The following is a 57,671-nucleotide window of genomic DNA, read 5'->3' on the forward strand; positions in this document are numbered from 1 at the left end:
AGGTTTGAAAACGCAAGACCCTAAATTTGTGTGATTTGAGAACATATTTTTGATTAGTAGTAATTGAATGTAAAAAAATCTAAAAAAACGCGACTTTACTATTCTGGGAAAGCCAACTATCTTCTATAAGTAAAGGAGCCGATCACATGCGCATAGAAAAAGAAAAGAAGGATGTGTCAACGTCTAGCGGGTTGATTGTGAGCGATTGGCGGTCAAATGCTAGGTACGTCACATAGTAATCAATGAATGTATCAAAATCAGCTTGGGATATGAATGCCCGAACCTTCCCGTTCGGGGAACCTGTCGTTGCAATAGTCCATTTTTGCAAATCCGGACTGTTCCCCTTGTAAATCTCAATTAATTTTTCTGCTCTATTTTTAAAATTACTACCGGATCTTGTTAAATCATTGATTCCATAAGCGCCATTACTTAATACCGGTGTCACTTTCTCCCTTACAATCGCCCCGGCTGTCACTTCAATTTGAGTTGGTCCGTTTGCTACAATGTCACCTTCAACATTGACGGTTTCGACAACAGGCGTTGCTAAAACATACGAAAGTTTATACGGCGTATAGTTCGGGGCCAAATTCGCTGATACAAATGCAATCGTGTTTGTTGTCGGAACTGTCGTGCCATCCACAACGCTTTTCCATTGATCCGCTGTTGTGTTAGCTGCCGGCAATGCTGTTCCTGCTGCCAATGCGTTTGACTTCGTGAATGAGCCTGTTGTGGTATTCCCCTGCTTTGTTTCTGATCCGCTTGTTGCGCTGATATAAACATTAGCGCTGGTAACACCCGACGGAAACGCCGGCAATGTGACGTCAAGTTGCTGGCCGGCCGCCACCGCAATGCTTGTCGCTGCCGATGCCATTGTTTCTCCCGCTGGTGTCACCATGTGTATTTCACGTAATACGTTCCGGCCGGCAATGTTCCACCTGTTCCACTGACTGCTAAGCCCGGATCCGCAGAGGGATTCGTTGCGGCATAAGCTGTCTTTCTCCAACCGTTGAAAAAGGCTTTTATTTCAGCGGATGACGGCACGTAATTTTCGCCAAATCCTGTGTCAACATCGAGGATGGTCATGTTGATAAATCCCCCATCATTGAAACATTGATCTCCTTGCGTATTCGCGCCAACTCCAACATTTTTCAATATTTTTCCGTCATGTTTACTCATTGTTACATAAACATACGGTTTGGCATCTGCCCATTGGCGAGTAATTCTCTTATAACCTTCAAAATCCGCGCTCCAATTCCATGCCAAACTACCATCCAATACAATATCCTTTTCAACCGCTTTGCGCCGCTTCCACACGCCATCCTGCTTAAACAGCAAATCTTTCGCCGTTCCGATTGCACCTAATTTTGTTGGTGCAAGCAACATCGATGGATTGCGCGGGACGAATGGTTTTGCTGTAGATCCTAGTGTGAGCATCGGATTCGAGAAAGTCGCTTTTTGTGCCACTCCTGCCGAAATACACAAAATTACATATACGACAGTTGCGGTCGGATCTGCTGTGAAACTAACTTTTAATTCTCCTTCTCCTGCCGCGTGTCCGTATCTACTGGCGTCAACTACGTTAGTATTCGGATTACGCCAAACCACTAAAGCCACGGAAACCCCTGTTGTTTTGATTGTGATGGTGTATGATTGGCCACCCTTCAGCTGGATAGGTATTTGAGTAAATTGATTATTAGCTGTATTGTTAATTTCTAATTCATAAGGAACGTTAACCTTATCGTCTGGCAATTTCGCTTCATATTGGATGGTTCCATCTTGCCTTTGGTAAGGGAAAACCCCTGGCCGTGTGATAGGTGCTGTCACGGTTAAAAAGCCATATGAATCCTTTTTCAGCATGGAGTCCGTAATCAGCATTTTGTCATATCGCTGTACCTTCACAATGTTCTCACCCCCTTTCAGGCAATAAAAAAAGACCGATTCTCGGTCTTGTGACATTTTTCAATACAAAATATAGTCATATAAAGGAAACATAGCGAAATGTATTGTATAATCTAAAGATATTTTATCGATTATGATGAATTGAATTTATTAACCATTAATATAAATAGAGGATGTTATGCATGGATCATTACAACAATGAAAGTAATCAGAATATTAATAACAATCAAGTTGATTACAAGCATTTTATCCCAAGACAAAATGGGTTTGTGTTTAAATTTATAAAGAAAGATAACGATTTTATCCATACGTTCGCTGAAGGTGATTTTCTAGAAAAAATAGGGCTTTCTCCTGCATATATTATTGGTAAAACTTTGCACGACTTTTCACCTAAAGATCAGGCAAATCAGAAACATTGTTTTTATGAAACAGCCTGGAACGGTAATTTGGTTAACTATGAAGGAGGCGCGAACGGATACCATTACCTTGCTTCGTTAACTCCGTTAATTATCGATTCGCAAATTGTTGAAGTGGTTGGTACGGCTATCGATATTACAGATTACTGGAAAGATGTCACTAAAATTCAAGAATTAGAAAAACTTTCACTAATTGGTGAATTAGCAGCTGGAATTGCCCATGAAATTCGAAATCCGTTAACGTCTGTAACAGGTTTTATCAAGATGATTCAGGAACGTTCAAATGACGAAACAACAAACGAATATCTTAAGATAGTGCTTCATGAATTAAGTCAAATTAATACCATCGTTAATCAATTTATGTTTATAGCTAAACCTAAAGAAACCATGGAAATTATAAATACAGACATGAAGGCTTTGGTCTCCCGAGTTATAGAATTTATGAAACCCCAAGCAAACCTAAAAGGTCTAAACTTTATCGAATTTATTAGTTCTGATTCTATATTTACTGCTCAGTGTGACCCTAATCAGTTAACACAAGTTCTAATGAACCTAATACAAAACTCAATTGAAGCAACTACTGATCCTACCCAAAAAATAGTCATTTCGCTTAAAAATGTAAATGACAATAGCTTCTTAATAGAACTTACCGATAAAGGGAGCGGGATTTTACCAGAGAGACAAAAAAGACTATTTGAACCTTTTTACACAACAAAAGAAAAAGGGACAGGATTAGGGCTTATGATGTGTAAACGAATTATAGAAAACCATGACGGCACGATAGAAGTTAACAGTCAACTTGGTGAAGGCACGACTGTCAGAATCATTTTACCTAAGGCCTTTAATCATCATCAAAAACGGGATTAGCAGTACAGCGGCAATTGTAATCAGTACCCGGCAACCCAACAGCCGGTGGATTGGCATATTCAAATACCTGTCCTTCCAGCTTGTCGTGCGAATCACGTACCTTTTCATCGTTTGATGTGCTCCACTTGAATTTGCTGACGCCCATTGCCTTATGCCGCTTGGCAGTCATTTGGCCAAGAATGGAGCCTGTCTGATCCCGGGCAATAAACTTCGCCCGCTTCTCCGACATACCAGTGCGCTGTACCAGCTGATCCCGAATCTCTTTTTCACTGGTACCATTCTTTACGCCTTGATAGATGATGGATTCGATTTTCGGAAAGTATTCATCCCGAATTGTGCTGATATAGCTGACATTCTCCGCTATGGACGTTCACATAAACTCATCAAGCCACGGTTCAAACTGTGTAGGATCAATGCCTTTTACTCGCCCTTGATCCTGCCTGTTCTTTTTATTGAAATTGTTTACGCCATTTACAAAGTTAGAAGCAGTGTTCAGGATATTATCAGCAGTAAAAATACCAAGTGATAAGCCTTTTATGACCTCAATAGCCTGCCGGATCACATCAAGCGGGCCATCAATTGAATAGATTTGACCATCTGCCCGATTGCGGTACTCTTTGATCTGCGGACGGATGCTTTCATCAAACACCCTCAGCGTAACCTTTCCCAGTTCGTCTATCAGCCTTTTAACATTCCGATAATATGAAACTGCTACCGCATCAGGAAAACGTGTAGGCGGTACTTTCCTATATAAGTACAACTTAATCTTTCAACATAGCTAACGAACCAATTCGCTGGAGGACGTTCTCCGGGCAAGTGTCCAACTATTCCATGAACGAACGGACGGATGCACGGATATCTTTCTGGGTGGCATGGAACCGGTTGATGATGACGCTTCCTTTCAGCCAGCCCCACATACGCTCAACGGCGTTAAGCTGCGGAGAATATGGAGGCAGAAAAAGCAGCGCGAGGCAGTGTTTGTTCTCCTCTAAAAAGGGTTTTAAGAGCCTGGCATGATGAATCCGGGCATTGCCTGGGATCATGACGATATGCCGGTCTTTATGCATCCCTGGAATATAACGGAGAAACGCCAGAAACGTCTGCGCACTGCACGGCTCTTTCTCCATGCAGAAGAACTCGCCATTTTGGACGTTCACACAGCCAAACAAGCTGACAGACGCGTGGTGGCCGTAAGTGGGGATCTGTTTTTGTCTGCCTTTAAGACTCCATGTGGAGCGCAAAGCCTGGTCATCCCGGATATGACTTTCGTCTTCATAGAGAAAGACTAACTCGTCTGTCGCGTTTTTTTTATCATGTTGAGCTCTTTTTGAAAGGCTTCCTGTTTCCTGGGGTCTATTAGTGGAATCGGAAGCCGACAAGCATCATGTGTATTTACATATCACAGATAACGGGTCTGGGATATCCCCAGACCAAATAGACGATACTTTCCATCCGTTTTTCACTACCAAATCAGCACACAATGGCACCGGTCTTGGTTTGTCGGTAAGCTTGGGCATCGCCGAATCACATGGCGGCACATTAACTGTAACGAGTGATATCGGAAAAGAAAGCACATTTACGCTGGCCCTTCCTATATGGAAAAGGATGTGAATACATGGCACATATATTAATTGTGGATGACGAACAGGAAATCAGCCGTTTTTTAACCCGGCTTTTTCAACTTAAAAAAATGAATGTAGCCTATATTGATAGTGGCCGCGCATTTGATGATCTTGATCGCATCGATCAATTCGATGCCGCTTTTTTAGACGTACGGCTGCCAGACCGGAATGGCCTTAATCTTTTAAAGGAATTGAAAAAAAGAGCACCGTCCTGTAAAGCCGTCGTGATGACCGGCTACAGTACAGTAAAAACGGCCGTGGAAGCGTTTATCAAAAAAACATTGAAAGAAACGGCCGGCAGCCGCGAACAGGCAGCTGAAAAGCTCGGTATTTCCAAGCGGAAAATCCGCTATTATTTAAATGAAACATAAAAGTCTTCCATTCATTTGGAAGAATTTTCGTTTATTGATTCAGTTCCTGCCGCTCTTCGTCCGTAAAAACACGGGACCTTGTTAAAAAGCGTTTTCCTTCGGGTCCTTCGAGTGAAAACATGCCGCCGCGTCCGTCAACGACATCAATAATGAGCTGTGTATGCTTCCAGTATTCGTACTGGGCATCGCTAATGTAAAACTTGACGCCTCCGATTTCACCGAGCAGCTTGTCTGAATCACCAGTCATAAATTCGCCGTCCGGGTAGCACATCGGCGCACTGCCGTCACAGCAGCCGCCTGATTGGTGAAACATGAGCGGTCCATGTTTTTCTTTCAGCTTTCCGATTAAATCTAAGGCAACTTGAGTAGCCGTCACCCGCTCTGTCATATTTTCCACCTCCCTATGAAAATAGCGCCGCCGCATAACGCGGCAGCGCAATCATTGATCAAAAGAATCCAAGAGCATCTTCTGAATAGCTGACAAGCAGGTTTTTCGTCTGCTGGTAATGATTCAGCATCATGAGATGATTTTCGCGTCCGATCCCGGACATTTTGTAGCCGCCGAACGCTGCGTGTGCCGGATACTGGTGGTAGCAGTTTGTCCAAACACGGCCCGCTTTAATGTTGCGGCCGAACCGGTATGCTCTGTTTTGATGGCGCGACCAGACACCGGATCCGAGACCGTAAAGTGTATCGTTTGCAATTTCAAGCGCTTCCGCTTCATCTTTAAAAGTTGTAACAGAAACAACCGGTCCAAAAATTTCTTCCTGGAAAATACGCATTTTATTATGACCTTTAAAAATAGTTGGCTTAATGTAATAACCGTTTTCAAACCCTTCGACCGTATTTTTCTCACCACCGGCCAGGCATTCGGCGCCTTCTTGTTTACCAATATCCAGGTAGGACAAGATTTTTTCCATTTGTTCATTCGACGCCTGCGCGCCCATCATTGTGTCTGTATCAAGCGGATTGCCTGTTTTGATTGCATTGACACGCTCAATGACACGCTCCATAAATTTGTCGTAAATGTTTTCATGAACGAGCGCGCGAGATGGGCATGTACACACTTCACCCTGGTTAAGCGCGAACATGACAAATCCTTCCACCGCTTTGTTTAAAAATGCATCGTCTTCTTCCATAATATCGTCGAAGAAAATATTCGGTGATTTTCCTCCGAGTTCAAGCGTGACCGGAATTAAGTTTTGCGACGCGTACTGCATGATCAGTCGACCCGTTGTTGTTTCACCCGTGAAAGCGATTTTCGCAATGCGTTTGTTTGATGCAAGCGGCTTTCCTGCTTCAAGACCGAATCCGTTGACGATGTTAACAACACCCGGCGGCAGCAGGTCTTCAATGAGTTCCATTAAGACCAAAATCGACGCTGGAGTCTGTTCAGCTGGTTTTAATACAACGCAGTTTCCTGCCGCAAGCGCCGGCGCAAGCTTCCATACGCCCATTAAAATCGGGAAGTTCCACGGAATAATTTGCCCGACTACGCCAAGCGGTTCGTGGAAATGATAAGCAACTGTGTCATCATCAATCTGTGACAGCGAGCCTTCCTGCGCCCGAATCGCCCCGGCAAAATAACGGAAGTGGTCGATTGCAAGAGGTAAATCGGCATTGAGTGTTTCACGAACTGCTTTCCCGTTGTCCCACGTTTCTGCTACCGCGAGCAGTTCTAAATTTTCTTCAATTCGATCGGCAATTTTATTTAAAATGTTGGCACGCTGGGCGACCGACGTTTTGCCCCATTCGTCTTTTGCCGCATGTGCCGCGTCAAGTGCGAGTTCAATATCTTCCGCCTGTGATCGGGCCACTTCACAAAACACTTCGCCCGTCACCGGTGTGACGTTTTCAAAATATTGGCCGCCGACTGGTGCGGTCCATTTTCCATTAATAAAATTATCATATTTTTTCTTAAACGTAACTTTTGATTCTTCTTGCCCTGGATTTGCGTAAATCATATACCCTTTCCCCCTTTGAATGTTGGAAATCCGTTATATAAAACGCTTACATTTCCAAAATAACGTCTTCTGAACTGAATGTCAACTCATTTGTCTTACATGGTGAGCACAATTCGACCATTAATTTTTCCTTTTTCCATTTTGTCGAATATATTGTTAATGTCGTCAAGCGGAGCGGTTTCGACTTGCGCTTTTACTTTACCGCGTGCCGCAAAATCGAGTGCTTCTTTCATATCCAGACGTGTCCCGACAATTGAGCCTTTAACAGATACGCCGTTTAAAACCGTATTGAAAATCGGGATTGGCAGTTCAGCGTTTGGAAGACCAACCACGACCAGTGTTCCGCCGCGTTTCACGGAACGATACGCCTGTTCAAACGCTTTTTTGGTGACTGCCACACTGATTGCCGCCTGAACGCCACCTAATTTTCCCTGAATTGCATCTGCCGGATCTTCATTCATCCCATTCACTGCTTCATCTGCGCCCAAGCTTTTCGCAAGCTCCAGCTTTTCATCCGCAATATCAACCGCCACAACATTAAAACCCATTGCTTTGGCATATTGAAGCGCGATATGGCCAAGTCCGCCAATGCCGTAGATCGCGACCCAATCACCTGGTTTGGCACCTGAAACTTTCAGTGCTTTATACGTCGTCACGCCTGCGCATAAAATCGGTGCGACTTCAACCGGATCAAGGCCGTCTGGAATTCTCGCCACATAATCAGCCGGTGCCACCCAATATTCCGCATAACCTCCGTCTACCGAGTAGCCGCCATTTTCCTGGTTCGGGCAAAGTGTTTCCTGTCCCTGCAGGCAATATTCACACTCGCCGCAGGCGGAAAATAACCACTGCACCCCAACACGGTCACCTACTTTTAAGGACGAGACCCCTTCTCCAATCTCTTCAATGATTCCGACACCTTCATGACCCGGAATAAGCGGCAGCTTTGGCTTTACCGGCCAGTCGCCGTGTGCTGCATGCAAATCAGTATGACAGACACCGCATGCTTCGATTTTCACTAAAATTTCGCCGCGTCCCGCTGTCGGTTTTGGTACATCCTTCACTTCTAACTGCTGATTAAATTCGTTTATGACTGCTGCTTTCATTATTTTTTTCCTCCTTTAAATGTGGTTGTTCACTTATTATATTGCAAGGACTGTGCCAACTTTGAAAACGCTATTAATTAGTTGTTTTTCTTTCATTAAGCCGAAAAATCGGCCCAATCTGCCGGGAAATCGGCTTAAACAGACAAAAAAACGGCTTTCTCATTATCGAGAAAGCCGCCGATTGATCCGGTATTCACTGAAATGAAACAACATAATCCAAAAAAACAGCCAGGCAGCGCCAATGGAAAACCCGGCGATCACATCACTGGGGTAATGAACACCAAGATAAATCCGGGTCAGTCCGACAAGGAGGATCATGCAGCCGGCAAGCACCGCAGCGATCATTTTTTTCCATTTTTCTTTTAATAAACGAAAAAGCATAAAGGACAGGGCGCCATAAAAAATAAACGAGCCCATTGAATGCCCGCTTGGAAAACTATAACCGCCTTGCTCAATTAATGGCAAAATGTCCGGACGCTGGCGTTTAAACAGCTCTTTTAAAAAGCCGTTAAACACTCCGCCAAGCCCATTGACAAGGACAAAAAACAACGCCCATCCGTACCGTCTGCGGATAACAAGAAACAGCGCAATCAACCCAGTCGCAATCGTTAAAAATATCACCGAAGCAAGCTCAGTCATAAAGACCATCCGAGCGGTGCGGCCTTCATTCACCCACGATTGCACTTCTTTAATTATTGTGGCGTCGAAAGCCGCTACTTCATTTTCCTGAAGTGCATCGACGACTTCAAAAAACCCCCATGTAAAGAGAATAAGAAATACGGCGAGAGAGCCATAATAAACGTATGGGCGCCACTTCTTTATATTCAATCGTAATCTTCCTTTCTTTTTATCATCCTTCTTTATACCCTTCATCATTAAAAAAAATCCAGGAGTCACTCCTGGATTAAAAAACATGCGCAGCCAAATATGATTCCGCTTCTTCGAGCAGCCGCTCATACGCGTTCTGTTCCGCAAACGCCTGTTGGTTGTGGACAGTAAAACGATGCGGTGTACCAAGCTCTACGCTAATTGTGCCTTCAAACATATATGTGCCGTTCCCGATCAAATCAATCGAGTAGCGGCCCGCTGCATGCTGATGCACTTCACAGCGGACTTTTCCGCCGTTATTGTATACGTCAATTGGTGTTTCATAGTCGTTTAAGCCGAGTTGGCAGGTCGTCAATGTCGAAGCGGACATCGCTGTACCGCACGCATTTGTAAAGCCGACGCCGCGTTCAAACGTCCGGACATACAGCGTGCCTTTTTCGATTGGATGAACGAAGCTGACATTGACTCCATCCGGCGTAATGTCATTTTTTTCGTTCAGCATTGCCGCAATCTGTTTTTGCTCATTTGAGGCAATTAGTTCCCGGCTGCCGACTGCAATTAAGTGTGGATTCGGTACGGCGACTGCTGAAAATGGGATTGAATCAGATAATGCCGGAACGATTTCATTAAACAAGCGTTCTTTTCCAATCGTCATCGGCAAGTCGGCAAGATCGAACAAAACGGGTGAAATTTCCACGCGATACGCCGGTACACCGTCATAAATATCGCCGTCCCGTTTCACATAAAGGTCTGCTTTATTTGTCTCAACAACAATCTCATTTCTTCCGAGTTTGTCCAGTACATACCGGCCGTGCAGACGAAGGCCGTTGCCGCACATCGATGCTTCTGAGCCATCACTGTTAAAAATGCGCATTTTTGCGTCCGAATGACTGCTTTCCATGACAAACACAATGCCATCCGCACCGATGCCTGTTTCACGGTCACAAAGCGCCAATGACAAATCACGGCGGTTTTCTTCGGTGAATGTGTACCTGTTCGTCCACTCATCAATTAAAATAAAATCATTTCCTGACCCGTGGCCCTTAATAAACTGAATCTCCAACCTGAATCCCTCTTTCACAGCAAGTTTATTTTTTTCAGTATAGCAGATTTATATGGGGTGGTGCGACTTCTTGGAAGGGTCGTGCGATTTTATGAATTCTTGGTGTGAAATTTAATCCGGGTCCTGCGAAAATAAAAAAACCGCCCCAAGAGGCGGATTTTTAGTGAATCATTGTATTCATCAGGAACAGCACCGCGATGATGTACATCGGAACGGGTACTTCGCGAAATCGCCCGCGGGTCATTTTTAAGATCGGGTATAAAATGAAACCGGCCGCAATGCCGTCTGCGATGCTCGATGTAAGCGGAATGATCGCGATAATGGCAAGTGCTGGAATCGATTCGGTCCAGTCAGAAAAAGACAGCCGGCGGATGTTCATTGTCATCAGCACGCCGATAATAATTAAGATCGGCGCAACAGCAGAGCCTGGCACCATATTTAAATACGGCGCCGCGACAAACGCAAGCGGAAATAAAAGTCCGGCAACAAGCGGTACAAGACCGGTCCGTCCGCCAGAAGCGATTGGCGCCGCGCTTTCAACGGCCGACACATTAGCACTTGATCCGGCCATGCCGGATGCGATGACCGCAAATGCATTAGACTGAATGGCCCGCTTGAATTTCTGCGGCTGCTCAGCCAAATTCAAGTGGCCGTGCACGAGGCCGATGTTTTCAAACAGCAGCACCATCGTTAACGAAAATACCGCCGAAATGAACACGACTGGCGAAACCCCTTTAACGGTCCAGGCGCCAAATACCGATGCATAGCTGCTCATGCCAACATGACGTGAGATCTCCGGTAATGTGCCAAACAGCCAGGCGATGCCGGTACCGGCTAAAATGATCCAGATAAAGGTGCCCGGCACTTTTCGCCAAAATAATACGATTGCAAGCACGAACGTGATAAGCGCAGCCCACGAAAGCCCGGATTTTTCCAAACCGATCACGATAAGAAATAGCCCGAGGCCAATTGTGATCGCTTCTTTAAGCGACGCGGGCACAATGTCATTTAGTTTTCCGGCGATTGGTGTCAGTGTGACCACCGCAAACAATAGACCGGAAACGACAGTGACACCAAGCGCCTGCTGCCACGTCATGCCCATTTCGTTCACAAATGTATAAGTGAACATCACATTGATGCCCATGCCTGGTACAATTATGATCGGTGCATTCGCCCACAGCGCCATAATCAAACACCCGGTCGCGGCCGATACAATGGTTGCCGCTGCGGCTGCTTCAAATGGCATGCCCGCTTCTGACAAAATGAGCCCGTTTACGGCAATAATGTAGATGACTGTTAAAAAGCCGGCCACACCCGCAGACAATTCCTTCGCGAAAGTCGTTCCGTGTTCGCGAAGCTTAAAAATTCCTCCATTCATTAATAAAACCTGCTTACTGTAAAGCGCCCTCTCCCTACCCGCTGTATTGTCAGACAGAGGTCTGACAACCAGCCACGTTAGCGATTATATCACGCGTCAAATGAGCGGAGCAAGTTCGCCATTTCGATAGCAGACATCGCTGAATCCCAGCCTTTGTTGCCTGCTTTTGTGCCTGCACGTTCGATGGCTTGTTCAATCGTATCCGTTGTCAGAAGACCGAAGATTACTGGTACTCCTGTTTGCATGCCGGCTTGCGCGGTGCCTTTTGCCGCTTCGCTGCAGACATAGTCAAAGTGGGCTGTTGCACCGCGAATAACGGCGCCCAACGTAATAACCGCGTCATATTTTCCACTTTCTGCCATTTTTTTAGCGACAAGCGGCAATTCAAACGCACCCGGCACCCAGGCGATATCGATATTTTCTTCCTCAACGCCATGACGGATAAATCCGTCTTGTGCGCCCCCAATCAGCTTGCTTGTAATAAATTCATTGAAACGGCCGGCAACGATGCCTACTTTTAGTCCTGTTCCAATTAAATGTCCTTCAAATGTTTTTCCCATTATTCATTCTCCTCTTTTACATGTAATAAGTGGCCGAGCTTTGAAATTTTTGTTTTTAAATAATTACGGTTGTCGTCATTGGCCGGCATTTCAATCGGCATACGTTCAACGATATCGAGCCCGTATCCATTTAAGCCGGTAATTTTGCGCGGGTTGTTTGTTAAGAGCCGCATTTTTGAAATGCCGAGATCGCGCAAAATTTGGGCGCCGATGCCGTAATCACGCAAGTCGTCTTTAAACCCAAGCTTGACGTTTGCTTCGACGGTATCATAGCCCTGCTCCTGTAATTCGTATGCCTTCAGCTTATTGATCAGCCCGATGCCGCGGCCTTCCTGGCGCATGTACAACAGCACACCGCGCCCTTCTTCTTCAATCTGCTGAAGCGCCGCATGAAGCTGCGGACCGCAGTCGCAGCGATGTGAGCCAAAAATGTCCCCGGTTAAACATTCAGAATGAACGCGGACAAGCACCGGCTCGTCGCCGGAAATGTCGCCTTTCACAAGTGCAACATGGTCTTTGCCGGTTAAGTCTTCCTCATAGCCAACCGCACGGAAATAACCGAAATCGGTCGGCAGCTGGATGTCCGCTTCCCGGCGGATCAGTGTTTCACGTCCACGGCGATAGGACACAAGCTGTTCAATCGTAATGATTTTCAAATCGAATTTTTTCGCCATCACTTCAAGCGCCGGCAGTCGGGCCATGGTCCCATCATCATTCATCACTTCGCAGATGACACCGGCTGGTTTATGACCGGCAAGCTTTGCAAGGTCAACCGCTGCTTCGGTATGGCCGGTTCTGCGCAGCACGCCGCCGTCTTTTGCAATCAGCGGAAAAATATGACCCGGCCGTTTAAAATCAGCTGGTGCGGACGCATCATCCACCATTGCTTTCACCGTATCAGCCCGATCAAATGCGCTTATGCCGGTCGTCGTTGAAATGTGATCAACGCTGACCGTAAACGCTGTTCCGTGGCTGTCCGTGTTATGTTCCACCATCGAATGGAATTGAAGCCGGTTTGCAATCTGCTCCTCAACCGGCACACAAATGAGGCCGCGGCCTTCTTTCGCCATAAAATTAATCATGGCACCATCTGCGAGTTCCGCAATGCCGACAAGGTCGCCTTCATTTTCACGGTCTTCATCATCGACAACAATAATCACTTTCCCTTGTTTTAAATCGTCAATGGCTTCTTCAATTGTTGAAAACATGGATGTTCCTCCTTACAAATAGCCGTTCTCTTTTAATAAATCCATTGTGACGCCGCGCTTAGGCGCTTCTTTTTTCTCAAGCATATTGCCGACGTATTTCGCCAGCATGTCGCATTCAATATTAACCGGATCGCCAACACCTTTTGCCGCAAGAATCGTTTCATCCCTTGTATGCGGAATGAGTGACACTGTGACGTCGTTATCCGTCACACCAAATAATGTAAGCGATGTACCATCAAGAGAAATCGAGCCTTTATATAAAAAGTAACGACCGAGTCCTTCCGGATAGGAAATCGTCACATAAAGTGCGTTTTCTTCCTGTTTTTTCGAGACAATATGTCCGACACCATCAACATGTCCCGAGACAAAATGGCCGCCAAACCGACCGTTCGCTGCCATCGCCCGCTCTAAATTCACACGAGCGCCAGATGTAAGCGCAGCAAGCGCTGTTGATTTAAACGTTTCCGGCATCACATCCGTTGTAAAATGCGTTTTTGTAAATGTCGTTACCGTCAAGCAGACGCCGCTGACGGAAATGCTGTCGCCTATTTGCACGCCTTCCAGCACTTTCCTAGCGGCAATCGTCAGCTGCAGCGATTTACCGCCGCGGACAATTCGCTCAACCGTACCGATTTCTTCTATTATTCCTGTAAACACGTGATCACCTTTTTCCCATGACGATTTTCAAATCCGGACCGATCTTGTCAATAGAAACAAAATCAAGATCGAGCGCTTCATCCATGGATGAGCCACCGAGTCCGCCAAAAGAGGACGGAGCCGATTTGCCGCCGATTAATTTCGGCGCCATATACATGACGAGCCGGTTAAAAGCGCCAATGTCCAAAAACGACGCATTCATTTCAGCCCCGGCTTCTACAAACAAAGTCATAATGTTCATTTTGCCAAGTTCATCAAGCACCGCATCAATGGCCATGTATGGCAGCCGGATGATTGTGACCCCTTCATCTTCTAATGCACGTTGTTTTTTCGTCTGTGCGTCGGATGCACAGAAAATAATTGTCTTTGCTTCTTTGTTTTGAATGATGTGAAAATCAACGGGTACGCGTAAATGCGTGTCCAATAAAATTCGAATCGGGTTTTTTCCTCCTTGGGGCAGACGGGAGGTGAGGAGCGGGTTGTCGAGCAGGACAGTGCCGATGCCCGTTAAAATGGCATCATGACGGCTTCTGAGAAGGTGTACGTCTTCTCTGGCGGCGTCGCTTGTAATCCAGCGGCTGTGCCCGGTATGGGCGGCCGTTTTGCCGTCGGCGGTGACAGCAGTTTTAATCGTAACGTAAGGCCGTTTCGTCTGAATAAAATGAAAAAACGGTGTTAATAATTCCGTTGCTTTTTGTTCGCAAATGCCGGTCTTGACTTCGATGCCGGCCGCCTGCAGTTTTTCGATGCCTTTTCCGCCCACAAGCGGATTCGGATCAATGGCGGCAATAAAGACGCGGCGAAGGCCTTTTTCAATAATAAGATCGGCGCATGGCGGGGTTTTCCCAAAATGAGCGCACGGCTCAAGCGTAACGTATATATCCGCATCTTTTGCCGCATCACCCGCCTGTTCAAGCGCATTTACTTCCGCATGTGCTTCGCCGGCTTTTAAATGGGCACCCATGCCAAGAATCCGGCCGTCTTTAACGACCACAGCACCAACGGGTGGATTTGGTGTAGTCTGGTACGCGGCACTTTCGGCAAGCGACAGTGCAAGATTCATATAATGTTCTTCATTCATTTAGAAGGGAACCCCTTTCTTAAAAATACCGCCTGTACACAAGAAAAGCCCCGCATTGATGTTCAATACGGGGCTTTTTATCATTAGGAAATAAACGTTTTCTATCTGAAAAAATTTTCAGAAAACGCGTTTTGTCCTTTCCTCCCATCCAGACTTTCACTGTCGGCTCCGGAATTACACCAGATCCACCGCACGTATGCGGGTCACGGACTAAGGGCTATGCGCCCATCACCGCCGGTCGGGAGTTGCACCCTGCCCCGGAAAGGTTTATTCGAATGTTGTTATCATTATGAACCTTCTTTAAATCGTCTGTCAAGGAGGGATTCTTGTTTTTTCAGCCAGAAGGCAAGCATAGCAATGACAACAAGCAGGACAAGCTGCGGCAAAACCGTTTCAACCGTCGGGTACAAGCCGATCACATCAATAAACGGCACAATGGATGTTGAATGAATATCAACCACGCCCGCAACTTGCAGCGAATGAATACTTTTGCCTAAAATTTTAAACGCCAGCACGTAAATAAGCAGCGCCGCGCTCGTAAAAAAGAGCCGCATCGGAACCCGCACGCTGTATTTCATCACCAGAAATCCAACCGCTGAAACGATAATAACGGCCACCGCGATGCCACTGACAAGTGCGCCTAGTTTCATATCCGGTGCCATGCCGGCATAAAAAATGATTGTTTCTGCGCCTTCTCTGAAAACAGACAAAAAGCTGATCAACGCAAACGACAGAACGCTTCCGGATGCTGCTGCTTTTCCCATCGACTGCTTAACAAACGCATTCCATTTGTTTATATTCGATTTTCCGTGCAGCCAAATACCAACACCGATCATCATGACGACAGCCACGATGCCGGTGAGCCCTTCCATATATTCACGTCCGGCGGCACCCGCAAGACCGGTGAACACGCGGCTTAACACAACCGCCATCACAACGCTCGCCAACATACCGCCTCCCGCGCCGAGCCAAATCCATTTTTTCGCCTTCTCTTGTCCGGTTTTTGATAAAAAAGCGAGCAGCGCCGACAATATAAGCACAGCTTCTAATCCTTCACGAAGCAAGACAAGTGCCGCATCCCACCATGTGTAGGAAGAGGATTCAACGAGCGGCAGCAAGCGGTTTTCGATGCCTGCGATCATATCTGCTGCTTTTTCACTGTCAACCTCTTTAGAAGAAAGCAAGCCAGCCGCTTCCGGAATGACTACTTCAATGTCGTTGTATAACGACGCATCTTTTACTTGAACGGTTCCTTCAACAGCCGGCCACATCGTGATCGATTCTGTCAGCGAGGCGGCAGCAGCGGTGCTGTTTTCAGCCCGCGCCTCCTCTTCCGCTTTTTTTAAAAGCGCCATGTAGTCGGCAAGTGTGGCCGTTTCAGCCGTGCCGCCCTCACTCGTTCCATTTAAGTACCGTTTAATTGCTTCTTCAAGCGTGGTTGCTGCGCTGCTCACCTCCGCGGGATCAGACGGTTCTTTTACAACGGCAATCCGGAGCAGCGCCATATTGGTTTCAATGTCACCGTATGCCGCTGTACTATCGGCATTGACGATTTTTTCAACAGTGCTCCATTTTGTTTCAAATGAACGGTATGAAGACTTGTCAATCCCTGTTTGGTTCATGTCAGATAAAACCGGCAGCAGCTCTGCCACTTTAGCACGTTCCGCTTCCTGGTCCACCGGATTTAATGCTTCATCAACGCCAACGAGCGCGGACGACAATTGCTTCAGCGCCGACTGCACGTTTTCCTGATTTTTTTCCTGCACGGCTTTTTCAACAGATGCCATTGCCGCATCTACTTCTTTAGACGGCGTACCGAGCGTTTTCCACTCTGTTTGAAATTGAGCCATATTCTCTTCAACCGCCGCGTAGTCTTCATTTTTCACATTCATCATCGCATCGCCAACCGGTACAAATAAAGCGTCGGTATCGGTCTCAGCGGATGCACTCTGTACGCCCATTCCGCATATAATGAACAAAACAGCGGCAAGCTTAACTAAATAACGTTTCACCGAGCCAGCCTCCTTTTTTCACACCGGGCAGACAGGCAAAAACAGCACTTCCACGGTGAATCGTGTATTCGTTCAATTTATCATTTTTCGCCAGTCGGGTTTGAATCGGTACAAACTGATTTTGAATGCTTTTTTGGAAACTAATAAACAACAGCCCTGCATCAAAGCTGCCTGTTTTCGGATCGAGACCGTCCGCGTACGAATAAGACCGGCGCAAAAGCTTCACGCTTCCGTCTCCGTGTGCAAGCGCCGTGTGGGAATTCGCCGGTATTTGTTTTTGACCCGTTTCATCCGTTTTGGCCAAATCAAGCTGTTCAAATTCGTCTTTACGCCCAAGAGGAGCACCGGTTGCACGGTGGCGGCCAAATGTTGCTTCTTGTTCCTGCAAAGCTGTTCGGTCCCACACCTCAATAAACATTTGGACGCGGCGCACGACCATATACGTGCCGCCCGCCATCCAGCCGCTTTTCGTCCAGACATGTTCATCCATCGCTTTTTTGCTCGTATGGTCCGGATTCCCTGTTCCGTCTTTGAATCCGAACAAGTTGCGCGGTGTTTCTTTTTCCGTGTTCGCCTGCTTTGTCCGCTGAAATGCTGCCTGTGTCCATTTCAGCTGCATTTTCCCGCGGGCAAGACGAATCAGGTTTCGCACTGCATGAAACGCCACTTGCGGATCATCTGCGCACGCTTGGATGCACACATCACCGCCGGACCACTGTTCTTCAAGGGCGTCAAAGGAAAAAGCAGGCAAATCCGCAAGTTCCGCCGGCTGCTTTGCCGTCATGGCCAATTTTTGAAAAAAACCGGGACCAACGCCGAATGTCATGGTCACGTTCGAGGCGTCAAGACCGGCTGCTTCGCCTGTGTCATCCGGGGGCATTAGCACATTCGATGCCGGTTTCCCAATTTCTTTTCCTTCTGCTATAGCTGCAGCCGCTTCTGTCCATTCTTTAAAAAGAGAAATCACTTCTGCTTTTTCCGATGTAGTCAGCATTAACGCTGCAAAGTACAAGTGATTTTGCGGATCGGTTGTAATGCCTGCCTGATGCGTGCCATAAAACGGAACCGTGCCGGTGCTTTTTTGACCAGCTGATGCTTTAAGTGTAAGCAGGCTGCCGGCACCGGATGCACCGATCAACAGACCTGCCGCACCAATCCCGCCCGCTTTCAACACATTGCGGCGTGACACTTCTTTTTTTAAAAAATTATCCACATTACGACGCCTCCGTCACGATACCAAGCTGCGAAAGAGGTTCAGCAAGTGCATCAATGGCTTGGCTCAATTCTTTTACCTCTGCATCTGTTAAATCAGTATAAAGCGTATAAGCATCGCCTTCTTTTTGATTGTCAAGCAGCGTGTAAACATCGCTGAATTTCGCATCAATTTCCGCTGACAGCGCTTCGTCTTTTTTCTCAAGCTCCGGCTGCAGCAGCGTAAAGATTTTTTCCGCGCCTTCTACGTTCGCCGCAAAGTCATATAAATCGGTGTGTGAATAGCGGTCTTCTTCGCCGGTCACTTTGGACGTCGACACTTCGTTTAATAGATCGACCGCACCGGTGATAAGCAAGTCCGGTGTTACATCAACCGTCTCTACCTTTGCACGAAGGAGCTTCGTATCATCGATCAACTGCTGGGCATATTCTTCGTAGCCTTCCGTCGTTTCGTCGATCCAAAGACCCTTTTCAATGCGGTGATAGCCGGTCCATTCTTCTTCCGGCACGTCGCCTTCTCGCGCATCGATTTTCGGATCTAAATCGCCGAATACTTCGGCAATCGGCTCCGCCCGTTCATAATGCATACGAGCCGGCGCATACGCCGCTTTCGCTGTCTCAATATCGCCTGTTTTCACCGCTTGGGCAAATTTTTCGGTTTCAGTGACGAACAAATCAATTTCACTGATCGCATACACTCTATACTCATCAGTCACACTCGACAAATCCGGTGCTGACGCCACTTCAACCGGCTCAGCGGCATCTTCTGCCCCACAAGCGGCAAGCGTTACTGCAGTCGTTAGTATTGCTGTCGTTTTCGTCCATTTTTTCATTATTTTGATCTCCCTCATTAACTGATAATGAATTTCATTCATAATTATACGATATTGAAAATCATTTTCAATTAAAATTTTAAAAAGATGTCGAAAATATTTTTGATTTGCGTTTAAAACCTATTTTCAAATGGGTAAAAATCTTATATTATAAAAGTAATGACGACATGTTATTGCTAGTTGTAGTGGGAAGGCAAATGGTGCGCCACCGGTTTCTTTAATCGGTTCTAATGGGTTCGATTCCCATCCCGGAATTTTTTGATGGACAGGCTGCTGTTGTGACGCTCTTGTTTGATTGATAAAAAATTTCGAGGGTGAATCGGGACGCTGATGAACCGCTATACCCTCAAGTCATGAAAAGGAGGGAATTACCATGTTGAAGAAGCGCGATGTTCACGAAAGTCATGTTTTGTTTGATTTGATGACGCACCCGGAAGTCTTCCCTTTTGTGCGACATAAAGTCCAGTCTTATGAAGAATTTTTGTTCGTGACAAAACAAAACATCGAGTCAGAAGAACGCGGCGAATTAATTTCTCGGACGATCCTTGACGAATGGGGCAATCCAATCGGCACGATCAACTTGTATGACATTGAAAACGGCGCCGGTTTTCTCGGCACATGGCTCGGCAAGCCGTATCACGGTCAAGGCTATAATGCTCCGGCAAAAGAAGAATTTTTCAAAGAGCTTTTTTACGAAATGGGCATTGAATCGATTTATATGTCGATTCGTAAAGTGAATATCCGCTCGCGTAAAGCTGCAGAAAAACTGCCTTATGCAGTACCGGCAAACGAAACACGCCCGGATGTATATGCCAAATTAAATAAAGACGATGCTGTATTTGATTTATATGAAGTACCGAAAGACCTCTTCACGCTTTATTTGATGCGCAAAGATCAGGAAAACGAACAGGCAATGGAAGCGTAATACGTAACACCCATTCCGAAGAACCCCTCAATGCGTACCTTACCTTCAAATAAGAAGCGAACGATCCGTTCATCTGACGACCAAAAACCCAAAGAAAAAGGCTGTCTCTCATTAGTGGAGACAGCCTTTTTCCCTTTATTCGCCTGTGTATTCCAATGCTTTACGTTTACTTTGTTTTTTAACCGATCGATCAAAAAGGCACATTCAGTCCGCTCAATGTCACCATCGGGCTGCCGCCGCCGGGATGTGTCGTCCCGCCGGCGTAATAAATGTTTTTGATATTCAGATGACCGTTTCGCGGACGCAAAAATGAGTCTTTTAAGCGATGGGAGGAAATGCCATACAGCGCTCCTTTATTATGCAGAAAAACGCCGGGCAATATCTCGAGGCGCTATGATTTGTTCATAATCGGAAATGCCGACATCAATGCCGTATGAAAAAAGCCGCTCATAAATTATTTCTTTATAACGTTCGGTATCTACGTCTGCAGCCGGCGCATTGACGAGAATAAACAGATTGCTGCCGTCCGTTACATCCGGATCAGTCGCCGCACTGTGACTTATGTGTATGGTCGGGTCATCCGGCATGCGCTTTTCATGGAAAATTTGGCGGAATTTGGCTTGATAATCGTTTGTGAACATGACCTGATGATGCGGCAAATGTGTGAGCCGTTCTTTTTTGCCGGCCAGGATCACAAAAGCTGAAATCGAAGACTCAAACCGGTCGAGTTTTTTGTCCGGATAAGACGGCCGGTCGCGCTCTTCAATTAACCGACGCGTTGCTGTTACAATGGTCACACCGGCCCCTTTTGCCTGCATGGTAATAGCGGCCGACAAACCGCCGAGTCCGGCGCCGATGACAATCGCTTTTTCATCACAGCGTCCTCCTTTACTATTGCCGTAATTATACATTAAAATGGATGTATCTTGTACGATAAAGGAGTCTTATATCAATGGAATCAAGAAGAAATATGTTTTTTTCCTATAAAAAAGATCCCGGAAAATTAGACGATATCCAAGCGCTCATAGCGATTGCCCAAGAGCAAGGATTTACAATTGTCGACAGCTCAGCGGAAGCGAATATCATTGTGGCAGTTGGCGGAGACGGGGCGTTTTTGCAGGCGGTGCGGAAATCCGGCTTTCGTGATGACTGCCTGTATGTCGGGGTGACAGATGAAGTGGAAGCCAGCCTTTATTGCGATTTTCACATTCACGATCGTGACGCGATGATTAAAGCGATTCAAACGGCTGGCGTGGAAGTACGCCGCTATCCGGTCATTGACGTGCATTTGGACGGTCATACCCATTTTCAATGCTTAAATGAATTGTCAGTCCGTTCTTCTATTATCAAAACGTTTGTGATCGACGTACATATCGATGATCTTCACTTTGAAACGTTCCGTGGTGATGGCATTGTCGTGTCGACACCGACAGGAAGCACCGCATACAGCCGGTCGCTGAACGGAGCCGTTGTCGATCCGCGTATTCCATGTATGCAGGTTAGCGAAATTGCCTCGCTCAACAACAACCAGTTCCGCACACTCGGCTCATCGTTTATTTTAGGCGACAGCCGCAAGCTGACATTAAGCATTGTGCAAGACGGCAACGGCTACCCGATTATTGGTCTCGATAATGAAGCGCTCAGTGTACAAAATGCGAAAAACATTGAAATCGAGATGTCTGGAAAAATCATTAAAACAGTCAAATTGAAAAACAATTCGTTCTGGCACAAAGTGCAGCGGACGTTTTTGTGAAAAAATAAGCGGACCCTTTTCGGTCCGCTTTTTCGTATTTGTATTTGTGTCCATTTATCCAAATTTATATTCTTTCTCTCCATGCTCCAGCCAGTTGATTTCTTCCTGTGTCAGCACAATGTCTGCGCCTTCTCTGCAAGAAAGCAGCTCGTTTTCATTTTGAGCCCCGATGAGCGCGCATGTAGGAAAAGGCTGATTGAGTACGTACGCTAGCGCAATTTGAATCGGGCTGACACCTTTTTCTTTTGCCAATTGTTCGGCGCGGCGTAGCCGTTCCCAGTTGGCATCACTGTAAAAAACGCGGACAAGGTCTTCGTTGCTCCGGTCCTCCGGGGTGAAACGGCCGGTGAAAAAGCCACGTGCCTGTGACGACCATGATAAAACCGGCATTTGATTCGCCTCGTACCATCTCATATCTGCTTCATCCACTGAAATACAGCCTGGCCAGAACGGTTCGTTTGGCTTTGCCAGGCTCAAATTCGGACTGCTGAATGTGAATCCGGTTACATTTTGAGATGCCGCGTACTCATTTGCTTCCTGGATCCGTTGCACGCTCCAGTTGGAAACGCCAATCGCTTTTATGCGTCCAGCCGTAAGATGTTCATTCAGTGCGTCGATGATGACGTGAACCGGAACAGCCGGATCGTCGCGATGCAGTGCGTATAAATCAATGTAATCCGTTCCAAGTCTCTCAAGGCTTGTCGAAAGATCTTCTGCTATGGCATCGGGGTTTACGCGAGGTCCACTATCGCCTTTCGGATGAGCCCCTTTCGTTAAAATGAAGACGTCTTGGCGATTTTGTCGTTCTTTCAGCCATTGGCCAATCGCCACTTCACTCTCACCGCCGCAGTAGACGTAAGCCGTATCGATCGTATTGCCGCCGATCGCGATAAATCGGTCCAGTACCGCGCTTACTTTTTCATACACATCCGGCGAAAAATAATCGGATCCCTGAATCAGCGCAGAGACCGGTTTTGTTAGTCCTGGAATGGAAATCTTTTTCATGTTGAACTCCTCCTATTTTAATTCGATTCGTCGTTGTTCTCTTGCAGACGTTAAGCAGGCATCCAAAACGCGCATATTAGAAACAGCATCCGAAGCATCATATGGGATAGGCTCCTGACTTTGAATGCCGCGCCCGAGTACGTCTGCCTGCAGGGCGTATTGATTGACCATTGGCACTTCTACTTGCCGCCGTCCGTTTTCTGTCAATACAAAAAAGTGATCCTGTTCATCTTGCTGAACAACAAAAGCAGAAGGTATGTCTATCCGCCCTTTTGTGCCGACAATGGACAGCTCATTTTGAAAGTGAGCCCACATGCCGCATTGAAAAGTGAGGGTGACCCCATTTTCAAACTCCAATATGCCGGACGCCATCATATCCACGTCATCATGTTCAGGTGAAAAAAATGCGTGAACGGCGGCGGCTTTCGGTTCCTGCCCAAGAATAAGACGTGCGGCACTGATTGGGTACACGCCCACATCATATAACGAACCGCCTCCCCATTCTTGTTTATAGCGGACATTGTTTTTATCATCCGCATTATTAAACATAAAGGTTCCATGTATGCTGCGAATGTCCCCGATTTCACCTGATTGAATGATGTCACGAATCATTGCGTAACGGGGATGATAGCGGTACATAAAGGCTTCCGCAAACAGCACCTGCGCTTTTTCACATGCTTCTTTCATTTCTTCTGCTTGCTCCGTATTCATGGCTGCCGGCTTTTCACATAACACATGCTTGCCCGCTTCGGCCGCCCGGATCGTCCATTCTTTATGCAAGTGATTCGGCAGCGGTATGTACACGGCATCAATGTCAGGATCAGCGAGCAGTTCTTCATAGCTTCCATACGCTGTTTCAATGTTCATCTCTTGGGCAGTTTCTTTTGCTTTGTCGATTCTGCGGCTGGCAATGGCTTTAACCATTCCCGTTTCAGACTGCTGAATACCTGGAATACCTGCTCGTTTTGCAATGCCTGCGCAACCGAGGATACCCCATCGAATTTTTTCCATTTTCCCCTCTCCCTTTCTCTATCTTAATATGATATTGTCATTATACAAAAGAGAAAACCAATAAGATATAGAAGCTTTTTGCTCATGATCTGAAAGAATATTGCGATTGGACGTGATGAATTGCGAAGACAATATTTATTGCCAATGCTGCAGGACTCCCGCTATATGATTCTGCCTGAATCAGTCGGGTGGTATTGGGAAGAGTGGAATCATTATGTAGACCGCAAAGCGGGCACGTGGACGACATTTAGCATTCACTTTGTGGTGGAGGGATCGGGTTTTGTAGAGAAAGAAGGAGAGGTCTATTGTTTAAAGCGGGGAGACGCGTTTTTCTATTTTCCGATGCAGGAGCAGAAGTATTACAGCAGCAAAGAAGATCCATGGAGCATCCGCTGGGTTCATTTTTATGGAGAAGGACTGAGCTCTCTTTTATCAGGCCGGGGCTTTCACCGGTTTTCCCTTTGGCATATTCATGATGTGCCCCTGCTCATCGAGTTGCATGAACACACCCTCAGTGAAGCGGAAACCCATAGTTTTTTACACTTATCCCAGCTGTCCACGCTGACTTACGCTTTCCTTGCCGGATTTATGACAAATGCAGAGCCGTGGAATACTGAAAAAACGCCGGAGCATGACAGCCGGATCGGGGCGCTTCTTCCTCTTATGCAGCAGCAGGCATGCGAGCCGTTTGAGCTTGATTACTGGGCCAAAGAAGCCCAAGTCAGCAAGTATTATTTCTGCCGTCTATTTAAACAGGCCACCCATATGACGCCGATGTCTTTTATTACGTTATGCCGCCTGCAGCAAAGCAAGCAATGGCTGCTCGATCATCGCGATATGAATATAAAAGAAATTGCCGAAAAAACAGGCTATCCTAGTACAAGCTATTTTAACAAGCTTTTTTTAAAACAAGAAGGCCTGACGCCGACCAAGTACCGCGAGCTGCATGGCACAGCTATGCAGGAGTGATGGACAAAAGCCTTCCTAATGGACATTTTAGGAAGGCTTTTGTCTGCTGTTTAACGTTATTTGTTTGCGATGGACGAAAGAGATTCATATTCAGATTTTTTAGCGGCAGGCGGGCTTTGACGTCGCTCTTTTTCTATTTTTTGAATCGATTGGTTCAGCAGGCTTTGAATCCCTATGGCAAAAGTCATTTCGACTCTCGGACTAAGCTTTCCTCCCGATTCGATCAGTTCATTTAATTCTTCAAGCTTGTCCTGCATAATGTCTCTAATAAATTCAACATCTTCTTTCACATCCATCAACTTCCCTTCTCTCCTAAAAGAATAGTTTGTTTCTAATCATCCAGTTTATGCGTCTCACTATCCATATATGCCGTTAAACTTTTAACGCTTCTTTCTTCATAGGAGAAGGTGCATGTCCATTTCAAAACTTGTTTGTTCAAGCTATAAAAAAGCACCCTCTTGTCAGCGCTGAAATTAGCACATCCAAGCGGGCTCATTTTTTAATGCGGCTATTATGGTTTTGGTGCGTGGGTCCAAACACGGTTATGATTGGTCGTTTCCGGGAAATGATCTCCCGCTTCCAGCTTGATTTTTTGCGGGTCGTTCACCGTGGTTCCTTTTTCGCCAATTTCTACATAAAATCCATTGTTTGGCGCTTTTTGTCCATGCTTAAATTGATTGTTCTGCCCCAATGCTCTCACTCCTTCTTCGTGATTACGCTTGTAGCCTGTCCGGAAACAATCTGATGTATGAATAATTTTTGCAAAAAACCCACTTATCGTGTGATTACTTCAAACACATAAGAGGGGTCGTATTTAACAGTATCTTCGCAATTGGCAGACAGTCTTTACTTGCCTCTGCCTTTCCGGCCCAGTTGAGAGTTGCGGTTTGCCCCTTTCATTGGATCTTCCCCGGCCGCAAATTCAGCGGAATAATCTGTTTCCTCAATGTTTTTCTTCGGTGTTTTTGCATATTTTTCCACAGCATCTCTTGCCGCTTTACGTTTCACCATCTGACCATCCCTCCTTTTTAATTGTAGTGAATCACCGACAGTTTTCCCGATTCTTCTATTCATATACACGCAAAGCGGCCTCTCTTTCATCGTGATTGCTGCTAATAGTTTCTTTCTGTTAATCTTTCAGCATTTAGTTTAATTCGACCTATCGATGTTATAATCGCTTCAAATTATAAAAACATGTTAAATGAAGAACTCCTAAACAGCGTTCTTTTTTCTGTACGAAATAAAAATGAATACATTCTTTTTATTGTGAAAAACATAAGACAATAAATGATGCAAATAAATTTCTTTCTAAGCATTTAAGTTTGTTTCCAGTGTTACTACTGTTACGATAGTATGGACACTTCATCCAGAAAGGACAAAACGAAATGACAAATATACAAATACCTGTATCAGTCCTAAACTTGGCCCCTATTCGCAAAGGACAGGAGGCGAAAGAAGCCATTGATGCTATGGTCGATTTGGCGCAAGCGACTGAAAAAATGGGCTATTCACGCTATTGGATTGCTGAGCATCACAATACGTCAACACTTGTGAGTTCAGCCACTTCTATCTTAATTAAACATACGTTGGAAAATACCGAACACATACGTGTCGGGTCTGGCGGAATTATGCTGCCAAACCATTCCCCTTTAATCGTAGCCGAACAATTCGGAACGATGGCAACGATCTACCCAGACCGTCTGGATTTGGGCCTTGGACGGGCGCCTGGTACCGACATGAAGACCGCAAGCGCACTAAGAAGATCACAGCATGACTCTGTTTATACATTCCCTGACGATGTCAATTCGCTGCTTACGTATTTTGGGCCTGAAGAGCTTCAAAGTTATGTAAAAGCGTATCCAGGTGTCGGCACAAATATTCCAATTTACATCCTCGGTTCTTCGACGGATTCAGCTTATTTAGCAGCCCAATTAGGCCTTCCTTATGTATTTGCTGCTCACTTTGCACCAAGATACCTAGAGGAAGCCACTTCTATTTATCGCAATCGGTTCAAGCCATCCCAATACCTGGACGCTCCCTATATGATCGTCTGCCTGAATGTGATTGCAGCGGAAAGTGATGAAGAGGCCCAATTTGAATCGACCACGATGCAGCAGTTTTTCTTGAATGTCGTACGCGGCTCTCAAACACCGTTAAGTCCTCCCATCGAAAACATGAATCAGTTATGGAGCGAGCCGGAGAAACAAATGGCGACCTCCATGTCGAGTGTAACGCTGATCGGAAGTAAAAATTCCGTACGGGAACAACTGACAAGGTTCCAAGAAAAATATAATGCGGACGAAATTATGGCCGTCTCTTACATGTATGACCAGGATAAACAAAAACGATCGTATGAGATTTTAAAAGAAGTGGTTGACGGAGAAATGTAAAAATGCAAAAAGCAAGCCCTCTCTCACAAGAGGCGCTTGCTTTTCGTTCTTCATACCAAGTGCGGCTGAACGAGGAAATAATTTTAAAAAAACACCTCTTGTAAAGAGACTGTCAACAAGTATTTAGGATGCTTCAACAAAATTAGATGCTGCCAAGACTATAATCATTCATTGACATCCACTTTTTCACTTAAAGCAATAGCGCCACATTCTCTTGAAGATACATATTCCAAAGAGAAGAAAAGCAAGGAAGCCAACGATTGCAATAATGATGTTTAAAATAGTACCAATGCTTCCTATGTCAAGTAATACAACAAAATCAGATATTATCCCCGATGTTGGCAGCAGCAGCCATACTACACCCGTTAAAAATCCAAGGAAAATTTCAAAAATACTATATGAAGAATGCCCATTATTCATAGAATTTCACCCCCTTTCAAAAGGAATGTTTGTTCACAATATAGTATGCGGATGCTTGAGACTTTGTTTAAGAAAAACACACAAAAAGGCTCAAATAAATCTCTCATACGAAGAGCATGGGGCGCCCCAGTATTTCTTGTTTTAACCATTTTTCCCACAGCATTGTATGATTTCAACTATTGGAAAGTGCCTAAGATCCAATGGTTTATTTTCCACAAGACTTTCTGATCTTCCTTTTAAACGTCTGACTAAGGAGAAGAGCCCATTTTAAGGGGAATATAATTTCAGGCATAAAAAAACCATCTTGCTACTTTTGCAAGATAGTAAAATAAATATCACAAAGTCTTTTCATTTTGTTATTCAAAATACTAGAGCCCAAGCCACTTCTTTATGTCTTGGAAACATTTAAACTCTTTCATAAGTCGTCAGGCTCTCGCTCTTCATATGGAAGCGAACTCATACTTTTCACAAGAACAGATTCGCTTATTTTCTCATAATGGATCCGAAGCACTAACCCTCAAAATAAAGACGAGCCTTTCCAAAATAAACAGCATGTCAGCCTTTATAAGCGCTATATACCGCATTGGAATTGCCCGTCTTTTTATGTTAAAACTGCTTATTTAACTATAATTTCTACTATTTAAAAAATGGTGATCTTCAACGCGTGTAATCGTTCATGTTTGACAATAAAAGACTCGGTAACTTAAAGGCAGGTCAGGCTGACTTATAAAGGCATGATGTGCATCCCAAATATCATACAATTCTTCACTAATGTTTTCTGAAAGACGCATCTCTGTAAGGATTTCTTCATTAAACGTATTGGCTGTTTTCAAGAGATCGGAAGAATCAAAGCCAGCTCGTTTAAATTTTTCCATCCATTCCTCTTCTGTAAGGATGGCCGAAACGCCATATAAATGCTTAACTTCTCTTTCTTGTTCCTTGCAAAGCGGTCTGTCTGCTGTCATTTCAATCGCAATCATCGCTCCCTCTTTTTTTAAGACACGTGACATTTCATGGAGCGTTTGATCGATCGAGGAAGTGAAAGAAATAACAGACTCTGCTATGACTAAATCAAAGGTTTGATCAGGAAAATGCAAATGCTCAGCATTCCCATATTGCACAACAACGTTTCGTTGATTTAGTCTTTCTGCTGCTTTTTCCAGCATGATGGAATGGTTGTCAATAGCTGTGATCGTACAATCGAACGCAGCAGCTAAATATTCCGCCGTCTGTCCTGTGCCACAGCCGATTTCTAGAATGGAGGCCCCTGTTGGGAGATCAAGGCCTGTGAAGATTTCTTTGGTCAAAGAAAAACCACCAGGGTGAGCCCCGCCTATACCAAACTCCGCTAAAAAATCTAGATAGTTTTTTTTCACTCTTTTCCCTCCTTGTTTTACATGGATTATTTTATGTAAAAAAGCGGCAAATGTGATGCTGGGATGTGAGTCCCGCTCCGTTAAATCAATAAAACGCAGAGAGTAGCATGCAAGGAAAATCATAAAAAATGATATTATTGAGCAAGTTTATTTTATATGAACTTTACCGGCATCTTTCCACATTCTACATAATTGAAGTATGGTTCACAGAATGAGTTTGAGAATATCGAGCACTTTAAGCTGGAACTGGCACAATAATATCGAGTACTACAATCACAAGCGCATTAAGACAAAAATAAAGGGCATGAGCCCGGTACAATACCGGACTCATGCCCAACCAGCTGCTTAATAAATAACCAGTCTAACTTTCTGGGGTCACTTCATTAAGCCGCTTTTTTTATACGCCTTTTACAAGTTTCCCTCCACGCGCTACACTCAAATCCATCGGGTTCGAATCAGTCACCTTCACCCTGGCAAAATCTTTGCCTTTTAAGAACTGAGAAAAATTTTTACTCCAGATCCATTTTCCGGACTTAATCTATCATTTTAAAACATGCTCCCATAATCCAAGCTGTCCTTTCGCTGGAATAAATTCATCCAGCATCTTCATATCCTGAACTTCCCAAGCATAGCCACCTACTTTAAAGTCCCCTAAAAAATAGTCATTGCCAGATACGACTTGTCCATCTTCCAGTACTGCCCATGTCTCGTTGTTTTCAGTTACCCTTAAACAATTTTCAAGCCTGCATACAGCAATGATTTTGCCAGTGGGAAGATTCTCTTTTGTATAGCCATGCTTACCTAGCAGCGACTGAATCGCCGCATAGCTAAGCGTGTCTTTATCCATTTTTTTACTTGTGTGAATTGCCAAAGGTCCCCGATAATTCGTTTTCCAGGATCTTGTTTCATATTTGGCCTCTCTAAGGACAAAAAGACTTGCCCAAGGCTGGATCATTGACAAAACCTTCATTCTACCGGCCTCCATCCAACCTATGAAAGTGTACTTTGCCTATAGAGTGTCCATGTAAAGAAATATTATAAGCATAAGCAAAAATCAAATGAGCACGATTATTAATAAAAACGACAGCATTTTAAATCCTGTTTCACATTTATTTACTAAACCTTTCGCCCACTCCTTTTCCCCCTAGTGGAATATATCTATACAAGACAGGTGAATATCATTGTAATGGAGGAGGCAGTGTTACATGCAGGGTATTGAATCAGGTGAATCAAAGGATTTCCAAAAAGATGAACAACGATCGTATTATCCTCAATTAACATCGCTTCATTATCAAAATTATCGGTGTCAGCCACTACCTTATCAAATGTATGGATACTACCAGTAGCCGTATCAACCATACTTTCAACAGTTCAATCTGTATGAACAAGCCCCATATCAGCAAGTTCCGTACCAACAAAGAATAGACCAACAAATTCGATATGTGCAAAAACCCACTAAACCGAATTCATACACGCGGCAGGATCATGCTCTAAAGAGCGCAGACAAAGAGCGGTATCAGATGATTTTTCATTGGAACCATTTGAACTGGAATTTCCCTAACAGCAGCATGAAGCAGCAGTTTGAAGCGAGTCAGTATTGGAAAAGAGCGATGCCTGCTGGAATTAAGGTGGATCAACAAGGAAACTATTATGTTTCGGTGCCGCGGTGGGCTCATGGCATTCCTGCTACGATGAACCGAATTGTCATGAAGAATGGAAAGCCGCTGTTAGAAGCATTTCCAAGCTGGGATTGAAATCAAGCAGGAAATGTGAACGTACTGCAATCTGTACTGGGCTACGAAATTGACGAGCATAACCGGATGTGGATTTTGGACCAAGGAAAAATAGCTTATGCTCCTTCTCCAGAAGGGTCCCAAAAGCTCGTTATATGGGATTTGAATACAAATAAAATGATCCAATCGATCAAAATACCGAATGAAATCGCACCCTATCGAACCTCATTTTTAAATGATGTCGTAGTCGATAATAAGAATGGTTTCGTTTATATAACCGATTCCGGAAATGGCTGGCCGAATCATCCGCTTGCTGGCGCGATCATTGTGTATAACATGAAGACAAAAAAATTCCGGCGTGTACTCGACAGACATTACAGCACGCAGGATTTTCCTGGCTTTGTTTTTGAAATTGACAATAAACCGGTCTTTAAAGACAGACCCATTAAAATAGGTGCAGATGGAATAGCCTTGTCTGCTGACCGTTCGACTCTTTATTATTGCCAGGTGACGGGCCGGAATTTATATGCGATCGACACGAAATTATTAAGGGATTTCAGCACACCGTTAGAACAGCTCAAAGCTTCCGTACAGCATCTTGGCAGCAAAGGGACAACTACAGACGGGATGCATGCAGATAATAAAGGAAATGTATTTTACACGATGCTGGAGGGAAAAGGAATTGGCGTCTACGCTCCTGAATCGAAACGTTTCAGTGAATTCTTGTCCGATGACTTTATGTTATGGGTAGATGGAGTAGCGTTTGATCAAAAAGGATCCATCATTTTTAATAACAACCGGCTTCACCAAATGTTTAAACGAAACCAGACTGAAATCGATTGGGACTATCCATACAATTTAATCATTTGGAAAGCGTATGTTGGTGAAGGTGTTAAATCGTATCTTTATGCTAAATAACGATGTTTAAACAAAACTCACTCAGATAATTTCCCAAAAAAGCAACTGCCTTTGTAGCGGCTGCTTTCTTTTCGGGTTCAATTAGCTGATTAACAAATTCATGTTTTACACTGGGGTTTTCCTTTTCTCTACTGAGAAACAAAAAAGACAACCAAATAAATGGCTGTCTTTTTTAAAAGTAAGAACAGTATATTTTGTCCTCTACCTTGACTCAATGGTTTAAAAAATTATGTTTCTGCTCAATCGAATTCCACGAGATAAAGAGCCTCCCTGCAATTCGGACCGTTCACTGTTTTTTTAAGGTTTCGCATGTCTCCATAATAAGTAAGCGGCGGTTTGTCATTGGCGGTGACGGTAAATGCATACTTCTTTTTCTTTTTTTTAATTTCCGAATAGCCATCTTTCCTCTCAAATCGAACAATAGCTCCTTCTTTTACCGCTTCGATGGCTTCTGTTGGTGTGACAAATTTTTTCTTTGCATTCTCCATAGTAGCCTCCTGTTTTAGCAAAATAAATACTAGCTATCACCGTACGACACACAGCGCGCTGCTAAATCTTTCTCTTTAACTTAACAGTTACCCCTTCACATTGGATGTAAACAAGAAATTTTTTGAACTATATAAGTTGAACAAAGATTCTTACTTTAGAAAACAGTGGCTGTTTGAGTTAGTGCGTTTCGTATAGATGCAAGGATGATCACCGATTTGTTCTGGGATCAGCTCTTCCAAATAACACCTTATTTTTGCAGGCATGGGTCGGCCTTGTGGGGAATGTCTGTCGTTTTTGAAAAGGAGCCGATAGGTGAAGCCTGCCGGACTTCGCGTTCCACGGGCAGTGCGGCAGCTTCCTCGGCTGCGCCTGCGGGATCTGCCGACTCACTGTACGTCCCGCAGGAGTCTTCGTCCGGCAGGTTTCACCAAGTGGTTTTGAAGAGCAGCGAGTATTCAAGCTGGGGAGTTCCGCTTTTTATTGGCGCAGCGATTGTCCCCTTTTGTTTTAGAAAGAATCAGGCTAAACCAGTCTTTCCTTTTTTACATTCACTCATTAAAAAAGCAGAGGCGGCGGGTGTGCGGCGCAGACTCCAGTGGGCCTAGCGGGCCAGATGAGATCGATGCAGCCGCAGAGCGGCGGAAACGAGCTCAGCGCCTGCCCTATGGTGCGCGAAGCCGTGCGCCCGCTGCCATTTCGGTTCTCGTTAAAAGAAGCAAGCCAAAACGGTCCTTGCTCACACAAAAGAGGCCGTAACAATGGGTATGAAGCTGGTTTTTGTTAGGATTATCAAGATACATGATATAATTTATGTAAGAGTTCATATAAAAAGATGTTTTACACTTTGTCTTCTACTGAGTGTCAGCAGCGAAATAAAAAAATCAAAGGAGAAAAAATGTTTACGATCACAGAAAAAGCCCAAGAAAAAATTAAGGAAATGATGCAGGAAGATACAGGAATAGAAACATTTTTAACATTTCGTGTGACAAGCAAGTGCTGTAATGAAATGGAATATGACTTAAGCTTGTCTTCACATAAAAAAGAACAAGATACGATCATTGAATTTGATGAATTTCGTGCGCTTATTAACCCTGCCGATATTTATCTCATTAAAAACACAGAAATTGATTTTAAAGACGATGGATTTATGATCAATAATCCCAATCCTTTAGTTTCAGTTTAATTGTCTGGAACAATTTTAATTTTTTGTTATTGAACAAATTATTTAGACCAATCGAAAATAAAAGTTAAAATTCCCTTTCATTTAACATAAACCGGGCATTTAAATAGATAGGACCTTAATGTTTTATACTGGCTGAAGGCTTAAAAGCGGAGAGGTTCATAGCATTTTCCATTGCCTGGTGCCTAGTAAAGTTAGGGTGAATATGATCGTCGCAACCAGAAATTAGAATCTCTCTATCCGGATCCGCTGGGTTTGCTATAGCTTTCTCAAAGTCGATGACACCATCAAAGTCTTTTTTGATAGGCGTGCGATACTTAAATAATGCCTGAGAAATATCCGCCAATAAAAGTCGAGCACACGATACCCGTAAGACAAATCAACATAGAGTTAGAGATTACCAGTATAAAAGAAAAGAAGATCTTGAAAATGTTGTAACAACTCTTTTGTCGCCTTTAAATACCGGCACAAGCTGGTTGAGCGCGATAACCTCCAGTTTATTCCAATAATTTCCCGATCGGTTCGACAACCTACAAATTCCCCCACAAGGTTTTGATGTTTCGATTAGACAAAAAAAGCCTGCAGACATCGCCTTTAAAATGAAGACTTTGTCTGCAAGCTGAGGTCAGCCTATTATATTTGGCTGGCCTTTCTTTCTATTCTTATAGGATGCGTTTTTTAGTTTCATTTTTTATTTCTTGTTCCCAAAAGTCGGCATTTTTAATTCCCAATGCTTTCGGATCAAATACCGGATCGACTACTCCTTGCTTTCTTTGCTTTTCATAATCCTTTAAAGCAGCCATGGCCGGTTTTGTCAAAATTAAAATCGCAATAATATTTAGCCATACCATAATACCTAATCCGGCATCACCCAGTGCCCAGGCTAATGTTGTTTCATTGGCAGCTCCATAGAAGGAGGCCGCAAGAATAACTATTTTCAATACCAACATGCCCCAGGTACTGTACTTGCCCCGGCTTAAGTAAGCGATATTTGTTTCTGCAATGTAATAATACGCCATAATTGTTGTAAAGGCGAAAAAGAACAAAGCAATCGCTACAAATCCTGCACCAAAGCCAGGTAACACACTGTCAATGGCAGCTTGTGTATAACCAGGACCTACTTCAATCTGCGGCACATTATTTGCAAGACGAGTGCCATCCTCAGTTTCTGTATTGTACATTCCAGTAAAGAGAATCATAAATGCTGTTGCGGAGCAGACGAATAGAGTATCAATGTAAACAGAGAAGGCTTGGACCAATCCTTGTTGTGCCGGATGCGTTACCTCAGCAGCCGCTGCCGGGTGTGGTCCAGTTCCCTGGCCTGCTTCATTTGAGTAAAGGCCACGTTTTACTCCCCATAAAATCGCCATCCCAATCATTCCGCCAAATACTGAGTCCACCGCAAAAGCACTTCGAAAGATAAGGAAAAAAACAGATGGCAATTCTGAAATATTCATAATTATAATAACAACCGATAAAAGGATATAACCTAAAGCCATAAATGGAACGATAATGGTGGCTGCTGTTGCAATTCTTTTTACACCGCCAAAAATAATAAAAGCCAGTAAAAGGACAACAACAATTCCCGTGACATTCTTGTCGATTCCAAATGCATTGTCGATCCCGACCGCAATCGAATTAGATTGAATCCCTGGCATCAAAACAGCCATGGCAATAAGAGCAGCGAAAGCAAAAAGAACTGCAAACCATTTCCAGCCAATCCCTTTTTCGATGTAGTAAGCTGGACCACCTCGGTATTGGCCATCTTGTTTTTCTTTGTATATTTGTGCAAGCGTGGATTCAACAAAAGCACTTGCTGCACCGACGAAAGCAATGACCCACATCCAAAAGACAGCTCCTGGACCGCCGTAAAAGATAGCTGTTGCAACACCGGCAATATTTCCTGTGCCGACACGGCCCGAAAGCGCGATAGACAATGCTTGAAATGATGATACTCCAGCCTCTGAGCTCTTTCCACGGAACATAATCATGATCATTTCTTTAACTTGCCGAACCTGTACAAAACGGGTTAAAACCGAAAAGAACAGCCCGATAGCCATCAGGGCATAAACAACAGGAGTGCTCCACAAAACCCCATTTACTGCAGTAATAAATGCTTCCATAATCACTTCTCCTTTTTTCTGAAAAAGTCTAATAACATTATTTATTTTATTGAACTTGATTCTTTTTTTCTTGCTTTGTTACTTCACCACCTCCTTAATAAAGATATCTGGCTAGAATCTAATTCATAAAAGAAATGGTTTTCACCAGACTACCAAAGTGTTCTAGTAATAAAAATTAGAGGTTTAACACATGCTTCATTAACCAAGTTAAATTGGCTTACATACCTATATTAAATAAATGTTTTCGAAAAGCACCGCCTCGCACTATTTAAAAAATAGTTCAAAAATATATCTCGCCTTTTAATATGTAATATACCAAACTTTACATATCGGTCAATATGGTTTGGTAATAAAACCAAAAAACAATGTTAGATGATCTGACATTGTTAATCATATATATCATAGTACCACTAAAATTTACTATTTTGCAGAAGGAGCAAAATTAAGTATTTAATAAAGGATTTTATTTTATGATTATATTAATAGCATTAGGAGTCTTATGTGAAACGATTGCTAGTATATTAGGGCAGGCAGTTCTGTGATGTTTACGAACTTAGTTACCAACTCAAAAAAGCCGTTAAGATAAAATCTTAACGGTCCTTACAGGTGTGAAAAGGAGTTGATTAATAGTCAACAACTTAATTAAAAAGCAGTCCAACCAGCATCTGCTGTAATGACAGTACCATTGACAAAGCTAGACTCATCACTAGCAAGGAATAGGGCTACGTTAGCCACTTCTTCTGGTTTACCTACACGGGGGTTGATGCCCAATCCAGGCTGGACGCGCCCCATACCAAATTGATTAATCCCTGTCATTGAACTACCGATATTTGTCTCAACCCCGCCTGGTGCGATTGCATTACAGCGAATACCTTTTTGTGCGTACATAAATCCTGTATTCTTTGTAAATCCTACAACTGCATGCTTGGAAGCTGTATAAGCTGCACCAGCTCGTGATCCTTGTAATCCACCAGCCGATGCAACGTTAATGATTACCCCTTTTTCTTTCTCTAAAAAGATAGGAAGAGCTTTGCGTGTTGCACGCATAACACTTGTCGTATTAATTGCAAAGATTCTTTCCCATTTATCATCTTCAATATCACCAGCAGGTTCAAAATTATCCATAATTCCAGCATTATTTACTAAGATATCTAGCGTTCCATAAGTACTAACAGATGTATCAATAAGATTTTGTATATCTTCTTCTTTAGCTACATTTGCCATTACGGCTATTGCATTACCACCAGTAGACTTAATTTCTTCAACTGTTTGATTAGCCGCGTCTAAATTTATATCAGAAACAACTACCTTTGCTCCTTCTTTTGCATAAAGAACAGCTATTGCTTTTCCCATTCCTGAAGCTGCACCAGTTACTACTGCTACCTTATTTTGAAGTCTCATTTTAACTTCCTCCAAATGTCATTGAATTCGTTTTCATGCTAGTTTTATCAAACAGTTGTTTATTAACTAACAGCTATATAAGGAGAGACATTTAAATCTCCCCTAGTCTTTCTGCTACGTTATATTTTTCTAACATTAATTTCAAACTATTTGCTTTTATAAATTCGGTAACCGAATTATTTATCACTTGCTTAACTTGTTCTTTGTTCTTAGCGTTAGACCAATATTCATTAAATTGGGTTGAACCTTTTATTTCACCATTAATCCCCTTTACTTCTAAGCGTTGTATAAATACAAAATCTCCTGATTTATCACTGTTAAAGTCATCGGCATAGTAACGACCTAGAAATATGAAACGATTATGTTCTTGTTCGGCTCTACTACTAATCACGTCTGCTCTTCCCATAATGTATTCCTCCTTTTTTCATTTTACTTCATCGTAAACTTATGGAAATAGTGTATCTATGTCCCAACGATATGTGGCATCCATTTTCAAGTATATAGAGGCCGTGCACTCGTTGGTAAATTATAAGAATAAGTAAAATCTTTATCAACTTTCTCATCTTTACGGATTAACAGTCGTTCAGCTATATATTTTTAGTAATACCGCTTTTCTCCTCCGTTATTTTACGTATCCTATTATACCAGCAATAAGCTGTGGAAGGTTCATTCATGCTTGGTTATTGGTTACCACTCCCTGCCTGTTAGTGGAACAAGAAAATGGGCTGCCGTAGCAACCCATTGCTTCAATTATTGCTGCCTGTTAGCCATCCATGCAGCGCAAGCATTGCACCACAGATTATGTAAGGCAACTCGTTCTTACATGGGAGTTCAAGAAGCCCTTATTTTGTATTGTTTATATGATTCAAAATCCAGCCCCATACTCTTTGAATTCCAGCTTAAGATGCTTCCCCACTCTGAACATGTCCTTTTAATAAAATTTATTATACGTTATCTTTTAGACTAATTGAAAAAATCATACGACGTACTTGAAGAATCCCTATGAAGATGCGACTTACTATTTCAGTGTCTCAAAAGTTGAATGCCTGCAAAGATAAAACTTTTATCAATTAAAAAGTAGCAGAAATGAAAAAAGATTGTGTCGTTCTCCACCCACCGGTTTATCGTACCCATGATAAAAGAGGTAAGACAGTGCAACAGCAGGTCTTTCAGAACAATACTATATGAACATTACTTTAGACGGGCGTTCAAAAAGATTATATAGTATAATGGGTCTACAGACCTAAAAAATACAACAAGAGGAGAACTAGCATGAGTATCTATGACTTTGATTTTCAAGCATCAGACATAAATGGCAATTTACGTTCATTAGAAGAGTACAAAGGGGAGGTTGTTCTGATCGTAAATACCGCTAGTAAATGTGGATTTACATATCAGTACGAAGATTTACAAAAATTATACGCTCGATATAAGGATAAAGGATTTGTTATATTAGGGTTTCCTTCCAATCATTTCGATGATCAGGAACCTGGAAGTAATGAAGATATTAATCAATTTTGCAAGCTTAATTATGGAGTCGATTTCCCAATGTTCTCTAAAATAAAAGTTAGAGATGAAGGTGCCAATCCTCTATTTAATTACTTAACTGCGGTTAAGCCATTTAAAGGATTTAACCAATTTCATCCAGTATCAAGAATATTAAATTCTATTATTAGCGAAAAAGTTCCGCATTATATGCTTGGTGATTCAATCAAATGGAATTTTACAAAGTTCCTATTAGATCGAAATGGCAATGTCCTTCATCGTTTTGAAGCCACTACCGACATTATTGATATTGAAAAAGATATTGAAGCTTTATTATAAAATAGAAAGAGTCTGAACAGAATCACTGGTTCAGGCTCTTTTGTTTTTTCTATCTAAACTATTCCTTGTTTTACATGGATCATTTTATGTAAAAAAGCGGCTGAGGTGAAAATCAGTATGGTAGTATTTCACACATGAAGAATCCATCCTGCCTCTTTCGCAGGATGGATTCTTCATGAATGCTTCTAGATCATGTACCGCATGTTTGAAAAATCACTTTTAATTTCCCGCTCTTTTGAACTATAGAGAAGGATCATTTCATCGTCAATGATTGGGACAGAAAGTTGTTTAATCCGTTCTTTACCACCATAAAATATCCCAAAATCAAGGACTCCTAATTCCAGCAGCTCCATAATAATGGGTGTAGGATGAGTAATAATCTTATACTTTATTTCTGGCATCTCTTTCAGCTCCTCCAGAATAAATTTGATAAAGCATGGCGCTAACCATGATTCAATTCCAATTTGGAGCTGATCAGGGTTGTTAATTACTTCCTGATACGTTCTCTTTACTTCCTTGCTTAAAATACTTGTTAAAACAGCATTAACATTACTGATATTGTGCAAAGATTCAATAGCATAAGGCAAAAAATACTTTCCTTCCCTGGTTAGTTCTACGCCCTTCCAGCTCCTTTCGATCAGTTTAAAATTTAGATTTTGCTCTAATTTATGAATTCTTGAGCTTAAAGTCGGTTGGCTAACGTGAAGGGACTGTGCGGCTTTCGAAATGCTTTTCTCTCGAACAACCATAATAAAGGACTGCAGGGATTCAATATCCATATAAAGTATCCTTTCTTTCTATTAGTGGCACCACATATAAATATTATGAATATCCCGGCATTAAGCTCATTTCTTTCTATTAGTAAGTGACCTATTAACTAATACACCATTATAGCGCTGCTGCCTTGAAAGTAAGTGTAAGCTTGTTATAAAAATTAACAGGTTTTTTATTAACATGCAGAGTTTATCTCATGGAAAAGAATGCACACGTTTTTTCCAAGTTAATCTTCAGTCAGCAATAAAAATTGAAAAATAGATGATTTGGATAACAATGTAATAAATTCCTCGGCAAAATAGTGCCTCAATGATTAAAATGGTTCCAAAACCAGGCCTTAATTGACATCGGCTTGGAATTTTATCAAACTCATCTATTTTCCGTGTTAGATTATCTACCAATTTCATTTTTAAAAATAGTAAACAAATATAAGATAGAAAAGCGAGAAAAAATTCCAGCTTGAGTGAAGGCTGTGATTTTGTTCTCAAACAATTCATTCAATGGAGAGGGGTAAAGCATTTGAAAAACAGTACCTTACTAAAATCCACTAAAGAAGATTTTCGTTTTGAAGAAGTGACCGTGAATGAACTGTTATTAGGATATCAGGAGGGCGCATTTACGGTACAGGAGGTTGTTGAGTCATTTCTAAATCGAATAGAGCAATTCGGGGATACTTATAATGCTTTTACCTTTATGAATCCTAATGCTTTAGAAGAAGCAAAAGAAATGGATCGTTTGCGTGAAGAAGGGAAAACACTCGGACCGCTGGCAGGAATACCAATTGTCATTAAGGAAGCCGTCGATGTTGCAGGATACCCGTCTACATTTGGCTGGGCTCCTCTTAGCAAAGGCAGCGGAGGAATTGAATTAATGCCTGCAAAGGATGCACTCGTTACAACAAGACTAAAAGAAGCGGGTGCCATCATTCTTGGAAAAACAAATATTCCTGCCTTCAGCTGTGCCTATAATGCAAACAATAGTTGGAATGGTCCCACCTATAATGCGGTAAACCGTGAGCTTTCACCTGGCGGAAGCAGCAGTGGTACTGCTATGTCTGTCTCAGGTAACTTTGCTGTTCTTGGTGTAGCCGAAGAAACGGCGGGTTCGATCCAGGTTCCTGCTGCAGCTCAATCATTGGTTGGAATTAAGCCATCATTTGGATTAATTCCATCAACTGGAGTGACACCCCTTGCAGGCAGTACCAGAGATGTTTTAGGACCTCACGCTCGTACCGTTCAAGATGCTGCCATTATGCTCAATGTAATGGCTGGATATTCTGAAGAGGACGTTAAAACAGAAGCTGCTAAAGGGAATATTCCTGAAGCTGGATACCCAGCTTTCCTTGATGCGACATCGCTTAAGGGAAAACGAGTCGGATTGTATGGACCCGGTTGGCGTACAGAAGAACTTTCAAAAGAAACACAAGAACTGTATGCTCTTGCCATTGAGGAATTAGAAAAACAAGGTGCAGAAGTGATAACCGATCCTTTTGCCGGGACAGGTTTTGCTGAATACATGGAGTCAAAGAATGGATTTATCGGAATGGAAACCTTCTTTCATGACCTTGAAAAATACTTTAAAAATTTAAATCCAGAACTTTCTATTAAAAGCGTATTTGAAAAAGCAGGCGAAGTTCCTTGGGCAGAAGGAGGTCCATTACGTTTAGTTTCTGATATCATCAATGCTGAAACAGCATCGGCTGATCCAAATGTTTTGCCAGATTTGAAGGAATTTGATAAAGTGAAAGCGGAGTTGCTGCACATCATTAATACGGTGATGGAACAACATGAGTTAGACGGATTCGTTTTTCCTCAGATGCCTGAAGCGATTCCGTCGCTTCAAGTTGAAATTGTAAAATCAACAACTATCTCTGAAATCAATATCAGCGGGTTGCCACTGATCACAGTTCCGGCCGGCTATTACGAAAATGGCTCCCCATTTGCTCTGGCCTTCTTTGGTAAAATGTGGAGTGAACCTAGTCTTATAGGTATGGCTTATGCATATGAACAAGCAACTAAACATAGAGTTGCACCAATTCTAATTAAATAACTATAACCAGTGAATACTCCCCATCCGAAAGGTGGGGAGTATTCATATTTATTAAAGTATGCTTGTATTCAGAATTTCTAAAAAAGATTCGTGTAAAGTTATCACCTAAATGAATATGCGACATTCCTTTTTGAAAGACGGGTGCAGACGCAATCAAATCTTTCAATGTCATTGCTTGAATTGGGAATGGAAGCCCCTATTGGAAGATCAAGGCGGCTTAAGAAGATTTCTTTGGTCAAAGAAAAACCACCAGGATGGGTCCCGCCTATACCAGACTCTGCTGAAAAATCGAGATAGCTTTTCTTCAACCTTTCTGCTCCCTTATTTTATATTCATCATTTTATGTAAAAAAGCGGGAGAGATGATATTCTGGTGTCAGTCCCCCGCTCCGTTAAATCAATAAAGCACAGAAGGAAGCAAGGCAGGAAAATACCCCATTTTTCAGGGAAAATCATTTCAGCCACAAAAAATCCACCTTGCTATTTTCGCAAGATGGATTTATATCATTTTTTATGATTCCGACTGGGGGCAGAAAGAGCCGTCCCTCATGCTCCTTATATTAGGTTCCGCAAAAGGTTCGGTAAGGACGAAGTGATTGCGGAGGCAGTTTGGCGTAATCATCCTGTTCGTGCGAATACGCATAGGGGCTTGAAAGAACATCAAGCAGCCGCTCCATCACACTGTAGTCTCCTTTTTCCACTGCAGCTTCCAATGCTTCTTCTACCCGGTGGTTCCGGGGAATGACCGCAGGATTGCTGTTTTGCATCAACTGAGCTGAGGAGACTTTCGATTCCTCCTGCCGACCTAGTCTCGCCTGCCACCGCTCATTCCACTGAGTAAATTCTTCGGTTCCAGACAGAACCGTATCTTCATGTTTATTAAACGTTAAAGCGCGGAAGGTATTCGTATAGTCCGCACGATTCTTCTGCATCATACCAAGAAGGTCTTCAACAAGGGATTTATCCTCCGGCTCTTCATTAAATAGTCCAAGTTTCGCTCTCATTCCGGCGAGCCAATGAGTGTCGTACAACGCAGAAAAATCTGAAATCGCACCCTCGGCCAGGTCGATAGCTTTTTCCTGATTTTCATCGAGAAGAGGCAATAAGGTTTCCGCAAATCGCGCGAGGTTCCACCCGGCAATCATCGGCTGATTGCCATACGCATAGCGGCCTTGAACGTCAATGGAACTGAATACCGTTTCCGGATCATACGTATCCATAAAGGCGCACGGGCCATAATCGATCGTTTCTCCGCTAATGGTCATGTTGTCGGTGTTCATCACTCCATGGATAAAGCCAACGAGCTGCCATTTGGCAATGAGTGCGGCTTGGCGCTTGATCACTTCCTGAAGGAGCGAAAGATAGCGGTTTTCATCCGCTTCAATGTCTGGATAATGACGCTCTAGTGCGTAGTCAGCCAATGCCTGGAGCCCCTTCCCGCCTTCCCAATTTGCCGCAAATTGAAACGTGCCAACACGCAAATGACTGGCCGCCACACGGGTTAAAACCGCACCTGGCAGTCCCGTTTCGCGGCTGACCGTCTCACCGGTTGTTACAACGGCCAGACTGCGGGTGGTAGGAATACCGAGCGCATGCATCGCTTCGCTGATGATATATTCACGCAGCATCGGCCCAAGTGCGGCCCTTCCGTCTCCTCCGCGGGAGAAAGGCGTCCGGCCTGAACCCTTGAGCTGAATATCAACCCGTTCACCATCGGGCGTGATCTGCTCGCCAAGCAGCAAAGCCCGGCCGTCCCCCAGCATCGTAAAATGCCCAAACTGATGACCTGCATACGCCTGGGCAAGCGGCGAAGCACCTTTCGGAACCCGGTTACCCGCAAATACTGCTGTGCCCTCCCCGCTTTGCAGCGCTTCGGCGTTTAATCCTAATGATGCCGCCAGCGAATCATTGAGCATGACCAGCTTCGGTGAGCGTACAGGATTCAGGTCTTGACGCGCAAAAAAGGATTCCGGCAGACGGGCATAACGATTATCGAAGTTCCATCCTGTTTTGATCGTTTCTTTTTTCTGTGTCATCATATCCCCCTTCTTCTGCTTTTGTCTTTTTGTTTCCGAATATTTTTTTACATACACATAAATCACGGCATTTCATTCTAACGCAAGGCAGCCCCGATTAGTGTCTGCTTCTTCTAAGTCATTATACCCTTTCCAACTATGGATGACGCCCTTTAAATGAACTGAAATAAAAAGCAAAAAAGATCGCCTCTAATAAAGTAATCTTTTACAGCAAATCCTTGCCGGTAAGGATTTGCAAGGGTTTTTGTTGTATCATTCCTGCTGCGTCCAAACCAGCGATCTCTTGGTCATCAAAACGGGTTCCTTTATTTAGTACGTATCGATGACGTTTCATCAAATTGTTAGTGCGAACCAAGCAGCAGCACATAATCCTTTTACAGCTTATTCAGCCGGTCTTGGACCTGGATCCATGCCGCTGTTTTGCACTGTCATAATGGGGCGGACAGTCATCTCACCATTTACCCGAACTTGACAAGATAAACGTATATGATCATCAACCAATCCCTTTTCATCAAATGCTTTTTTTTCGATATTGGTTAAATCATCAAAGTTGCCTTCCAATATTTCTACTCGGCACGTTGTACATCTGGCTTTGCCGCCGCATCGATGCAGGATATCTACACCATTATCTTCTAACGCCAGCACCAGCTTCTTTCCTGTTTCAACTTCAAACGTGTCCAGCCCTGAAACCGTTAATTTGGGCATACTATCATCTCCTGTTAGAAAAAAATTTTAATTGTTACTAATAAAATCAACTTAATTAAAGAATTTATGCAAAGCTGTTCCAATCCTTACTAATTCCATCTTTCATTATCTTCGCCAATTGTACCGGGTACCTGGGTTTTTTTCACCTTCCAGTGATTTTCCCGTTAACACAAGCGGAATTGCTCCAGGCAGGGACAAAGCAGCAGGAGCACCGTCTGATATTTTTAAAAGTGTTCCTTTTGGGACAAATGGATACAACTCTTCAATATGGTCATTCAACAAGCGAAAGCAGCCCCCTGACACACTTCTCCCGACCGAAGAAGGCTTGTTTGTTCCATGTATGGCTACTTGTTGTTCCAGTACAAGCCCTCTAGTGCCAAACGGGGAGCCTGGACCGTTCGGTTCCACTACTCTTTCTGTTACATATGAAGAGGAAAACGGCATTCCGTTTTTTCCTGTAGCTGCCGAATAAACAGCAATCGGCCTGCCATGAAAGGAAAGCGCCAATTTGTGCACACTTGGATAAACGAGAATTTCCACCAGTCCTTTTCGAGCATCAAGAGAATTACCTGCTAAAAAAAGAGTATAGCTTCGGCTCGTTCGTTTGTATGTCATTCCTTTAGGAACATACGAAATCCAGTTATTAGGATACGACCTCGCTAACTCCTCAAGCGAAACAGGATAGCGTTTTTTTTCTCCATAAAAATGCACAATCGCGCTGTTTACAACGAGCCACTCCACATGCTTTCGATTCGTTACATCAACCGGCAGCAATGCGCCGCCTTTTTGAGCAATGTTCGTTCCCTGCTGTGAAACTGCTTTTCCCTCATACACAGGTCCAGAATCATGTATTGCTTTAGAGGCATCGGCAGCGTTTTCTTCCGTGAACGTGTCTGTAAAGTGAAAAAAATAATGATCTAAAACAAATGCGGTATACAAAAGAAATAAACAAGAGAAAAAGATCAGTAAAGCCAGCAACCTTTTACTCGATTGCCCCTGTTTTGCTTTTGATTCTGCATTTCTTACACGTATATGGAGATTTTGAGGTTTCTTCACCTTTCTCGCCTCCTGCTTCTTTTAATGCCGGTGCATGAAGAGCCTGCCGGCGATAAAATGAAGCCCGGCTATGTTCTTTACACACTCAAACTTGTTTTAAAGCAGATCGATGACTCACAAACCGCTCCGAAGTAAATGAAGATTTTTTCTTCCTTATCTTGTTTACTTCGCTTATTTTTTCTTCGTTTTTTCGTGAATGATCACTTCTTTTATATAAAATGCCCTGGCCCTTAAGTTGATTTTCGCTGCTATGCATGTTCCGAGTTTTCATTCTTTATAATGAACAAAATTATATCATTAGTTCTTAATAAAGAACAATAAAATATCATTTCCCCCTGCGTTTTAAATAAAAAGTCAGTATCGTTAAACACAAAAAAACCCCCTCAAAAAGAGACGATTTTGAAAAGTTCATTTGATCATGAGAGCTTTTTTCTGTCCTATTAAGTTTTGTTGTCTCCTTTTCTAAGATGAAGTGGAATCGCCCTATTTTTCATCAATTTTTTTCAAAAACAGATTCTTTTATTTATTGATAAATCAACGTTTTCATCCGTACTTTGATCGAATTTTATGTTAAACCAACACTTTTGGGCTGGCGATTATAAATAGAACACATATCGATCAAATGGAATTGAACTTTCGTGGTGCTGGGCGACCATATGTTGAGGTTTATGAATCGAATAACCTGGCTGCGCCATCGAAAGTTTCGCCAACTTTTTAAAAGATGGTCTTGTAACTATATTTGTCCGGTAGGCTGATTGATTTGTCCCCGGGATTCTCATTTGATTCAGAGCATGAATCATTTGGTCAGCTGTCTTTATTCCTAATCCATGTCCGAAATACGTACCATCTCCTAGAACAACGGCATTTTCTCCTCTCAACTGAGGGGTTGGCGGATCGAAGTCCGGATTTTCAAAATAGACGACATCTCCAGGCAAAAAATGGCCTGTATACGCTGCTTTTATCCCGAGGTCAGGATCCGTATGCCAGCTGTATAAATAGATGTTTTGAAATAGGTGGTTAAATAAGGATTCACCTATAACGTTTAGAACCGCATAATAATAGATAATGACCTTTGCCGTTGCACATTCAAACGCATATTGTGAGCTGTTCATGTAGATATCTTGAATCGCTTCTGATGGTTTTACACCAAGACGCAGCAGGAATCCGCCGGTACGCGTCAAATCCCAGTATTGAGGATTACAACGGGAGTTTGCAAATACTTCAAACTCCATCATGCTTTGATTCATGGCTCTTGCACTTACTATGATATTTTTTCGTAACTCAAGCTCAAATGATAATTCGTCTATAGATCGATACGAGTAAACGACTGTATCTTCATTCATCCGTTGAATGATCATACTTTCAATGCTGCCAGACGGCCACCTGTCACTTTGTTGAAAGGGCATCCCTGATAGTTGAATCATACTATACCTCTTTCCAAGTTCGAGTATTAATTCTATTACCTAGAATATTCAAGCATCGTTTTAATGTGCAGCTTTCACAAATAAAAAAATCCGTCCTTTTTCAAGTTGAACCCTGTCGTTCGGTTACTCCAAGAACTTGGATTGTTAATCCTTATACCATCATTTGCGATCCTAGGACTAAGAGCATTGACCATAGATTCATCCTATAACCAAGCTGCTAATGATCTGCACCGCTTCCTGCTTCAGTATTCATACTGGTCCATTATCAAAAAAGACAAGGTACTGGTGACTAAACTTCGTGAAGCGGCTAATGAACCGCTCTCCAGCTACTTCAAACAAGCCTGCAGTCTTTCCGTTTATTCTCGGCATTTAATCATTAATGAAGTAATAGATTCGCAATGAGTTGCTCACCCTTGCCACTCTCACTACGTTCGATTGGCGCATCTTTTTCCCTTTTGAGGTTTTTGCCCAATTATATATATCTTTATAACGATGACCTCGAACTAAACGCACCACTAAAACATTCTTCTACTACATTTAGGACGATTTTAGGCTATTTAATAAAAAGGTTGAGAGCTACATGGTGATGTATTATGCTTCTAAAGTGATATATTACTAATATGTGGGAGTGAATATATTGAAGGATTATTTTGTTCCAAATGCTATTATTGCTTGCATAGATTATTTTTCATTCGGACTACTAAAAATGAGTGGCTAGCTTTGAAGACATTAGATTTTTATATTTAGGATTTGAACCTATTGGAAGATGTAGGTACTGTAGCTTTAGCGATAGAACAGCAGAAATGTTTCGGATTAGTCCCTAAAATCGGGTTATTTAATAATACGGCTGCTGATTTAATTGAGCGGAGATTGATGGGAGTTTAAAATCACCGGAGCTGATTAAAGATTGGCTAAAAACCACTATAAAAGGAATCCGATAACTATGAAAAAACAAACGGTTAAAGTCATTGTTTTAGGAAGCTTAATTGCCGCATTAATTGCGGCTGCATCCCTTTATTATTTCAGTGCTGCTTTTCCATCGACACCGGAGCAAGATGAAATTGCCGATGAAAACAATGAAGCTGCTGAAAAAAGAGCTGATTTTTTTAATACTGCAAAAAGCATTGAAGAAGAATTCCCTTCGAATATGGACGAATATTCAGTAAGAGAGGCCATTCATTTTATGTCCCATCAGAAAGTAAAAGCGGATGAAAAACGTGGCGCTTTGCAAATAACACCTGAAAGAATTGACCGTTTAATGGAGGTGGTATTCGCCAACCAAGATACATATAGAAATGCAGACGTATATTTGAGCATTTTGAACCGATGGAAAGCCGGAGATTTCAGAAACGCTGACCAAGACCATAACACCGTATGGCAACTTTTAGACGGCGAGGTAGGTAAAGCTACGGGAGTATTGGCGCCATATGAAGAAGAAAAATATATTGAAAGAAACTTTGAATGAATTATTGTAGGTACCCCTTAAAACAAGGACCGCCTAGGACTCGGTTTTTCACCGAGTACCTAGCTTTTTATCCTCTGCTACATTGCTCACATTGTCATTAAGAATGCAAAAGTCGTTGCTTTTTATATACGTTTCTGGCCGCCGGTTTTGCCGGCAATCAATTATTTTCCCATAAAAACGGCCCCTCCAATTGTTAAACTAACAGTTGGAGGGACCGTTCAATCGCAGATAAAAGGATTTCTCTTTATCCTGCTTTATGGATGTCTATTTTTTTCCCTTCTTTACGCCACTCTTTAAATTCAGCTGCTGCGGTGAAAAGAACATCTGTGGACGAGTTAAGGGACGTTTCAAACGAGTCCTGCAACACACCGATGATAAAACCTACGCCAACGACCTGCATGGCAATATCACCCGGGATTCCAAATAAGCTGCATGCTAGAGGAATCAGTAATAAAGATCCTCCAGCAACCCCTGAAGCACCGCAGGCACATATAGCTGAAACGACGCTAAGGAGGATTGCTGTAGGAAGATCCACTTGGATCCCTAGCGTATGAACCGCTGCAAGTGTCAATACAGAAATCGTAACAGCGGCACCGGCCATATTGATCGTTGCACCTAATGGAATAGAGACTGAATAACTATCCTTATCCAAACCTAAATCTTCACATAATCTCATATTAACCGGAATATTTGAAGCCGAGCTGCGTGTAAAGAACGCTGTAATTCCGCTTTCCTTTAAGCACTTAAACACAAGCGGATAAGGGTTTTGGCGGATCACTGCGAACACAATGATTGGATTAACAACCAGCGCCACAAAAACCATACAGCCAATCAACACGGCAAGCAGCTTCCCATAGCTGAGCAGCGACTCAAGTCCATTTGTTGTAATCGATTCAATGACTAGACCCATGATTCCCAGTGGCGCAAACTTAATCACCCATGCAACCATTTTCGATACCGCATCCGAAAAATTCGAAATGAGCGTTTTTGTTGTGTCAGCGGCATTTCTTAGCGCCAAACCAAGAACAATCGCCCAGGCTAAAATCCCGATATAGTTCGCATTCACAAGCGCATTTACCGGATTATCAACCACGTTCAGCAGTAATGTCTTCAAGACTTCTGTCACACCGCTAGGAGGCGCAACACCTTCAGCGCCCTCTGCAAGCGATAAGCTGACAGGAAAAATAAAACTGACAATAACGGCGATTAAGCCTGCCAAAAACGTTCCTAAAAGATATAAGCCAATAATCGATTTCATATTTGTCTGGTGGCCGCTTTTGTGCTGAGCAATGGCCGACATAACCAGGACGAGTACCAAAACAGGCGCAACGGCTTTTAAAGCACCCACAAATAAAGAGCCTAAAATGGCAACTGGTTTTGCTGCTTCCGGAATCGTGACAGCCAGGATAATACCAATAATCAAACCTATAATGATTTGTTTGACCAGGCTTACCTGATTCCACTTCTGCAGTATACTTTTCATACATGTTCCCCCATTAGTTTAAGATAAAATTGTAACATTGCTCCTGTTGAGCTATTCCTTTCCTATACCCTGATGATAGAAAGAAATCTATTACAAATAGATACGATTGAATCATAGCCGACTTTTATTAAATATGTACCAACCTCAACCTCTCCCCAACTTATTCCACCTGAAAAAGACAACTGTCTTTCTAATAAATAGTATTATAATATTTTTTCTGTATATTACAATACTATTTATATTATTAAAAAATGTTGTAATAATTAGAACATTCTTATAAAAACAATATATGTATCGAAAATTCCTTCCGGGTCGGTTACTTTTTTAAAAGAATGTATAACTCCCTGGAATATAAAGGCTTTATGAATAGATGTCCACCTCGGTGACACATGCTTTCATCACTATAAGAAAAAGCCTCCATCTCATTGTTCAAAAAAACTGCCCATTTTCTCAATAAACTCTTTTACATCGCTTTTATTACACCTTTTATGATTTCTTCTTTCTGCTTTTTATACTCTTCCTTTTCTGTATTTACATCTTCTAGTCCGCTCATCTTTAAAATATGTTCTACGTCTTTGTAGTCTAATTTTGGCGTTTCTTCATCTTCAATTTCTTCGATCACACGGTTAATTTCTTCATATACATTGGAGAGTGTTGACGTGTTTAGTTGATCACCTATTACGTCTTTTACAATTTCCTCAAAAGCGGTTTTATCCCCTTTTGCAGTCATCTTCTCTTCACCATTTAATACTTCCTCTACGAACTGATGATCAGGCTCGTGTGCTTTGCCTGCTGAATATAGAATGTGGCTGACATCCGCAGCGTTATCGGTGAAGCAGGGAAAAAGAAACCCTGCTACTGGAGCATCGAGATTGATGACAGGATCTATCACAACATTGTACCTGAATTCCTTCCCGATATAGTCAAAAAGCAATTCTTTTTTTGATTCTTGCGTTTTATTTATACTGCATAAAATAAACAAATGGGAGTAAACGGCATCTCGTTCACTCTCCTCAGCCTCTTCGCTTGGGCGTTTCATTGGCTTCACATATTCTCCTCGAATGAATGTCACGACAATATCCATTTCATATTGCCGGTCTTTAAGTACTTTTTCAACAATTAACCCATGGTTTATATGCTATGATTGAATGAAACAGGTATGAAAAGATACTAGGAGGACACTCACCATGTTAAAAAAACAAATGGAACTATACATATCAAAAGCTTTAAGTGGGAATAAGGTTGAATTGTTTAAAGAGGAAAAGGAATATGCAGAAAGGCATCACTTGACAAATGATTTTACTATAGTAGAAAAAGAAAATAGTACCCGTTTTACTGATGCTTATATCGAGCGCAGTAATAAAGAAAACGAAGAGTTGATTTCGGAAGAATCCGCTGCATTTTTATCACAACCCCTTGAATACCTAAAAATCAATAAAAGCGAATTCCTTTACTTCGAATCTTCATGGTTTGAATTAATCGGAGTTGAGACACTTTCATTGGAAGTAGATGATGTGTTCGGAACATACAATGCCTTGCTTGGCTTGAAATTTCAGAAGAAAATGGGGAATGTGTTAAAGGCTTACTTAAATAATGAACTCCAAGGAGAGATTGGAACATACAGTTTAATGTTCAACCAAGATGATGGACTATGGGATGTCAATTTTTCCTTGAATAGTGTAGAAGGATTTAAGGAAGAGATGTCTTTAGGCGATGCTTTAAGCCTCATCTATCATTTTCTGTTTATTCTTGTTGAAACAATCGAAGAAGATAATTAAGTAATTATAAACAGCCCCCACCAACTAAAGATGGGGGCTGTTTTGTGTTCCTTATTCAACAAAAGCCACCCGTTTATTGAATAAGAACATCAAAAATGAAATATTATTTGCTGTCTTTTTTATGAAGGTGCGCAGCGCAAAGGAAGTATTTCGCGTACTTGAACTCCCCTCCGCTGTTAAATTAAGCTTATACAGGGTGATTCTTCCTGATCTGTTTCTGCCGCATTTATAATTCCGCCGTCAAAGATACCAGTTAATTCTTGATCAATCATATAATTCTTAAAAGTAAACAACACACAACGGTTGTGTTTCATTTGCCATTTGTTTGTTCTACATCTTGAGGATAACTTTATTCCATTAGTTCGCTTTCGTAAGCTTCTTTAGGTAACACGAATTGTGCAGACTCGATTTCAGTAAAATCTATTTTATAACTCATCTGTTCTGGATAACGATCTAATATACTGATAGAATCCGGCCTAATTGGCCGAGCCTCAAACGTCACTGATTGAATAACTCCATTTTTTTCTATAACTATTAATGTTGTTTTATGTTGCTTGCTAAGAAGCGTTCCACGAAAATCAAACTCTTCAAAAGAGTCAAAGATTGCCCGAAAAGTTGTTTTATCGCCATCCTTGATTCGCTCTACTTTATCAGCCTCATTCAAAATTTCTCGAATCCATTCAAATGGGTGATACAGAGGGGTGAGCTCTTCGACAAAACGAGAGTTGATATCATTTTGTAACCATTTACCACCGGAATCAATAAAAATTTTCTCATCCTCAAAAAAAACTTGAAATTGAAACGTTGAATCGTCCGAAACAACAGACGTGAGGTTAAATTGACTGTTTCCTTCAGACCAATCTCCAACCTCTGTTGTTGCTTTCACGCCATCGAATGTATATATACCATTGATTTCATAATCTTTTGTTTCCCACTCTAATGTTCGATCGCGCCAAACATTCCATTCATAATCCATTTTTGAAGGTATTAGCCAAAAAGAAAGGGACATGCCCATAATCAAAGCTAGTATCAGAATAAAAATTTGTTTTACTGGTCTATAAGTAACCATTTAAATCGTACCCTCCACTTTGTTGCCAGTAGCCCTTTTTTCGTTCTCCACTAAATTCAAGGCGATCAACCCATTTAACTGATTTATACCCATACATATCTGGATGATAGAGACGACATGGATAGCCTTGGGCTGGTTTCAGAAACTCACCATCCATTTCGTACACAAGCAGAGCCTCTTCATCTATTAACTGGGTAGTTAAAAATGAATCAAAATATACCTCATCGCCTGAGTAAGCGGTTACAAATTTACCTTTAGCTTCGAGACCATAGGCATCAAATAAATCTTTTAGGAGAACACCTTTCATTTCGACGTTCCTCACACTCCAACCCGTAACACAATGAAAGTTATCAATTATAGTAGTGGATGGAAGATGCAATAAATCAGTGTAACCAATACTCTCCTTTTTATTAATCAAACCATCGATCGTTAAGGACCATTCGCGATCTTCATAACGAGGAAAATCGTTTGTCACATTATAAATTCGAAAGTATCCTCTTCGTTTATTTTCTGCTTCAGTAACATTTAAAATTGGTGTCAGCCACTTGAACCAGCTCCCAATGAGAAGGAACAGAAATGCTAAACTAAAAAGCTTTAAAAAATCACGACGTTCGAGCATATTTTCTTCAATGATTGGCGGCAATGCAGCTCGTCTTTTCCACCATGCCGGCCAGGGAAGGGATACGTTAAAAAGGTGGCCAATTGTATGTGTTAAAACCCAAGGCAAAAATAAAAATGTTGTCCAATCGTGAATGACGACTGCGACATTTCGAACCTCTGCCAGCAAATAAGCTTGAAAATACATAAGTAATCCCGAGGCCATCCACATCAAAAAGAACAGAAGATTAAGAATGAAATTGAATTTTTTAACTGGAGGCTTTTTTAGTAAATACCGACCTATCCTATATAGACTGTAAAGGACCAGTCCGCAATAAAAACAAGCGGTGAGCAAATGAAATTGAACAAGTGGAAAACCAATTTGATTAAACCAAGTCCTCGTTGCAACAATATAAAGACAAAGTCCTGACAAGAGCATGAAAATAAAAAAAACGCCATGAATCAAATGGATTATCCGTAGCCACTGCATGACTTAAGCCACCTTCCCTTAGCATTTATAATGAACATCTTCAGCCAAAAAAGCAGCTGCTTGTGTAAGTACTTTCTCTAAAACGTTTCAAACATTGTACTATTTATCTCTTTCTGCGTCCATTTCGTATCAGCTTAAAGCTACAAAACGAACCTTCCCTTAATGAAGGAGAAGGCTTGTTTTTTATTTGATCATGATTCACCTTCTTCACTTCAACAGATTCGGCTAGTAAGCGCTTCAAACACCACTACATATAAACAGGAATATGCAGGTGCGCGAAGATATATCGATTAAATTAAACAACCACTCAATTTTTTGAGTGGCTTTTCATTAACATTGTTTTTATTCCTTATTATCAATTATCCTCACAAAAGTCTTCTATAGATAAACCTATTAATCCAAGAAACCTGTTACGAGCTTTTAGAAAGTTGACTGAAGAAGCAAACTTACCTCGTATTCATTTTCATGATCTAAGACATACACATGCTGCCTTAATGATCTTTCAAAATGAACCAATGAAAGTTACTCGCTGACAGACTTGGACACAGCAAAATCACGACTACAATGGATACGTATGGCCATTTATTGCCCAACATGCAACAGGATGCATCTGACCGATTGGATCAAACAATTTTTGTTTCTCCACCATCATATTAATTGTTGCCAAACGGATGCCACGGTTAAAAAACTACAAAAAAAGACCACCTCCGAAGAAGTGGCCTTTTGTAGAGAAACCGTGTTCCTGACGCTCTCTCAGGGGTTTTAACACCCAATGATTCCTACTGGGTTCGAACCAGCGACCTCTACCCTGTCAAAGCGAAAGACGCGGTTTTCTTAATTTTAAATGTGATAGGTAAGACCTAACTTATCTGAAAAACATTGATACAGCAGGGTTTACTGAAATATCAAATAATGCAGGTTTTACCTGATAAATCGACTGGCACCATTTCGGCACCAAAAATAGAACTATAATAAACCCCTCTACACATTGGTATGACAAGCTTCTTCTATAATTTAATTATCAATGAGAGGAAGATTCAAATGGCTCTTTATACAAAAAACCAATTATTTAATTTCTTCTACCGTCTTATTCAAGAAGAGAAATTTCATATCCAGTCCAGGGCTGATAATGCTTGTGATGCAATAGACCATGTTATCCAGGAATTAGAGACAATGAAAGTAGATCTGCAAAAAACACACAGCAGCCACATTATCTCCCCCAACCTTGGAAAAGTTTATAATAAGCTACGGCTGGTTGATCACTTTTCACATGACATTAATAATATGAAAGGTAACGTCCGCCAGTATAAAGATGAAATAACGCGCTTTAGCGGTAAATGGATTGACGAATAAAATCAAACGATAATAAAAAACAATGCTAACCCGAAGACTATACAATAGGGAAAGCATTGTTTTTTATTATAAGATTATCTATTATACTTTATCAACTTGTTTTCATTTATGGTTTAACGCTAGAAGCAATGAACTTCTGCTTTTTATTATCCCAGCTATAGACAGCAATCACTTTATCCCATCCGCCTTCATTTCGATACTTTTTCCAATCTTGATAGATTACTGATTTTGAAATTCTGACTCCCTGGTCTCCCATTACGCCAAAAATCTTTACCAGCTTTCCTTTTTGCATTCTATATACATCAGCCTTTGTATTAGACGGTCCATATTCATATGTTGTTATGATTTGATACTCATTTTTCGCTGGATTAAAAACCATCAGCTTTGGAATCGGAAAAGACTCTTCACTTATAATTCTCTCCGCCACTTTTGTTACTTCATTATTTTTTATTAGAAACAAATTCCCTTGCTGTGACAATATAACTTTTTCAGTTTACTGCCACTTTAGTTGGGGTAGAAAAAAGACCGACTGGAACAGCAGCCGGTTCTTAAACTCTTGCCCCCGTTAGCCAGCCATGCAATGCAAGCGCTGCACCACAGATTATGTAAGGGAACTCGTCCTTTCATAGGAGTTGAATAAGAAAAATCAGATTACCACTGATTTCTTGTCTATTTTTAATTGACTAACTGCGGAAGAAATTAATGTATCCAATGGATTAATTATAGGCTTTGATGTCTTATACTCAACTTCCTTAGATGCATCGACCATAGATAATTGAGCAACGGAGATAATTTTATCTCCTTTAATAATTTTATTTAGGAACTTAGAAATTTCTTGGTTATATTCTTGTTTTAAACCTTGCATTATTAATTCAAAAGTATTGTTAATGACAATTACCTCTATATCCAAAGATTTTTGATGATTATAAGCATATTGATTGAGACGCTCCATTGTCCCTTTAACAGTTGCGGGATTTGTAAATAAGATTGTCAAGGGTTGCTGTATTTTACAGATATATTCAAAGTAGGGTTCATCAATTTTAATAATTGGCACTGATATTGAAAGTTGTTCTTCCTGTAAAATTGCAATATAGTTTGTGCAAGTAATTAGAATAGCATCAACATTACATTGGGCAATACACTCTATTTGCTCCTTAACTTTATTTTGAGCATCTGCTTCTTTGAAGTTCTCATCTACTGTAACTCGATACATTAATGCGGGGTCAACAAAATGTATTAATTCAATATCATATGAGGAAAGTGCGTTTTCAATATATTCAATATTTGAATAATGAGCGTGTAGGCATCCTAATCTTTTTTTCAATTCTGTCCCACCTTTAAAATATTTCTGATTATTCTATCAGTATATATGAAGATATCTATGAAAATGACGAAAAACACCTACTGCTTCTTTCACTAACCTGCTCCTTTAGTTGAGGAAAAAAAACGCTGGAACAGCAGCCGGTTTTTAAACTCTTGCGACCGATAGTTGAACAAGGGAGTCATTTTAAAAGAATTCTTCTAATAAATGTTCCTCAATTAAATCTATTCTCGTACCGCCAATTAATCTCTATTGTTTATTCCTTATTTCTTTGCTGTAGTAAAAATAATGCTAGACCGATTAAAATGAGTGCGATACCCATACCTTGTTGTAATGAAATGACCTCATCCAAAATGAAATAAGCGAGGATACAAGTTCCAATTGTTTCTCCTAATATACTCATTGAAATAATTGAAGTACTTAGCCATTTCAACAACCAATTGAAAATTGTTTGCCCTAAAATTGTTGCAATAAACGCTAATCCAATAAAGGACCACCATGTTGGTACAGAATAATTGAAGAAGGGCGTTTGCTGACTAACGGCAAAAACACCTAAAAGTAATGTACTGCTCCCATAACCAATAACTGAATATGGGATAAGAGATAGCCTTTTACGAACATGCTGGCCAATGAAGAAGTAGGCTGTTATGATGCCTGCCGCAATAAAAGCAAGTATATCGCCAAATAATGCCTGTCCACTAATTTGAAAATCTTGCCATCCAATGACAATGCTTCCGGCAATCGCGATGAGACAGCCTGTTATAGCCCCTTTGCTGAAGCGCTCTTTGAATAGAAAATAGCCGCCAACCAACGAAAAGAGTGGCTGTAAGGTGACAATAACCGTCGAGCTTGCTACAGATGTGTAATTTAATGATTCAAACCACAATACATAATGGGCTGCTAGAAATACGCCTGATAATAATCCAAGTCCCCATTGTTTTTTTGACAACAAACGTAATGCTTGTCGGTTCTTTTTATTAACTAATAAAAATGGCAAAAGCATTACTGCTGCAAAAAGCATCCGATAAAATGCTGTAATTGTCGCAGGTGCATCTGCTAATTTCACAAAGATCGCTGAAGTCGATAATGCAAATACGCCCAAAAATAAAGCCATGTAAGAAATAAGTAGTGATTTCAATTCTGTTTCCCCCTAGATGTCTGTTTACAATAATAAAATCAATACATTATAATGCACAAACATAAGTGTAAAATATTTATGTAATCGATAAAAGTACTAATTCTCCATGTTTAGTATGTCAGCACAAAATGAATGAAACATACATTATTTTAGAAAGGATCTTTACTATGAACAATCATCGCATCGGGCAAACGGTATTAAATTATCGTAAAAAGAATGGTATGACAATTCGTGAGTTCGCCGAATATGCAGGAATTAGCACTTCACTTATTAGCCAAATAGAAAAATGTTAAACACCGATTTTTGAACAAGAGTGATGAACCGAATCATATTTTATTCG

The 57,671-nt window shown here is 42.2% G+C and carries 57 protein-coding genes, 4 pseudogenes and 1 riboswitch; of the genes and pseudogenes, 17 read left to right on the forward strand and 44 right to left on the reverse strand.

The window, feature by feature from the left end:
- Positions 1 to 142: 142 nt before the first annotated feature.
- Positions 143 to 895 (reverse strand): hypothetical protein, encoded by a 753-nt coding sequence (locus VQ00_RS14805; RefSeq protein ID WP_046180905.1) that lies wholly within the window; start codon positions 893 to 895, stop codon positions 143 to 145.
- The gene (locus tag VQ00_RS14810; protein ID WP_046180906.1) at positions 889 to 1,899 is read right to left on the reverse strand and encodes a hypothetical protein; all 1,011 of its coding nucleotides are present in this window, start codon (positions 1,897 to 1,899) and stop codon (positions 889 to 891) included. The genes VQ00_RS14805 and VQ00_RS14810 overlap by 7 nt, the downstream gene beginning before the upstream one ends.
- Positions 1,900 to 2,081: 182 nt before the next feature.
- Here VQ00_RS14810 and VQ00_RS14815 point away from each other — a divergent pair, with 182 nt between their 5' ends.
- Positions 2,082 to 3,182, forward strand: a complete 1,101-nt coding sequence (locus tag VQ00_RS14815) for an ATP-binding protein (protein WP_052728575.1) — start codon at positions 2,082 to 2,084, stop codon at positions 3,180 to 3,182.
- Here the strand turns inward: VQ00_RS14815 and VQ00_RS14820 are convergent.
- From VQ00_RS14820 to VQ00_RS14830, 3 genes are all read right to left on the reverse strand, one after another.
- Positions 3,157 to 3,546, reverse strand: coding sequence for a minor capsid protein (locus VQ00_RS14820; RefSeq protein ID WP_046180907.1), 390 nt, complete (start codon positions 3,544 to 3,546; stop codon positions 3,157 to 3,159). The two genes, VQ00_RS14815 and VQ00_RS14820, sit on opposite strands and share 26 nt — an antisense overlap.
- A 6-nt stretch (positions 3,547 to 3,552) precedes the next feature.
- Positions 3,553 to 3,831 carry a hypothetical protein gene (locus VQ00_RS14825; RefSeq protein WP_046180908.1) on the reverse strand — a complete coding sequence of 93 codons (279 nt, stop codon included), beginning with the start codon at positions 3,829 to 3,831 and terminating at the stop codon, positions 3,553 to 3,555.
- Between the two features lie 175 nt (positions 3,832 to 4,006).
- A complete protein-coding gene (locus VQ00_RS14830; RefSeq protein ID WP_156154082.1) occupies positions 4,007 to 4,561 on the reverse strand; it encodes an IS630 family transposase in 555 nt (184 codons plus the stop codon).
- Here VQ00_RS14830 and VQ00_RS14835 point away from each other — a divergent pair.
- Both VQ00_RS14835 and VQ00_RS14840 read left to right on the forward strand, forming a co-directional pair.
- Positions 4,542 to 4,793, forward strand: coding sequence for a sensor histidine kinase (locus VQ00_RS14835; RefSeq protein ID WP_046180909.1), 252 nt, complete (start codon positions 4,542 to 4,544; stop codon positions 4,791 to 4,793). The two genes, VQ00_RS14830 and VQ00_RS14835, sit on opposite strands and share 20 nt — an antisense overlap.
- Positions 4,794 to 4,797: 4 nt before the next feature.
- Positions 4,798 to 5,175, forward strand: a complete 378-nt coding sequence (locus VQ00_RS14840) for a response regulator (protein ID WP_046180910.1) — start codon at positions 4,798 to 4,800, stop codon at positions 5,173 to 5,175.
- Between the two features lie 31 nt (positions 5,176 to 5,206).
- On the opposite strand, the gene VQ00_RS14845 is transcribed toward VQ00_RS14840, so the two are convergent.
- The 13 genes from VQ00_RS14845 to efeO all read right to left on the reverse strand — a co-directional run bounded on the left by VQ00_RS14845 (position 5,207) and on the right by efeO (position 19,077).
- The gene (locus tag VQ00_RS14845) at positions 5,207 to 5,563 is read right to left on the reverse strand and encodes a DUF779 domain-containing protein (protein ID WP_046180911.1); all 357 of its coding nucleotides are present in this window, start codon (positions 5,561 to 5,563) and stop codon (positions 5,207 to 5,209) included.
- Positions 5,564 to 5,621: 58 nt separating this feature from the next.
- Entirely contained in the window at positions 5,622 to 7,139 is a 1,518-nt protein-coding gene (gene adh, locus VQ00_RS14850; protein WP_046180912.1) for an aldehyde dehydrogenase, read from the reverse strand.
- 95 nt (positions 7,140 to 7,234) lie between these two features.
- On the reverse strand, positions 7,235 to 8,245 hold the full coding sequence (gene adhP / locus VQ00_RS14855) for an alcohol dehydrogenase AdhP (RefSeq protein ID WP_046180913.1): 1,011 nt from the start codon (positions 8,243 to 8,245) through the stop codon (positions 7,235 to 7,237).
- Positions 8,246 to 8,407: 162 nt separating this feature from the next.
- Complete coding sequence (locus VQ00_RS14860) at positions 8,408 to 9,073, reverse strand: phosphatase PAP2 family protein (protein ID WP_052728578.1); 666 nt, start codon at positions 9,071 to 9,073, stop codon at positions 8,408 to 8,410.
- Positions 9,074 to 9,149: 76 nt separating this feature from the next.
- Entirely contained in the window at positions 9,150 to 10,136 is a 987-nt protein-coding gene (dapF, locus tag VQ00_RS14865; protein ID WP_046180914.1) for a diaminopimelate epimerase, read from the reverse strand.
- A 160-nt stretch (positions 10,137 to 10,296) separates the two neighbouring features.
- Positions 10,297 to 11,514 (reverse strand): NCS2 family permease, encoded by a 1,218-nt coding sequence (locus VQ00_RS14870; RefSeq protein ID WP_046180915.1) that lies wholly within the window; start codon positions 11,512 to 11,514, stop codon positions 10,297 to 10,299.
- A gap of 89 nt (positions 11,515 to 11,603) precedes the next feature.
- A complete protein-coding gene (ribH, locus tag VQ00_RS14875) occupies positions 11,604 to 12,074 on the reverse strand; it encodes a 6,7-dimethyl-8-ribityllumazine synthase (RefSeq protein WP_046180916.1) in 471 nt (156 codons plus the stop codon).
- Positions 12,074 to 13,282: a bifunctional 3,4-dihydroxy-2-butanone-4-phosphate synthase/GTP cyclohydrolase II gene (locus tag VQ00_RS14880; RefSeq protein WP_046180917.1), complete on the reverse strand. Its 1,209-nt coding sequence runs from the start codon at positions 13,280 to 13,282 to the stop codon at positions 12,074 to 12,076. The genes ribH and VQ00_RS14880 overlap by 1 nt, the downstream gene beginning before the upstream one ends.
- A gap of 12 nt (positions 13,283 to 13,294) precedes the next feature.
- Positions 13,295 to 13,939: a riboflavin synthase gene (gene ribE / locus VQ00_RS14885; RefSeq protein ID WP_046180918.1), complete on the reverse strand. Its 645-nt coding sequence runs from the start codon at positions 13,937 to 13,939 to the stop codon at positions 13,295 to 13,297.
- Between the two features lie 4 nt (positions 13,940 to 13,943).
- Positions 13,944 to 15,020: a bifunctional diaminohydroxyphosphoribosylaminopyrimidine deaminase/5-amino-6-(5-phosphoribosylamino)uracil reductase RibD gene (ribD, locus tag VQ00_RS14890; RefSeq protein ID WP_046180919.1), complete on the reverse strand. Its 1,077-nt coding sequence runs from the start codon at positions 15,018 to 15,020 to the stop codon at positions 13,944 to 13,946.
- A gap of 132 nt (positions 15,021 to 15,152) precedes the next feature.
- Positions 15,153 to 15,289, reverse strand: a riboswitch (FMN riboswitch).
- An 18-nt stretch (positions 15,290 to 15,307) separates the two neighbouring features.
- Positions 15,308 to 17,032, reverse strand: coding sequence for an FTR1 family iron permease (locus tag VQ00_RS14895; RefSeq protein WP_052728581.1), 1,725 nt, complete (start codon positions 17,030 to 17,032; stop codon positions 15,308 to 15,310).
- Positions 17,013 to 18,245, reverse strand: a complete 1,233-nt coding sequence (gene efeB, locus VQ00_RS14900) for an iron uptake transporter deferrochelatase/peroxidase subunit (RefSeq protein WP_046180920.1) — start codon at positions 18,243 to 18,245, stop codon at positions 17,013 to 17,015. The genes VQ00_RS14895 and efeB overlap by 20 nt, the downstream gene beginning before the upstream one ends.
- Before the next feature lies 1 nt (position 18,246).
- Positions 18,247 to 19,077 carry an iron uptake system protein EfeO gene (gene efeO / locus VQ00_RS14905; RefSeq protein ID WP_082091591.1) on the reverse strand — a complete coding sequence of 277 codons (831 nt, stop codon included), beginning with the start codon at positions 19,075 to 19,077 and terminating at the stop codon, positions 18,247 to 18,249.
- Positions 19,078 to 19,450: 373 nt separating this feature from the next.
- Here efeO and VQ00_RS14910 point away from each other — a divergent pair, with 373 nt between their 5' ends.
- Entirely contained in the window at positions 19,451 to 20,002 is a 552-nt protein-coding gene (locus VQ00_RS14910) for a GNAT family N-acetyltransferase (protein ID WP_046180921.1), read from the forward strand.
- 356 nt (positions 20,003 to 20,358) lie between these two features.
- Here the strand turns inward: VQ00_RS14910 and VQ00_RS14915 are convergent, their stop codons facing one another.
- Positions 20,359 to 20,913, reverse strand: a complete 555-nt coding sequence (locus VQ00_RS14915; RefSeq protein ID WP_052728586.1) for a phytoene desaturase family protein — start codon at positions 20,911 to 20,913, stop codon at positions 20,359 to 20,361.
- Between the two features lie 41 nt (positions 20,914 to 20,954).
- On the opposite strand from VQ00_RS14915, the gene VQ00_RS14920 reads away from it, so the two are divergent.
- Entirely contained in the window at positions 20,955 to 21,755 is an 801-nt protein-coding gene (locus VQ00_RS14920; protein WP_046180922.1) for an NAD kinase, read from the forward strand.
- Between the two features lie 54 nt (positions 21,756 to 21,809).
- Here the strand turns inward: VQ00_RS14920 and VQ00_RS14925 are convergent, their stop codons facing one another.
- Together VQ00_RS14925 and VQ00_RS14930 are read right to left on the reverse strand one after the other, a co-directional pair.
- Positions 21,810 to 22,760: an aldo/keto reductase gene (locus tag VQ00_RS14925; RefSeq protein WP_046180923.1), complete on the reverse strand. Its 951-nt coding sequence runs from the start codon at positions 22,758 to 22,760 to the stop codon at positions 21,810 to 21,812.
- 12 nt (positions 22,761 to 22,772) lie between these two features.
- Complete coding sequence (locus VQ00_RS14930; RefSeq protein WP_046180924.1) at positions 22,773 to 23,771, reverse strand: Gfo/Idh/MocA family protein; 999 nt, start codon at positions 23,769 to 23,771, stop codon at positions 22,773 to 22,775.
- 120 nt (positions 23,772 to 23,891) lie between these two features.
- On the opposite strand from VQ00_RS14930, the gene VQ00_RS14935 reads away from it, so the two are divergent.
- On the forward strand, positions 23,892 to 24,740 hold the full coding sequence (locus VQ00_RS14935) for an AraC family transcriptional regulator (protein WP_046180925.1): 849 nt from the start codon (positions 23,892 to 23,894) through the stop codon (positions 24,738 to 24,740).
- 56 nt (positions 24,741 to 24,796) lie between these two features.
- Here the strand turns inward: VQ00_RS14935 and VQ00_RS14940 are convergent, their stop codons facing one another.
- From VQ00_RS14940 to VQ00_RS18915, 3 genes are all read right to left on the reverse strand, one after another.
- Positions 24,797 to 25,039: a hypothetical protein gene (locus VQ00_RS14940; RefSeq protein ID WP_172645587.1), complete on the reverse strand. Its 243-nt coding sequence runs from the start codon at positions 25,037 to 25,039 to the stop codon at positions 24,797 to 24,799.
- A 212-nt stretch (positions 25,040 to 25,251) separates the two neighbouring features.
- Positions 25,252 to 25,431: a YjzC family protein gene (locus VQ00_RS14945; RefSeq protein ID WP_046180927.1), complete on the reverse strand. Its 180-nt coding sequence runs from the start codon at positions 25,429 to 25,431 to the stop codon at positions 25,252 to 25,254.
- A 155-nt stretch (positions 25,432 to 25,586) separates the two neighbouring features.
- Complete coding sequence (locus VQ00_RS18915) at positions 25,587 to 25,751, reverse strand: hypothetical protein (RefSeq protein ID WP_172645588.1); 165 nt, start codon at positions 25,749 to 25,751, stop codon at positions 25,587 to 25,589.
- 374 nt (positions 25,752 to 26,125) lie between these two features.
- Between VQ00_RS18915 and VQ00_RS14950 the strand changes: the two genes are divergently transcribed.
- Complete coding sequence (locus VQ00_RS14950; RefSeq protein WP_046180928.1) at positions 26,126 to 27,130, forward strand: LLM class flavin-dependent oxidoreductase; 1,005 nt, start codon at positions 26,126 to 26,128, stop codon at positions 27,128 to 27,130.
- A gap of 186 nt (positions 27,131 to 27,316) precedes the next feature.
- Here VQ00_RS14950 and VQ00_RS14955 read toward each other — a convergent pair whose 3' ends face one another.
- Both VQ00_RS14955 and VQ00_RS14960 read right to left on the reverse strand, forming a co-directional pair.
- Positions 27,317 to 27,550 (reverse strand): hypothetical protein, encoded by a 234-nt coding sequence (locus VQ00_RS14955; protein ID WP_046180929.1) that lies wholly within the window; start codon positions 27,548 to 27,550, stop codon positions 27,317 to 27,319.
- A gap of 674 nt (positions 27,551 to 28,224) precedes the next feature.
- Positions 28,225 to 28,926 carry a class I SAM-dependent methyltransferase gene (locus VQ00_RS14960; protein WP_046180930.1) on the reverse strand — a complete coding sequence of 234 codons (702 nt, stop codon included), beginning with the start codon at positions 28,924 to 28,926 and terminating at the stop codon, positions 28,225 to 28,227.
- Between the two features lie 213 nt (positions 28,927 to 29,139).
- Between VQ00_RS14960 and VQ00_RS18230 the strand changes: the two are divergent.
- Positions 29,140 to 29,275 (forward strand): annotated as a pseudogene (locus tag VQ00_RS18230) (IS3 family transposase); the annotation flags it as partial.
- A 192-nt stretch (positions 29,276 to 29,467) separates the two neighbouring features.
- On the opposite strand, the gene VQ00_RS14965 reads toward VQ00_RS18230, so the two are convergent.
- Positions 29,468 to 29,896 carry an ASCH domain-containing protein gene (locus VQ00_RS14965; RefSeq protein WP_046180931.1) on the reverse strand — a complete coding sequence of 143 codons (429 nt, stop codon included), beginning with the start codon at positions 29,894 to 29,896 and terminating at the stop codon, positions 29,468 to 29,470.
- A gap of 550 nt (positions 29,897 to 30,446) precedes the next feature.
- Here VQ00_RS14965 and VQ00_RS14970 point away from each other — a divergent pair.
- A pseudogene (locus VQ00_RS14970) lies at positions 30,447 to 31,577 on the forward strand (L-dopachrome tautomerase-related protein).
- A 239-nt stretch (positions 31,578 to 31,816) separates the two neighbouring features.
- On the opposite strand, the gene VQ00_RS14975 reads toward VQ00_RS14970, so the two are convergent.
- Entirely contained in the window at positions 31,817 to 32,065 is a 249-nt protein-coding gene (locus VQ00_RS14975; protein WP_046180932.1) for a hypothetical protein, read from the reverse strand.
- 896 nt (positions 32,066 to 32,961) lie between these two features.
- On the opposite strand from VQ00_RS14975, the gene VQ00_RS14985 reads away from it, so the two are divergent.
- Positions 32,962 to 33,249 carry a HesB/IscA family protein gene (locus VQ00_RS14985; RefSeq protein ID WP_046180934.1) on the forward strand — a complete coding sequence of 96 codons (288 nt, stop codon included), beginning with the start codon at positions 32,962 to 32,964 and terminating at the stop codon, positions 33,247 to 33,249.
- A gap of 659 nt (positions 33,250 to 33,908) precedes the next feature.
- On the opposite strand, the gene VQ00_RS14990 is transcribed toward VQ00_RS14985, so the two are convergent.
- The 3 genes from VQ00_RS14990 to VQ00_RS15000 form a co-directional block, all read right to left on the reverse strand.
- Positions 33,909 to 35,369 carry an alanine/glycine:cation symporter family protein gene (locus VQ00_RS14990; protein ID WP_046180935.1) on the reverse strand — a complete coding sequence of 487 codons (1,461 nt, stop codon included), beginning with the start codon at positions 35,367 to 35,369 and terminating at the stop codon, positions 33,909 to 33,911.
- Between the two features lie 642 nt (positions 35,370 to 36,011).
- Positions 36,012 to 36,770 carry an SDR family oxidoreductase gene (locus VQ00_RS14995; protein ID WP_046180936.1) on the reverse strand — a complete coding sequence of 253 codons (759 nt, stop codon included), beginning with the start codon at positions 36,768 to 36,770 and terminating at the stop codon, positions 36,012 to 36,014.
- 91 nt (positions 36,771 to 36,861) lie between these two features.
- Positions 36,862 to 37,176 (reverse strand): hypothetical protein, encoded by a 315-nt coding sequence (locus tag VQ00_RS15000; protein WP_046180937.1) that lies wholly within the window; start codon positions 37,174 to 37,176, stop codon positions 36,862 to 36,864.
- A gap of 866 nt (positions 37,177 to 38,042) precedes the next feature.
- Between VQ00_RS15000 and VQ00_RS15005 the strand changes: the two genes are divergently transcribed.
- Positions 38,043 to 38,594 (forward strand): glutathione peroxidase, encoded by a 552-nt coding sequence (locus VQ00_RS15005; RefSeq protein ID WP_046180938.1) that lies wholly within the window; start codon positions 38,043 to 38,045, stop codon positions 38,592 to 38,594.
- 185 nt (positions 38,595 to 38,779) lie between these two features.
- On the opposite strand, the gene VQ00_RS15010 is transcribed toward VQ00_RS15005, so the two are convergent.
- Complete coding sequence (locus VQ00_RS15010) at positions 38,780 to 39,373, reverse strand: LysR family transcriptional regulator (protein WP_046180939.1); 594 nt, start codon at positions 39,371 to 39,373, stop codon at positions 38,780 to 38,782.
- A gap of 514 nt (positions 39,374 to 39,887) precedes the next feature.
- Here VQ00_RS15010 and VQ00_RS15015 point away from each other — a divergent pair.
- Positions 39,888 to 41,417, forward strand: a complete 1,530-nt coding sequence (locus tag VQ00_RS15015; protein WP_046180940.1) for an amidase — start codon at positions 39,888 to 39,890, stop codon at positions 41,415 to 41,417.
- Between the two features lie 101 nt (positions 41,418 to 41,518).
- On the opposite strand, the gene VQ00_RS18670 is transcribed toward VQ00_RS15015, so the two are convergent.
- The 5 genes from VQ00_RS18670 to VQ00_RS15035 form a co-directional block, all read right to left on the reverse strand.
- On the reverse strand, positions 41,519 to 41,725 hold the full coding sequence (locus tag VQ00_RS18670; protein WP_156154083.1) for a hypothetical protein: 207 nt from the start codon (positions 41,723 to 41,725) through the stop codon (positions 41,519 to 41,521).
- 251 nt (positions 41,726 to 41,976) lie between these two features.
- On the reverse strand, positions 41,977 to 43,452 hold the full coding sequence (locus VQ00_RS15020; protein ID WP_046180965.1) for a protein adenylyltransferase SelO: 1,476 nt from the start codon (positions 43,450 to 43,452) through the stop codon (positions 41,977 to 41,979).
- Between the two features lie 381 nt (positions 43,453 to 43,833).
- A complete protein-coding gene (locus VQ00_RS15025) occupies positions 43,834 to 44,157 on the reverse strand; it encodes a 2Fe-2S iron-sulfur cluster-binding protein (RefSeq protein ID WP_046180941.1) in 324 nt (107 codons plus the stop codon).
- Positions 44,158 to 44,262: 105 nt separating this feature from the next.
- Positions 44,263 to 45,213 (reverse strand): L,D-transpeptidase, encoded by a 951-nt coding sequence (locus VQ00_RS15030; protein WP_046180942.1) that lies wholly within the window; start codon positions 45,211 to 45,213, stop codon positions 44,263 to 44,265.
- A gap of 596 nt (positions 45,214 to 45,809) precedes the next feature.
- A complete protein-coding gene (locus VQ00_RS15035; RefSeq protein WP_046180943.1) occupies positions 45,810 to 46,637 on the reverse strand; it encodes a protein-glutamine gamma-glutamyltransferase in 828 nt (275 codons plus the stop codon).
- Positions 46,638 to 47,580: 943 nt separating this feature from the next.
- On the opposite strand from VQ00_RS15035, the gene VQ00_RS15040 reads away from it, so the two are divergent.
- On the forward strand, positions 47,581 to 48,102 hold the full coding sequence (locus tag VQ00_RS15040) for a DUF6241 domain-containing protein (protein ID WP_052728587.1): 522 nt from the start codon (positions 47,581 to 47,583) through the stop codon (positions 48,100 to 48,102).
- A gap of 244 nt (positions 48,103 to 48,346) precedes the next feature.
- On the opposite strand, the gene sstT is transcribed toward VQ00_RS15040, so the two are convergent.
- Both sstT and VQ00_RS15050 read right to left on the reverse strand, forming a co-directional pair.
- Complete coding sequence (sstT, locus tag VQ00_RS15045) at positions 48,347 to 49,585, reverse strand: serine/threonine transporter SstT (RefSeq protein ID WP_046180944.1); 1,239 nt, start codon at positions 49,583 to 49,585, stop codon at positions 48,347 to 48,349.
- A gap of 499 nt (positions 49,586 to 50,084) precedes the next feature.
- Positions 50,085 to 50,705: pseudogene (locus VQ00_RS15050) on the reverse strand (DUF4317 family protein); the annotation flags it as partial.
- 67 nt (positions 50,706 to 50,772) lie between these two features.
- Here VQ00_RS15050 and VQ00_RS15055 point away from each other — a divergent pair.
- On the forward strand, positions 50,773 to 51,363 hold the full coding sequence (locus VQ00_RS15055) for a hypothetical protein (RefSeq protein ID WP_046180945.1): 591 nt from the start codon (positions 50,773 to 50,775) through the stop codon (positions 51,361 to 51,363).
- A 349-nt stretch (positions 51,364 to 51,712) separates the two neighbouring features.
- Here VQ00_RS15055 and VQ00_RS15060 read toward each other — a convergent pair whose 3' ends face one another.
- Positions 51,713 to 52,432: a hypothetical protein gene (locus VQ00_RS15060; RefSeq protein WP_046180946.1), complete on the reverse strand. Its 720-nt coding sequence runs from the start codon at positions 52,430 to 52,432 to the stop codon at positions 51,713 to 51,715.
- The gene (locus VQ00_RS15065; protein ID WP_046180947.1) at positions 52,419 to 53,519 is read right to left on the reverse strand and encodes a molybdopterin-dependent oxidoreductase; all 1,101 of its coding nucleotides are present in this window, start codon (positions 53,517 to 53,519) and stop codon (positions 52,419 to 52,421) included. The genes VQ00_RS15060 and VQ00_RS15065 overlap by 14 nt, the downstream gene beginning before the upstream one ends.
- Before the next feature lie 335 nt (positions 53,520 to 53,854).
- On the opposite strand from VQ00_RS15065, the gene VQ00_RS19535 reads away from it, so the two are divergent.
- On the forward strand, positions 53,855 to 54,052 hold the full coding sequence (locus tag VQ00_RS19535) for a tyrosine-type recombinase/integrase (RefSeq protein ID WP_425388390.1): 198 nt from the start codon (positions 53,855 to 53,857) through the stop codon (positions 54,050 to 54,052).
- Positions 54,053 to 54,560: 508 nt separating this feature from the next.
- Entirely contained in the window at positions 54,561 to 54,872 is a 312-nt protein-coding gene (locus VQ00_RS15070; RefSeq protein WP_046180948.1) for a hypothetical protein, read from the forward strand.
- A gap of 106 nt (positions 54,873 to 54,978) precedes the next feature.
- On the opposite strand, the gene VQ00_RS15075 is transcribed toward VQ00_RS15070, so the two are convergent.
- The 3 genes from VQ00_RS15075 to VQ00_RS15085 form a co-directional block, all read right to left on the reverse strand.
- The gene (locus VQ00_RS15075; protein WP_156154084.1) at positions 54,979 to 55,299 is read right to left on the reverse strand and encodes a hypothetical protein; all 321 of its coding nucleotides are present in this window, start codon (positions 55,297 to 55,299) and stop codon (positions 54,979 to 54,981) included.
- Positions 55,300 to 55,518: 219 nt separating this feature from the next.
- Positions 55,519 to 56,196 (reverse strand): hypothetical protein, encoded by a 678-nt coding sequence (locus VQ00_RS15080; protein ID WP_046180950.1) that lies wholly within the window; start codon positions 56,194 to 56,196, stop codon positions 55,519 to 55,521.
- Positions 56,197 to 56,449: 253 nt separating this feature from the next.
- Complete coding sequence (locus tag VQ00_RS15085) at positions 56,450 to 57,307, reverse strand: DMT family transporter (RefSeq protein WP_425388391.1); 858 nt, start codon at positions 57,305 to 57,307, stop codon at positions 56,450 to 56,452.
- A gap of 130 nt (positions 57,308 to 57,437) precedes the next feature.
- On the opposite strand from VQ00_RS15085, the pseudogene VQ00_RS18240 reads away from it, so the two are divergent.
- Positions 57,438 to 57,618: pseudogene (locus tag VQ00_RS18240) on the forward strand (helix-turn-helix domain-containing protein); the annotation flags it as partial.
- Positions 57,619 to 57,671 lie beyond the last annotated feature (53 nt).

The organism is Domibacillus tundrae (genome assembly GCF_000970675.1).
Lineage (GTDB): Bacteria > Bacillota > Bacilli > Bacillales > Domibacillaceae > Domibacillus > Domibacillus tundrae.

Excerpts from the sequence above, each read along its gene's own strand:
- VQ00_RS14805 (WP_046180905.1), bottom strand. The coding sequence starts at position 895 with ATGGTGACACCAGCGGGAGAAACAATGGCATCGGCAGCGACAAGCATT.
- VQ00_RS14815 (WP_052728575.1), top strand. The coding sequence starts at position 2,082 with ATGGATCATTACAACAATGAAAGTAATCAGAATATTAATAACAATCAA.
- VQ00_RS14840 (WP_046180910.1), top strand. The coding sequence starts at position 4,798 with ATGGCACATATATTAATTGTGGATGACGAACAGGAAATCAGCCGTTTT.
- VQ00_RS14845 (WP_046180911.1), bottom strand. The coding sequence starts at position 5,563 with ATGACAGAGCGGGTGACGGCTACTCAAGTTGCCTTAGATTTAATCGGA.
- adh (WP_046180912.1), bottom strand. The coding sequence starts at position 7,139 with ATGATTTACGCAAATCCAGGGCAAGAAGAATCAAAAGTTACGTTTAAG.
- adhP (WP_046180913.1), bottom strand. The coding sequence starts at position 8,245 with ATGAAAGCAGCAGTCATAAACGAATTTAATCAGCAGTTAGAAGTGAAG.
- VQ00_RS14870 (WP_046180915.1), bottom strand. The coding sequence starts at position 11,514 with ATGAATGGAGGAATTTTTAAGCTTCGCGAACACGGAACGACTTTCGCG.
- ribH (WP_046180916.1), bottom strand. The coding sequence starts at position 12,074 with ATGGGAAAAACATTTGAAGGACATTTAATTGGAACAGGACTAAAAGTA.
- VQ00_RS14880 (WP_046180917.1), bottom strand. The coding sequence starts at position 13,282 with ATGTTTTCAACAATTGAAGAAGCCATTGACGATTTAAAACAAGGGAAA.
- ribD (WP_046180919.1), bottom strand. The coding sequence starts at position 15,020 with ATGAATGAAGAACATTATATGAATCTTGCACTGTCGCTTGCCGAAAGT.
- efeO (WP_082091591.1), bottom strand. The coding sequence starts at position 19,077 with ATGAAAAAATGGACGAAAACGACAGCAATACTAACGACTGCAGTAACG.
- VQ00_RS14910 (WP_046180921.1), top strand. The coding sequence starts at position 19,451 with ATGTTGAAGAAGCGCGATGTTCACGAAAGTCATGTTTTGTTTGATTTG.
- VQ00_RS14915 (WP_052728586.1), bottom strand. The coding sequence starts at position 20,913 with ATGTATAATTACGGCAATAGTAAAGGAGGACGCTGTGATGAAAAAGCG.
- VQ00_RS14920 (WP_046180922.1), top strand. The coding sequence starts at position 20,955 with ATGGAATCAAGAAGAAATATGTTTTTTTCCTATAAAAAAGATCCCGGA.
- VQ00_RS14925 (WP_046180923.1), bottom strand. The coding sequence starts at position 22,760 with ATGAAAAAGATTTCCATTCCAGGACTAACAAAACCGGTCTCTGCGCTG.
- VQ00_RS14930 (WP_046180924.1), bottom strand. The coding sequence starts at position 23,771 with ATGGAAAAAATTCGATGGGGTATCCTCGGTTGCGCAGGCATTGCAAAA.
- VQ00_RS18915 (WP_172645588.1), bottom strand. The coding sequence starts at position 25,751 with ATGGTGAAACGTAAAGCGGCAAGAGATGCTGTGGAAAAATATGCAAAA.
- VQ00_RS14950 (WP_046180928.1), top strand. The coding sequence starts at position 26,126 with ATGACAAATATACAAATACCTGTATCAGTCCTAAACTTGGCCCCTATT.
- VQ00_RS14955 (WP_046180929.1), bottom strand. The coding sequence starts at position 27,550 with ATGAATAATGGGCATTCTTCATATAGTATTTTTGAAATTTTCCTTGGA.
- VQ00_RS14965 (WP_046180931.1), bottom strand. The coding sequence starts at position 29,896 with ATGAAGGTTTTGTCAATGATCCAGCCTTGGGCAAGTCTTTTTGTCCTT.
- VQ00_RS14975 (WP_046180932.1), bottom strand. The coding sequence starts at position 32,065 with ATGGAGAATGCAAAGAAAAAATTTGTCACACCAACAGAAGCCATCGAA.
- VQ00_RS14985 (WP_046180934.1), top strand. The coding sequence starts at position 32,962 with ATGTTTACGATCACAGAAAAAGCCCAAGAAAAAATTAAGGAAATGATG.
- VQ00_RS14990 (WP_046180935.1), bottom strand. The coding sequence starts at position 35,369 with ATGGAAGCATTTATTACTGCAGTAAATGGGGTTTTGTGGAGCACTCCT.
- VQ00_RS14995 (WP_046180936.1), bottom strand. The coding sequence starts at position 36,770 with ATGAGACTTCAAAATAAGGTAGCAGTAGTAACTGGTGCAGCTTCAGGA.
- VQ00_RS15000 (WP_046180937.1), bottom strand. The coding sequence starts at position 37,176 with ATGGGAAGAGCAGACGTGATTAGTAGTAGAGCCGAACAAGAACATAAT.
- VQ00_RS15005 (WP_046180938.1), top strand. The coding sequence starts at position 38,043 with ATGAGTATCTATGACTTTGATTTTCAAGCATCAGACATAAATGGCAAT.
- VQ00_RS15010 (WP_046180939.1), bottom strand. The coding sequence starts at position 39,373 with ATGGATATTGAATCCCTGCAGTCCTTTATTATGGTTGTTCGAGAGAAA.
- VQ00_RS15020 (WP_046180965.1), bottom strand. The coding sequence starts at position 43,452 with ATGACACAGAAAAAAGAAACGATCAAAACAGGATGGAACTTCGATAAT.
- VQ00_RS15025 (WP_046180941.1), bottom strand. The coding sequence starts at position 44,157 with ATGCCCAAATTAACGGTTTCAGGGCTGGACACGTTTGAAGTTGAAACA.
- VQ00_RS15035 (WP_046180943.1), bottom strand. The coding sequence starts at position 46,637 with ATGATTCAACTATCAGGGATGCCCTTTCAACAAAGTGACAGGTGGCCG.
- VQ00_RS15040 (WP_052728587.1), top strand. The coding sequence starts at position 47,581 with ATGAAAAAACAAACGGTTAAAGTCATTGTTTTAGGAAGCTTAATTGCC.
- sstT (WP_046180944.1), bottom strand. The coding sequence starts at position 49,585 with ATGAAAAGTATACTGCAGAAGTGGAATCAGGTAAGCCTGGTCAAACAA.
- VQ00_RS15055 (WP_046180945.1), top strand. The coding sequence starts at position 50,773 with ATGTTAAAAAAACAAATGGAACTATACATATCAAAAGCTTTAAGTGGG.
- VQ00_RS15060 (WP_046180946.1), bottom strand. The coding sequence starts at position 52,432 with ATGGTTACTTATAGACCAGTAAAACAAATTTTTATTCTGATACTAGCT.
- VQ00_RS15065 (WP_046180947.1), bottom strand. The coding sequence starts at position 53,519 with ATGCAGTGGCTACGGATAATCCATTTGATTCATGGCGTTTTTTTTATT.
- VQ00_RS15070 (WP_046180948.1), top strand. The coding sequence starts at position 54,561 with ATGGCTCTTTATACAAAAAACCAATTATTTAATTTCTTCTACCGTCTT.
- VQ00_RS15085 (WP_425388391.1), bottom strand. The coding sequence starts at position 57,307 with ATGGCTTTATTTTTGGGCGTATTTGCATTATCGACTTCAGCGATCTTT.